The sequence below is a fragment of the Anaerobacillus sp. ABD4_527 genome, from assembly GCF_056160805.1.
This window is the reverse complement of sequence record NZ_JBSWXZ010000001.1, coordinates 1,090,269-1,147,939: the sequence shown is the minus strand read 5'-3', so window position 1 is coordinate 1,147,939 and position 57,671 is coordinate 1,090,269. Positions and strand designations below refer to the sequence as shown.

Genomic DNA, 57,671 nt, shown 5'->3' with positions numbered 1-57,671 from the left:
AAATTGTGGGTATATTGTTTATATACTTCAAATATTCAATTAAATTATGGTGGATTATGTGTATAAGGTTATCCACAGGTTGCCAATTTCACAAAATTTGTCGAAAAGTTTTAGTGATCAATCAAGATTTAGTATAGCCTGCATAGAAGGTTGTTGTACCTCTTGAAATTATTGATACAATAGGAATGTCATAAATAGTAGGAGTGTTGCAATTGTTTAATTCTTTGTTACCTGATGAACATGTAGAAGATATATACCAAATTAAACCTGAGGCTCTTAAAGAACGAGGGGTGAAGGGAATCATTACTGATCTGGATAACACGCTTGTAGAATGGGACAGGCCCGATGCTACTCCAGAATTACTAAAGTGGTTTAGACAGATGAGTGATGAAGGCATCATGGTTACGATCGTTTCTAATAATAACAAGAATCGTGTAGAGAAGTTCGCTTCTCCAACTGAGATTCCCTTTATTTATGAAGCGAAGAAACCAATGACGAAGGCTTTCCGAAAAGCTTTAAACGATATGAAGATTGCCCCTGATGATGCCGTGGTGGTTGGAGACCAAATTTTTACTGATGTACTTGGTGGTAATAGGATGGGACTTCATACTATACTTGTTGTTCCAGTGGCTAAAACTGATGGAGTTTTCACAAGGTTCAACAGAAAAATGGAAAGTGCATTCCTTTCTTGGATGAAACGCAAAGGGAAGATAAAGTGGGAGGAATAAGGTTGGAAAACGAAAGAATTATTTGTGCCGGATGCGGTGTTACGATACAAACTGAAGATAAGGATGCATTGGGATATGCACCTCCATCAGCTTTACAACGTGATGTTGTGATATGTCAGCGTTGTTTTCGTCTGAAACACTATAATGAAATTCAAGATGTATCTCTAACAGATGATGATTTCTTGAAGATATTGAACGAAATTAGTCAAACCGATGCATTGATTGTAAAAATCGTAGACATCTTTGACTTTAATGGAAGTTGGTTACCAGGTATCCAGCGATTTGCGGGTAATAACCCGGTATTGCTCGTAGGTAACAAAGTAGATCTATTACCTAAATCAACAAACAAGACGAAGTTGATTAAATGGATGCAGAGCAGTGCGAAAGAAAATGGTTTAAAGCCTTCAGAAGTGAAGTTGATGAGTGCTGCTAAAGGTGAAGGGGTTATGGATGTTGCTACCGAAATAGACCGTTTACGTGAAGGTAGAGACGTCTACATCATAGGTTGTACGAATGTAGGTAAATCAACATTTGTGAATAAATTGATTCAGGAATTTGGCGGCGACACTGAACAAATGATTACGACGAGCCAGTTCCCTGGTACAACACTCGATCTTATCGATATTCCTCTCGATGACGGGAATACGTTATACGATACTCCTGGAATCATCAATCATCATCAGATGGCCCATTTTGTCGATGCTGAGGAATTAAAGCTGATCAGTCCGAAGAAAGAGATCAAGCCAAAGGTATTTCAGTTAAACGAAGGACAAACATTATTCTTTGGTGGGCTTTCCCGACTAGATTTCGTTGAAGGCGGGCGTCAGTCCTTTATTTGTCATGTCTCGAATGATCTTTATATTCACCGCACTAAGACAGAGAAAGCAGATGAATTGTATCAGGACCACCTTGGGGAGTTATTGTATCCTCCTGGTGAAAAAACGAAGCTTGAGCTCCCTGAACTTGTTGGTCATGAATTGAAGATCAAAGAAGATAAGATGGATATCGTCTTTTCAGGTCTTGGATGGGTTACCGTTTCAGGAAAAGGATCGACTGTGAAAGCATATGCGCCAGAAGGGGTAGGCATCTCGATTCGAAATTCACTAATATAGGAGGAGCGCTATGGGGAAACTATTTGGACTAGTCGGCCATCCTCTTGGCCATTCGATGTCTCCTCTCATGCATAATACTGAATTTAATGAGCTCGGGTTGCCGCATCACTATCAACCGTTTGATCTGAAAAAGGAAGAGCTTGAAGAAGGTATTAAAGCGTTGAGGTTACTTGGAATCGAGGGATTTAATGTAACGATCCCTCATAAAGTGTCGATCATTCCTATGTTAGATGAAGTGGAACAAGAAGCGATGGAAATAGGAGCGGTCAACACGGTTTATCGGAGAGGCAACCTTTTGATTGGAGCCAACACAGATGGTCAGGGCTACCTTCAATCTTTGCTAAAGCTTATTGGAGAAGATAGTCTCATAGATAAAAAAATATTAGTGATTGGCGCAGGTGGAGCTGCTAGAGCAGTTGCAGTATCCATTTCAAGATCTGGTGTAGGATCATTAACGATCGCTAATAGAACGTTGGAAAAAGCTGAAGAGTTATGTAGGGTTTGTACTACCTATGCAGATGCGCGCGCAGTACCGCTCGACGCTCTGAAGTCATCTCTAGAAACTTACGATATCATCATCAACACAACGTCGATTGGCATGAGTCCAGAAACGGATCGCGTTCCGTTACCTGTTAAAGGTATTAAAGAAGGAACAGTTATGAGTGATCTAATCTATAATCCACTCGAAACGCTCTGGCTCACTCAAGGAAAAGAACAAGGTGCTATCACTGCAAATGGCATTTCGATGTTTGTTGAGCAAGGTGCACTTGCGTTTGAGAAATGGTTAGGGATCAAACCAGATCGATACAGAATGCAGGAAACCGTTTTAAGAAAGTTAGGAGGAGTATAATGTTAACAGGAAAACAAAAACGATTTTTACGTTCAAAAGCCCATCATTTAAATCCAATTTTTCAAGTTGGTAAAAGTGGAGTGAACGAGAATATGGTGCAGCAAATTGAAGAAGCCCTTGAGGCTAGAGAACTTATTAAAGTAAGCATCCTTCAAAATTGCGATGAAGATCGTGATACTGTAGGTCATGAACTTTCTCGTCAAACTGATGCTGAACTTGTTCAGATCATCGGAAATACAATTGTCCTTTACAAAGAATCATCAGAGAACAAAGAAATCATTCTTCCATAATGGAGGACAAGAAAATGAGAGTCGGTCTCTTCGGAGGAACGTTCGATCCGCCACATATTGGGCATTTAACACTAGCTCAAGGCGTTCTTGAAGAATGTCAGCTGGATGAAGTGTGGTTCATGCCTACTCACCTCCCACCTCATAAGGATGGAAAAGTGAGTGATAATCACCATAGAGCTGAGATGGTGCAGAGAGCTATCGAAGGTAACCCTTCTTTTAAAATCTCGTTGGTCGAGTTTGAAAGAAGTGGCCGTTCGTACACAGTTGATACAATCGAGATACTAAAAGACAGCTACCCTGACATCGATTTTCACTTTATCGTTGGTGGCGATATGATAGAGGATTTACCGAACTGGCACCGCATTGATGATTTATCTCAAATGATTTCTTTTATTGGAGTAAATCGTCCTGGCTATGAGCCTGGTAACCAGATAAAGAATGTAAGGTTAATCGATGTGCCTCAGATTGACGTTTCCTCCAGTATGATTAGAAACGCAATTACTTCTGGTAGAAGTGGACGTTATATGCTGACTGAATCAGTACGGAATTATATCGTTAGGATGGGATTATATGATGAATAGAGAAGAAGCATATAAGCTTGTAAAACCTCACCTAACTGGACATAGGTATGAACATACGATAGGCGTTACGACTACAGCGGTCGAGCTTGCTGAGAAGTATGGAGCGGATGTGAAAAAAACAGAAATCGCTGCAATATTTCACGATTATGCCAAATTTCGTCCGAAAGAAGAGATGCGGCAAGTTGTTGTAGAATGCGGTTTGCCTAAAGATCTTTTAGATTACTCGACTGAACTTTTACATGCCCCAGTAGGAGCGATCTTAGTGAGAAAGGAAATTGGAATTAAGGATGAAGAAATCCTAAATGCAATTCACTTTCACACATCAGGCCGTCCAAACATGACACTGATCGAGAAGTGCGTCTTTCTAGCTGATTATATAGAACCTGGGCGAAAGTTTCCTGGTGTAGAAGAAGTAAGAGAGTTAGCAACCGTTGATCTTGACGAAGCCATCGTACAATCACTTAAAAACACGGTGAACTTTTTGATGAAGAAAAATCAACCAGTTTATCCTGCGACGTTTGATACGTATAATGATCTAGTCAGGAAAAGAGAGAAGGGAGAAACAAATGGAAGAAAATAACATGATTACGTTGGCTGCAAAAGCAGTAGATGACAAACGTGCAGAAGATATTATCGCTTTAAATATGAACGGTATTTCATTGATTGCAGATTATTTCTTAATCTGCCACGGAAATTCTGAAAAGCAAGTACAAGCAATTGCAAAAGAAGTGAAGGATCAAGCTATTGAACAGGGACTGGAAGTGAAGCGACTTGAAGGATATGAACAAGCACGCTGGGTGCTTGTCGACCTAGGATCCGTTATCGTTCATATCTTCCATAAAGATGAGCGAAATTATTACAATCTAGAAAAACTCTGGGGAGATGCACCACATCTACCTTTACATGAAATTTTAGCGTAAATGGTTTCGTACGAACAATTTTCATATGTTTATGATCGACTAATGGAAGACGCTCCTTATGACAAGTGGCTTGAAGTAGTTATGAACGAGCGGTCTAGAGGAAAAGTCTTGGATCTTGGTTGTGGAACAGGTGAATGCTCAATACGACTTGCAGAAAAAGGTTATGATGTTACAGCTGTAGACCTCTCTGAACAAATGCTATCTGTTGCTCATGATAAAGCGCTGAGGAACAATGTGAATGTTCATCTGATTCAACAAGATATGCGGGAACTAGATACAGCTGAACAGTACGATGTGATCACGATTTTTTGTGACTCATTAAATTATGTTGTTGAACAAGAAGGGGTAAAATCCACTTTCCAGAGAATATATGATCATTTAAAACCAGATGGAGTTTTACTGTTTGATGTACACTCGTTGCATAAGATCAATGATCTTTTTGTGGGACAAACGTTCGCAAGCAACGATGAAGACCTCTCATTTATATGGAATAGTTTTTCTGGAGGGGAAACAGGCTCAGTCGAGCACGATCTTAGTTTCTTTTTGGAAACCGATGAAGGTTTATACGAGCGTTTTGATGAATTGCACGTACAACGAACGTTTCATATAGAGGAGTACACCAGATGGCTGGAAGAGTCAGGATTTCGTGATATAAAGGTTTCCGCTGATTTTTTAAATCACACTCCTACAGATACCTCTGAGAGAATATTTTTTAAAGCATGTAAAAAAGGTTGATTTCAATTGAAATCAACCTTTTTTGTATTTGCAGAAGGACTTCATTTATAGAAGTGGAATATAAATGGGTGCTGTACTTAGTTTTGCCTCGTCTCCTCTTTAAACTGCGTTTTAATCACTTTTCGATCTTCTTCGAACTTCTTATGTGTACTTTGAATCACATGATTGAACATTTCACCGGTTTCATTTTCAAGCACTTTTAACCCTTCCCCAGTAACTCCTCCTTTAACAGTCACCTTTTTCTGCAGCGTTTCCAATGAGTAATAGTCCTTCTCGAGAAGCTTTCCCATTCCAATCAACATTTCAGTCGTTAAAATCGTAGCTTGTTCTCTGGATATATCTGTTTCTGAGACAGCTCCATCAATGAATTCTTTAAGTAAGTAACTTAAGAATGCCGGGCCACAGCTTGCGAGATCTGAAGATACTCTTGTGACTTCCTCTTCGGTCTCAATAGGGGTCGAGATTTGTGACATAAGGTACATGAGCTTTTCTTTATTTACTTCAGAGCATCGATTACTAAACGTAACAAGCGAAGCTCCGCTAAGAGCTCTATTTGTAATGCTTGGAATCGCTCTTGCAACATCACATGAAACAAAGGTTTCTAGTTCCCTCACTTGGATGGGGCTCGTTATGGAGACGACAAGCTGATCTTCTTTCAACTCATTTCGGATGCTTTTTAGTAATGGGAAATATTCATGCGGTTTAACACATATAAAGATAATTTCTGAGTTTCGAATGATTTCTTCATTGTTTTGAGCTACGTGGATTCCTTTGTACTGCTTCTTTAAAGAATGCGCTTTTTTACTTGTGCGGTTGATGATCATAAGTTGTGAAGGCTTTACTGCGCATGAGTCAATAAAGGAAGATATTAGGATCGTGCCCATATTCCCGGTACCAATCACCCCGATTTTCAATTACTTCCCCTCCTTCCACACGCATTTCTCCTAAATAGATATGATGACTCAACGCATTTTATGTTTGTTGAACGTTAATTTGAAAGGAATGAACAATCGTTGGATTTTGTGAAAAGTCTTTCTCATCGTGAAAAAGGTATAATCGGGATAGCAATCGTTGTGGTGCTTGTCAGCCTGTATCTTATCTATAGGTCGACGTCCACAGAGAATGAATTTTATTACGAAGAGTCAGAGGTCAAAGAAGAGAAGGTAGAAGCTGAAACTCAAGTAGAGAAACTTCACTACATAATGGTAGATGTGAAAGGAGCGGTCGTTAACCCAGGTGTATACGAGGTTAAGAACGATGCTAGGATTAAAGATATCATCACTCACGCAGGAGGTTTTTTGGAAGATGCAGATCAAAATCAATTGAATTTAGCTGGAAAAGTGGTTGATGAAATGATGATTTATGTGCCGGTGAAAGGGGAGGTAAGTGCGCAAATATCAACTCAAAATGATGAGAACATTTTAATATCGATTAATTCTGCTAGTTTAGAAGAACTGCAAGAACTACCTGGAATAGGTCCAGCAAAAGCAGAGGCTATTATTGCATTTAGAGAAGAACAAAGCTTTACTGTAATAGAAGACCTGAAACAAATCAGTGGCATTGGTGAGAAGACCTTTGAGAAATTAAAGGATTTAATAACTGTAGAATAAGTGTGATTGACGATAGAGCACAAATCGCTCAAACTAAACGGTAGAATAAAGAACTTAGGGGGTATAGCATGAACCGAATTTCGTGGGACCAGTATTTCATGGCCCAAAGTCATTTGCTTGCATTACGGAGTACGTGTACGCGATTGACAGTAGGGGCTACGATCGTTCGAGATAAGCGGATGATCGCAGGAGGCTACAATGGATCTGTATCAGGTGGCGTACATTGTATCGATGAGGGCTGTTATGTGATAGATAATCATTGCGTGAGAACGATTCATGCAGAAATGAATGCGATCATCCAATGTGCTAAATTCGGTGTTCCGACAACCGGCGCAGAAATCTATGTTACTCATTTTCCTTGTATACACTGTTGCAAAGCAATTATACAAGCTGGTATAAAATGTGTCATTTACGCTGCAGATTATAAAAACCACCCCTATGCGATTGAATTGTTTAAAGAAGCTAACGTACAAGTTCGCCAAGTTGAACTTGAAGAGATGATTTTAGAGCAGAACAGTCAAGAAAAGTTAGACCTAACGGCAGAACTACTAGGTAAATTAGCGGACGCGGGCTTAAGTTCTGAAGAGGTAAGGCCTTTATACGAAAAAGCGTCAAATCTTTATAGTAAGATGTGAGAGGTAACCTATGGTTAATACCCTCATCAGCAATAATTGGTATTACAACTAACGAATCACTTTATTCAATCTTGTTTTTAATCTTTCTTCTTATATGGTGTGCGAGGAAAGCTCCTCGCTTATCCATTTTTGTATTACTTATCTCTATTTCTTTTTATAGTTATGCCGCTGTTAGTGATGCTCGAAATAAAACGCATCTATCTGGTAATGAAACGAACATAATGGGAAACGTTCATTCGATCCCAACTATCGATGGATCCAAGCTATCTTTTGAATATACAGCGGTTTCTAACGAGAAGCTAATGGTGGTGTACTATATAAGCTCAAAAAGAGAAAAAGAAACCCTGAAAAGACTGAAGGTAGGTTCTTCCTGTACACTTTCAGGAGCATTAGAAACCCCTGCCGCTCCAGGTGTGTCCTCGCAATTTAATTATAAAAAGCATCTCCAATATCAGCATATCCATTGGATTTATGAGCTTAATCATTATCCGGATTGTAACCCCCCGCCTAAATCCTTAGGGATCTATTTTCAAAATATAAGACAGAACATACTTGAAGATATTGAGAAACACTACCCTGATGAATTAAAGGGCATTTCAGCTTCTCTACTAATTGGGGAAAGAGGTTTAATGGATCCTGATGTAGAAAAAGCGTATCGAGAACTAGGATTAAGCCATGTATTAGCCGTGTCGGGTTTACACGTTGGAATCGTGTGTGGCCTGGTTTTTTGGGTGTTTATTCGTATAGGTTTTACAAGACAGCGTGTATATGAGCTGCTGTTCTTTTTGTGCCCTATTTACATGGTTATTGCCGGTGCTGCTCCTTCTGTAGTTAGAGCTTCGATCATGATGATGTTTATCTCCATAATTTTAAGAATGAAACGATCCCTTAACCCGCTTGATGCCATTTCTAGTGCGTGTGTACTCCTCTTGATCTACGATCCCTTTGTTGTCTACCATATCGGGTTTCAACTTTCTTTTCTCATAACATTTGCTTTGATCATCTCTTCAAAAAGTATATTCAACCGGTATCAAACGCCATTCACTCAATTGTTCATCGTTTCGCTGTTGGCTCAGGTTGTTTCCCTTCCCCTTATTTTATTTCATTTTTATGAGGTTTCACTCCTCAGCTTACCTCTAAATATTTTATACGTACCCGTAATTTCAGTCGTAATCCTTCCTGCTATATTTGTATTGGCTGTTCTAAGGTTGTTCCATCTTACTTCTCTCTTTCAAGTTTGTTCTGCCGTACTATCTTTCTTTGTGGAGATCATCCATCATGTATTCGTATGGTTGAATCATTTCAACTTCTCATTGATCTTTGGAAGTCCTCCAATGATTGTGCTCATTTTATTGTTTATCAGTACGTATCTGGTTCTGTTCATATGGGAAAAGAAGACTGTGATTAAGGGAATGATCGTGTGGGTTTCCGCCATTTTCGTTTTATATATGCTGCCGTATATGAATCCCTATGGCACAGTTACGTTTTTAGATGTTGGACAAGGTGATTGCATCATCATCACACTGCCTTTCCAAAGGCAAACAATTGTCATCGATACTGGTGGAACCCCGGTCTTTGGTGAAAAGGAAAGGTGGGAGGAACCAAAAAGCCTATTTGATGTTGGCGCAGACATAGTCGTACCGTATTTAAAGTCAGAAGGTATACGTTCCATCGATGTTTTGCTTTTAACTCACGGTGACTTTGATCATGTGGGTGGGACGATAGCCATTTTGAATGAGCTTACCGTTAAGCATATAATGTTGGATCGAAGTGATGAACAGACGAATACTGAAAAAGAGATCATGTTATTAGCGAATAAGAAGGGGAGTAAGATGTTAAAAGCAAGTGAAGAATTGAAATGGAATTTTGGTGGAGCGTTTTTTTCGATTGTTCAAGCTTTACAGGTTAAAGAAGAAAACGATGGTAGTATCGTTCTTTATGCGAAGCTAGGAGAGTATCGCTGGCTCTTTTTAGGAGATATAGAAGAAGCGGGCGAAAAAAAGTTGCTTAGTTCGAATGACAACATAAAAGCTGACATCCTTAAAGTTGGACATCATGGAAGTGATTCATCGAGTTCAGAAGAATTAATTCGTGCAGTCGATCCAAAGATCGCGGTAGTCTCAGCAGGAAAAGATAATCGCTATGGACATCCACATCCCGATGTGATTGCACGCTTTAAAGAACTGGGTGTGAAGATGATGAGAACGGATGAGAGTGGAACGATCACTTACAAATTTCTCTTAGGTAAACGGGGGACATGGCACAGTCAAAGAAACGAAAAATAGACTGCCTGAAGGCAGTCTATTTAGCTGATTGCTTTAATTGTTACAGCTGTGAAAAAAATGATGGAAAAGAATAGAAATGGTACAACAAATCCAACAGCTGATTCAACTGCATCATTGGACTTATGCTGAACATCTTTTTCGAACTCGTTCATTAGCCTTCCCTCCTGCTTCACTGTTAGTATGAACAATCAACTACCTTCGTAGTCGTTATGTAAGAAGGTATCATACAGGTGCATTTCATTCCATATTGTAACATGTTTTATATGACTTGTCTTTATTGTGGTGTGGGAGATTTGTCATTTTGAAGAATATTGGATTTACAATGAATTCGCTCCCTCTCCTGTAAAGAGTTGTCACCTATACTTTATCTTTGCATAGGATATCCTATCTACTACAACAGAATATCGTTGGTGGGCGGGAGTCCTAGGCCCCTCTCATCAGCGTTTACTATAAATGGGAGGCTGGTGTCTGTAGCCGGCTTCCCTTTTATGCTTGCCAATAACCATGTCTCCAATTAGGATAGAAATGGACAAAGGAAAATTGAGGTGTAGGATTATGTCCGTTTCGGAAATTAAAAAGAAGATAAAACAAGGCAATCTTGATCCTGTTTATCTTTTGACGGGAACAGAAGCATTTTTAATTCATGATTTAGTGAAATTAATTATTGAGAAAGGACTTCCTGAGGAAGAAAGAGAATTTAGCTTAGCTACATATGATTTGAATGAGACGCCAGTTCAAGAAGCGATCGAAGAAGCAGAAACGATGCCGTTTTTAGGAGAAAAGAGAATTGTCATTTTGAAAAACCCTACTTTCTTAACTGCGGTAAAAGATAAAAGTAAAGTCGAACATAACATCGATGTGCTTTTAAAGTATGCAGAAAACCCTTCACCGTTTACTATTCTCATTATAGAAGCTCCTTATGAAAAATTGGACGAGCGAAAAAAATTAGTCAAATCTTTAAAGAAGGCAGGAGCATTTGTAAAAGCCGAAGCTCTTCAAGATCATCACCTTGGAGATTGGCTTCAACTAAGAGCGAAGGAGCTCAACGTCACCTTAGATAAAGAAGGGGAAGAGCGTCTTGTACAGCTCATCGGTAGCCACCTGATGTTGTTACAACAGGAAATTGACAAAATGGCTCTTTACGTTGGCGAAGGTGGCACCGTAAGTGAGGACATTGTTGACCTATTAGTCGCTAGAACATTGGAAAACGATATTTTTGCGCTGATCGATCGTATTGTGAGAAAAGATCTAAATACAGCCTTTCGTATTCTATACGATTTGCTGAAGATTAATGAAGAACCGATTAAAATCTTATCATTAATAGGACGGCAATTTCGTATCATCTATCAAGTCAGTGAGCTTGCCAAACGAGGGTATGGACAAAAACAGATGGCTTCACAGCTGAAGTTGCACCCTTATGCGGTAAAAATTGCGCATCAGCAAAGTAAAGCGTTTAATGAAGCACAGCTTTTGTTTATTTTGGATCAAATTGCAGAGACCGACTATGAAATGAAAACAGGAAAGATGGAGAAGAAATTACTGTTAGAACTGCTTCTAACAAAAATAAAAAGTATTTAAAAAAGCTGTTGGGGTTGCCCCCAACAGCTTTTAACATTTTAAGAAATTAAGCGGAGATCTCGTTATACATTTTAGCAAGACGAGATTTTTTACGTGCTACTGAATTCTTATGGATGATTCCTTTATCAGCAGCTTTATCAATGCGCTTAGAAGCTTCACTTAGAGCTGTTTGAGCAGCTTCTACGTCTTTTGCTTCAGCTTTGTTTTCAAAGTCTTTGATAGCAGAACGCATTGCAGATTTGATCGCAATGTTATGAGCGCGACGATCTGAAGAAGTCTTAACGCGTTTAACCGCAGATTTAATATTTGGCATACCTTTCACCTCCTTGCAAGGCTTCACAATTCCATGTCATATCCGTGCATAGAACAAAAAACATTCTATCAAATAGATCGGCTAAATGCAATAGAGAATGAAAAGCTAATACAAAGGAAAGGCTAACATTTAAAAGATGGAAATTAGAGGTGAGCCTATGGTTGATTTAGATATGTACCAAGTGAGAACAGATTTAGCGGTTGAAGCTCAGGAAATGGTGAAAGAGAAAAAAGCAAAGGAAATGAAATCTGAAAAACCAGATGAGCTACAAGGTGTAATCGTAAAGGAAAGAGACCAAGAAGGGGTAAAGATCACCACGGTTGAAGTAACAGAAGAAGGGGAGAAAGAAATAGGGAAAAAAGCTGGTCATTATATCACGTTTGAAGTGCAAGGAATTCGTAGAAAAGATTCAGCTCTTCAGGAAACGGTTCAGAAAGTATTTGCAAAAGAGTTCGCAGCATTTATTGATCAACAGGGCGTAAAAAAAGACGCGAGTTGTTTAATTGTTGGACTTGGGAATAGACAAGTAACACCTGATGCACTGGGACCCAATGTTGTTTCGAACTTATTGATCACAAAGCATCTATTTGAATTACAGCCTGAAACAGTTTCAGAAGGCTTTAGACCTGTGAGTGCTATTACTCCAGGAGTAATGGGGATCACTGGAATTGAAACGAGTGACATTATTCATGGCGTTATTGAAAAAACGAAGCCTGATTTTGTGATTGCGGTTGATGCATTAGCTTCTCGTTCGATCGAGCGCGTAAATACGACTATTCAAGTTTCCGATACTGGAATCCACCCTGGGTCAGGTGTAGGGAATAAAAGAAAAGAGTTAAGCTTTAAAACACTCGGTATTCCAGTCATCGCAATCGGAATTCCAACGGTAGTCGATGCTGTATCGATCACGAGTGATACGATCGATTATATATTGAAACATTTTGGACGTGAACTTAAGGAAAAAGATAAGCCATCTAAATCACTTGCTCCTGCTGGGATGACCTTTGGAGAAAAAAAGACATATACAGAAGAAGATCTTCCTGATGCTGAAAAACGTCAGACGTTCTTAGGTATGGTTGGCACATTAGAAGACCATGAGAAGCGAAATTTAATCAAAGAAGTGTTAGCTCCTATGGGTCATAATCTTATGGTCACTCCTAAAGAAGTCGATGTTTTTATCGAAGATATGGCGAATGTTATTTCTGGAGGACTAAACAGTGCTCTTCATAGTGAAGTCGACCAAAATAATAGTGGCATGTATACGCACTAAGTCATAAAGACTAACGATTTGCATACGAATAATGAATAGGACAGGCATTTAAACGAAAGGGGTGTGGCTATGGTAGCCTTTTTTCTAAAGTGCTTTCTGCTGATCTCTTTGTTGTTGTTCGGTGTATTACTTGGAATGGAACAAGCTTCAAAAAATATGAATACAATGCAAGGAAGCGATGAGACAGGTGCGTTTCAGCTGACGAAAGCATCAGAAGGGGTGGAAGCTGAGATCCTTGGGACTTCCATCACCAATGAAGATTTAGAAGAAAAGCAAAAGATCCTTGAAAATGCCAATGAGTTTAATGTATTGGGTGATTTGGGGACGAAGATCAGTGGCGTGATTTCCTCTATGATTCAAACAGTGCTCACTTTTATACTGACACTTATTACTGAGGTTCTTTCTCTTTTTAAATAAAAGCCGCAGAAGCGGCTTGTTTTTTTTTGAGAAAGTGCTCATTAGGATTGCTAATTGATTATGGACAGCGGTATTGCTATAATCTATACTAGCGCAGTTTCGCCTTTAGGAGTGATTATAGATGAACCGTGAACAGAAATTAGAAAGACAGTCGAGGATTCGTAACTTTTCCATCATTGCACACATTGACCATGGAAAATCAACGTTAGCCGATCGAATATTAGAAAAAACCGGCGCCCTCACTGCACGAGAAATGAAAGACCAAACGCTCGATGCAATGGATTTGGAACGTGAAAGAGGAATTACAATTAAACTGAATTCCGTTCAGCTAACTTATACAGCGAAAGATGGAGAAGAGTATATCTTTCATCTAATAGACACACCTGGGCACGTAGACTTCACATATGAAGTTTCAAGAAGTCTTGCAGCTTGTGAAGGTGCATTGTTGATTATCGACGCAGCGCAAGGCATCGAAGCCCAAACGCTTGCGAATGTGTACCTTGCGTTAGACAACGATCTCGAAATTTTACCTGTGATCAATAAGATCGATTTACCGAGTGCAGAGCCTGAGCGTGTTGCTCAAGAGGTTGAAGATGTAATTGGTCTCGATACTTCTGACGCGGTATTAGCTTCAGCTAAAAATGGCATTGGAATTGAAGAAATTTTAGAGCAAGTTGTTGAGAAGGTTCCTGCGCCTCAAGGCGATCCGGAAGGACCCCTTCAAGCACTGATCTTTGATTCGCTTTATGATCCATATCGTGGTGTAATTGCTTACATACGAATTACAGAAGGTTCCGTTAAGATCGGCGAAAAAATTCGCATGATGGCTACTGGAAAAGAGTTTGAGGTTACTGAGCTAGGCGTATTTACCCCAAAACCACAGTCAAAGGATGAGCTAACAGTTGGAGATGTAGGTTTCCTTACCGCAGCGATTAAAAATGTTGGAGACTCTCGCGTAGGTGATACGATTACATCCGTAAAGAACCCTGCTGACAAACCACTACCAGGGTATCGCCGTATGAATCCGATGGTATACTGTGGACTTTATCCTGTAGATTCTGCTGAATATAACGATTTAAGAGAGGCGCTGGAACGTCTAGAGTTAAACGATTCTTCTCTTCAATATGAAGCAGAAACGTCTCAAGCCCTAGGGTTTGGCTTCCGTTGCGGATTCTTAGGTCTGTTGCATATGGAGATCATCCAGGAACGTATTGAGCGTGAATTTAACATCGACCTCATCACTACAGCACCAAGTGTTATCTATCAAGTTAAGTTGACTGATGGTGAAGAGAAGATTATCGATAATCCAGCTTTGATGCCTGACGCTCAATCGATCACTGAAGTTCAAGAGCCGTTTGTAAAGGCTACGATCATGGCGCCTAACGATTACGTTGGTGCAATTATGGAACTATGTCAGGGTAAACGCGGGGAATTCATCGACATGCAGTACCTTGACGAGACTCGGGTGAACATCGTTTATCACATTCCACTTTCTGAAATCGTATATGATTTCTTTGATCAATTAAAATCAAGTACAAAAGGGTACGCTTCGTTCGATTACGAGATGATCGGTTATAAGCCATCTAACCTCGTTAAGATGGATATTTTGCTTAATGGAGAAAGTATTGATGCGCTTTCCATCATCGTCCATAGAGATTTCGCTTACGAACGTGGTAAAGATATTACTGAAACCCTAAAAGACTTGATACCTAGACAGCAGTTTGAAGTGCCTGTTCAAGCGACGATCGGACAGAAAGTTATTGCTCGCTCAACCATTAAAGCAATTAGAAAGAATGTGTTAGCTAAATGTTACGGGGGAGACATCTCTCGAAAGCGTAAATTGCTTGAGAAACAAAAAGAAGGTAAAAAACGAATGAAGACGGTCGGTAAAGTCGAAGTTCCACAAGAAGCCTTCATGGCAGTTCTTCGTCAAGATAATACTAAGAAGAACTAACACTTTCTATTTGAAGAAGAACTGTTATTTTTATAGTATGGGTTAAGGAGACCGCAGAATTTTCTGCGGTCTTTAGATTATGATTAGAAAGCAGTGATTAAAATGGTCAACGCTGTTTATTTACACATTCCATTTTGTGATTATATATGTCATTATTGTGATTTTAATAAAGTGTTTATGCAGGGGCAGCCTGTCGTAGAGTATCTTGACCACATGGATATCGAGATGGAAAGAACACTCAATCGATTTCCTACATCTTCTATCAGTACTATTTTCGTTGGGGGAGGTACCCCTACCGCCCTAAACGATCAGCAGCTAGAACAATTTCTGCACTCAGTTACTAGCAGATTCCAGCCATACGTAGTAGAAGGGTTAGAGTTTACCATGGAAGCGAATCCAGGTAGCGTTACACCACGTAAATTAGAAATCATGAAAAGGTACGGTGTGAACAGGCTTAGTATTGGGGCGCAGGCGTTTCAGGATTCTTTATTAAAACGTCTTGGAAGAGGTCATAATGTAGAGGAGATCGGTGAGATCGTAACGATGGCCAAGCATGCAGGGTTTGAGAACCTCTCTCTAGATCTAATGTTTGGGCTACCAGAACAAACACTAGAGCAATTATCAAGTTCGATTGATGAAGCGGTCAAACTTGGGATCACTCATATTTCTTCTTATTCGCTTCAAGTTGAGAAGAAGACCGTGTTTTATAATCAATGGAGAAAAGGCGAACTACCTCTACCGACTGAAGAAACTGAAGCTGAGATGTATGCTGAGCTAATTCGACGTTTAGAAGAAAAAGGATTCAACCAATATGAAATAAGCAATTTCGCGTTACCTGGTTATGAAAGTCAACATAACATCACGTACTGGAAGAACAATGAATATTACGGAATCGGTGCTGGAGCCCATAGTTATGTTGATGGGGTGAGACGTGCGAACGCAGGTCCTCTGAAACAATATATGACTAAGATCGATGAACATGGTTTCCCTTATATGGATGAAAATGAACTTACAAAGGGCGAAATGATGGAAGAAGAGATGTTCATGGGTCTTCGCATGAGAGAGGGCGTATCAAAACAAACGTTTGAGATAAAATACAACCAGTCCATCGAATCCGTTTTTGGTGAGCAGCTAACAAATCTAATCGACAAGGAATTGCTAAAGGATACAGGAAGTCATATCGCTTTAACAGAACGAGGGTTTTTCCTAGGAAATGAAGTATTTCAGGAATTTCTTGCAGTGTAACCGTTCCGTATTAGTCAAATATGGAACGCTCCACGTTTGAAAAGCGGGGTTTTAAAGCATCTCTCACAACACGTAACGTAATCATTGACAACTAAAATAATTTTCTGTTACCTTATTATTAGATTTAGCACTCGAGGAAATAGAGTGCTAACAGAGGTGATGAGAGGATGTTAACTGAACGTCAACTGTTTATTTTACAGATTTTGATCGAGGATTACATTCGCACTGCTGAAGCTGTAGGATCACGCACGCTCTCAAAGCGAAAAGAAGTAACGTTTAGTTCAGCTACTATTCGTAATGAGCTTGCAGATTTAGAAGACATGGGGTTTATTGAGAAAACCCACAGTTCTTCAGGTCGAGTTCCTTCAGAGAAAGGCTATCGCTTCTATGTAGACAATCTTCTATCACCGCCAGTCTTATCTAACAGTGATGTGAAAGATATTCACTCACTTTTTGCAGAAAAAATGGTCGAAGTTGAGAAAGTTATCCAGCAATCTGCTAAGATCCTTTCTGAACTAACACAGTATACATCGATTATTCTTGGTCCTGAGGTTTTTGAAACAAAGCTTCGCCAGGTGCAAATCATACCACTCTCGAAAGAGACGGCCGTCGTAATTCTGGTAGCTGACAGTGGTCACGTGGAGAATCAAACCATTAAGATTCCACCATCTGTAAGCATGTCTGATATCGAAAAGGTCGTTAACATTATGAATGAGCGTCTCAAGGACGTTCCATTAGTATCACTTAAATCGACCATGATGCAAGAGATGGCTACAGTCTTGAAAAAACACATAGAAAACTATAATCAAGTGAATACGATGCTTGATAATCTTTTTCTCTATACCAATGCAGAAAAAGTGTACTACGGTGGTAAGACGAACATTCTAGCTCAACCCGAATTCAAAGATGTTGAGAAAGTAAGACTATTATTAAACACCTTTGAGCAGGATGATTTGATGTACAACATCCTTCGTCCTGAGAAGAAAGGGATCGAAGTTAGAATCGGTCAGGAGAATGATCTTGAGGCGATGCAGGAATGTAGTATCGTGACAGCAGACTACTTTATCGAAGGGAAACGTATGGGGTCTCTCGCTTTGCTTGGACCAACGAGAATGGAATATCACCGTTCGATGAGTCTTTTAGGCTTTCTTGCGAATGACCTTACGAGTACATTGACTGAGCGATATCGAAGTTTCAAACACTGGTAATTTGGTAATAGTGAAAAAGGTGGGAGATCGATATCTTCCATCTATTTCTATGAATATACATGTAGATTACGTTGGGGAGGTGAAATTCGTGGAAAAGCAGAACAGTCATCATGAGGAAGAGATAGTAACTGAAGAAGCTGAAAATCTTGAACAAGAAGTTGAAGAAAATGAGGAATCTGAGGTTGTCGAACCTGAAATGAATGAGGAATCAGAGCTTGAAAGCTTGCAGAAGCAAGTTGATGAGCTTGAAAATAAATATTTGCGTACACAGGCGGAGTATGATAATTTCCGTCGTAGAACGCGTGAAGAGCGCAGTGCTGATGCGAAATATCGTTCTCAAAAACTTGCTGAAGAACTTCTACCAGCAATCGATAATTTTGAGCGAGCGCTTGCTGTTCAAAGCGATCATGAAGAAGTGAATTCTCTACTAACTGGCATGGAGATGGTCTATCGTCAGCTAAAAGATGCCCTTGAAAAAGAAGGTATTGAGGAAGTTGGAGCACAAGGGGAAGAATTTAACCCTCACCTGCATCAGGCGGTTATGCAAGTTGAATCAGATGAGTATGATTCAGATGTCATTGTAGAAGTATTGCAAAAAGGGTACAAGTTGAACGAGCGTGTCCTTAGACCAGCAATGGTAAAAGTAAGCTCATAATTACATATGAAGATATAGGAGGTAGAAACAATGAGTAAGATTATTGGTATTGATCTTGGTACAACAAACTCTTGTATTGCTGTTATGGAAGGCGGCGAAGCAACGGTAATTCCTAACCCAGAAGGTAACCGTACAACACCTTCAGTAGTAGCATTCAAAGATGATGAAAGACTAGTGGGTGAGGTTGCAAAACGTCAAGCGATCACGAACCCAAACACAATTCAGTCAATCAAACGTCATATGGGTACAGACTACAAAGTAGATGTAGAAGGTAAGTCTTATTCTCCACAGGAGATTTCAGCAATTATTCTTCAAAAGCTTAAGTCTTACGCAGAAGACTATCTTGGCGAAGGCGTAGAAAAAGCTGTCATCACAGTACCTGCATACTTTAACGATGCTGAACGTCAAGCAACAAAAGATGCTGGTAAAGTTGCTGGTCTAGAAGTTGAGCGTATTGTGAACGAGCCAACGGCTGCAGCGCTTGCTTATGGGCTAGATAAAGAAGACGAAGATCAAACTATCCTTGTCTTTGACCTTGGTGGTGGTACGTTCGACGTATCTATCCTTGAATTAGGCGGAGGCGTATTCGAAGTTAAATCAACAGCTGGTGACAACCGTCTAGGTGGAGATGACTTTGACCAAGTGATCATCGATCACCTTGTTGCTGAATTCAAGAAAGAGAACGGTGTAGATCTTTCTCAAGATAAGATGGCACTTCAGCGTTTGAAAGATGCTGCTGAGAAAGCGAAGAAAGACCTTTCTGGAGTAGCTCAAACTCAAATTTCACTACCATTTATCACGGCTGATGCTTCTGGTCCAAAACACCTTGAGCTTAACTTGACTCGTGCTAAATTCGAAGAACTTTCTGCAAACCTTGTAGAACGTACAATGGGACCTACTCGTCAGGCTCTTAAAGATGCTGGTATGTCACCTTCTGAAATTGACAAGGTTATCCTTGTAGGTGGTTCTACTCGAATTCCTGCAGTACAAGATGCGATCAAGAAAGAAACTGGTCAAGATCCACATAAAGGCGTTAACCCTGATGAAGTAGTTGCACTTGGTGCAGCAATCCAGGCTGGTGTTATCGCTGGTGATGTGAAGGACGTTGTTCTTCTAGACGTAACGCCACTTTCACTTGGTATCGAAACGATGGGCGGCGTATTTACGAAGCTTATCGAGCGTAATACAACGATTCCAACAAGTAAGTCACAAACGTTCTCAACTGCTGCTGATAACCAGCCTTCAGTAGACATCCATGTTCTACAAGGTGAGCGTGAAATGGCTCAATATAACAAGACTCTCGGTCGCTTCCAGTTGACGGACATTCCTCCAGCACCAAGAGGAACTCCTCAGATCGAAGTATCATTCGATATCGACAAGAACGGTATCGTGAACGTTCGTGCGAAGGACCTAGGCACAAACAAAGAGCAATCCATCACGATTAAATCATCAAGCGGTCTTTCTGATGATGAGATCGAAAACATGGTAAAAGATGCTGAAGCGAACGCTGAAGAAGATAAGAAGCGTCGTGAAGAAGTTGAAACTCGTAACGAAGCTGATCAGCTAGTATTCACAACTGAGAAAACTCTAAAAGACCTTGAAGGTCAAGTAGAGGAAGAAGAAGTGAACAAAGCTAATGAAGCAAAAGATAAAGTCAAAGCAGCTCTAGAGAATGATGACATTGAAGCGATTCGTTCAGCGAAAGATGAACTTCAAGAAGTTGTTCAAGCTCTAACGACTAAGATGTATGAGCAAGCAGCTCAAGCTCAACAGGCTCAGCAAGCCGAAGGCGCTGGTTCTGAAGCAAAGCAAGATGACAACGTCGTTGATGCTGAATACGAAGAAGTAAATGAAGACGATAAAAAGTAATAAATAAGATAAAGAAAAAGTCAAAGTCAAGCGTATCTCGGCTTTGACTTTTTTCTTAGTGTAAGCATGTTCTTAATAATAGATGGCAATTAGGTCCATTCTATCTTTCGTTTAAGATGACGTGGTCAGCCTACGGGTCTTGCAATATAGTATTGCGGTTCGTAATAAATCAATGGTAAGATAAAGGTTATGTGAAGAGAATCGGGAGTGGATACGATGAGTAAACGAGACTATTATGAGGTGCTTGGCGTAAGCAAAGATGCCTCAGAAGCTGAGATGAAAAAAGCTTATCGAAAGCTTGCTAAACAATACCACCCGGATATCAACCAGGAACCGGGGGCAGATGAAAAGTTCAAGGAAATAACTGAAGCATACGAAGTGCTGAAGGATCCACAGAAAAAGGCGCAATATGATCAGTTTGGTCATACTGATCCTAACCAAGGATTTGGTGGCGCAGGTGGCGACTTTGGTGGCTTCGGCGATATTTTCGATATGTTCTTTGGCGGTGGAGGTCGAAGGAATCCAAACGCGCCTAGACAAGGTGCTGATCTTCAATACGCGATGACACTTACTTTTGAAGAAGCGGCTTTCGGAAAAGAAACAGATATTTATATTCCGAAAGAAGAAGATTGTTCGACATGTGACGGATCAGGAGCGAAGCCTGGAACAACACCGGAAACGTGCCACCATTGTGGAGGAAATGGACAGCTTAACGTTGAGCAGAACACACCGTTTGGTCGTGTTGTGAACCGAAGAGTATGTCATCACTGTGAAGGTACAGGCAAGCTGATTAAAGACAAATGTAAAACGTGCCGCGGAAAAGGTAAAGTTGAAGTTAAGAAGAAGATTCATGTAAAGATGCCTGCTGGAATCGATGAAGGGCAACAGATTCGAATCACAGGAAAAGGTGAAGAGGGCGTAAACGGAGGACCTCCAGGAGATCTTTTCGTTGTCGTCTATGTTAAGCCTCATGAGTTTTATGAGAGAAATGGAGACGACGTGCATTGTGAAATGCCGATTACATTTGCTCAAGCTGGACTTGGGGATGAAATCGAAGTTCCAACATTGCATGGTAAGGTCATGCTAAAAGTTCCTGCTGGAACGCAAAGCGGCACGAACTTCAGGTTGAAGGGCAAAGGTATACAAAATGTACGTGGTTACGGTCAAGGTGATCAGCACGTGAAGATCCAAGTTGTAACTCCGAAACATTTAACTGATCGCCAAAAAGAACTTTTACGAGAATTTGGTGAGATATCTGGGCAAGTACCTGAGGAACAGCACGAGAATTTTTTCGCTAAAGTGAAAAAAGCGTTTAAAGGGGATTAACAAAGGAGAAAGCTGGTAACAGGAAGCAGGTCTAATGATTAGACCTGCCTGTTTCCTTTCCGAGAAAAAAGGATCCAAAGAGGAGTGGAAATGAATGAAATGGTCTGAGATTAGCATTCATACAACAAATGAAGCGATAGAAGCAGTATCGAATATATTGCATGAAGCCGGTGCAAGTGGGGTGGTTATAGAAGACCCTATGGACCTTGTTAAAGTTTGGGATACCTCGTTCGGAGAAGTCTACCAGCTTAATCCAGATGATTACCCTGAAGAAGGGGTTGTTCTTAAAGCATACTTACCTGTGAATAGTTTTCTTGGTGAAACCGTTGAACAAATAAAGGAAGCGATCAATGGGTTGCTTGTGTATGATATCGACCTTGGACGAAACACAGTTCAGATTAGTGAAGTGAATGAAGAAGAATGGGCAACAGCTTGGAAGAAGTACTATAAACCAGTCAAAATATCTGAACGAATAACCATCACTCCAACTTGGGAAGAGTACACGCCAGTTAATACCGATGAGATCATTATTGAACTTGACCCAGGAATGGCTTTTGGAACAGGAACTCACCCGACGACCGTTATGTGTGTTCAAGCGCTTGAAAGGATTATTGAACCTGGTCAAAAGGTGATCGATGTTGGAACGGGCTCTGGAGTATTAAGTATTGCCGCTGCAAGCCTCGGAGCTGAAACTGTTGAGGCGTTAGACCTTGATGATATCGCTGTTAAGAGTGCGTACTTGAACGCAAAACTTAATAAAATTCATAATAAGATTGACGTCAGACAGAACAACTTACTTGATAATGTAGAGGATACGTATGACGTGGTCGTTGCAAACCTTCTATCGGAAATCATAGTGCGTTTTACTGATGATGTAGCGAGAGTACTTAAGCCTGGTGGAGCGTTCATTACTTCAGGTATTATTACCGCGAAAAAGCAAGAAGTTAAGCAGTCGATCATTGAACAAGGTCTTGTAATAGAGGAAACTCTCCAAATGGAAGACTGGGTCGCTTTCATAGCTAGAAAGCCCGTTGAGTAGGGAATTCAATGCAAAGATATTTCATTCCCGATGCTACCATCAATGAAGAGGCGATTAAGATTGACGGTGAAGATGTAAAGCATATAGCTAAAGTGATGAGGATGGAGGCGGGCGATGAAATCATCGTTTGTTCTTCTTCTGGCCAATCAGCTGTATGCCAATTAACAAGTGTTGACCAAGGACAGGTGATGGCGAAGCCTGTTCGATGGTTAGATGAAGACAAGCGTCTGCCGCTATGTGTGACCATCGTTCAAGGTTTACCAAAAGGGGATAAATTGGAGTTGGTCATCCAAAAAGGCACAGAGCTTGGAGCAGATCAGTTTGTTCCTTTTAAAGCAGAGCGTTCTATTGTAAAATGGGATAAGCAAAAAAGCGACAAAAAGCTACAAAGGTTAAATAAGATTGCAAAAGAAGCCGCAGAACAATCTCATCGAACGACGATTCCCGCAATCGATGAGCCTTGCACGCTCTCACAGCTTATCGAATTAAGCGAGTCTTATGACCATAAGATCATTGCTTTTGAAGAAGAAGCAAAAGCTGGAGAATCTTCAAAGCTTGCTCAAACGCTTCAACAAGCGAATGAGAATGACCGTTTCCTAGTTGTATTTGGTCCTGAGGGTGGTCTCTCAGACAATGAAGTAAGAAAACTTGAAGAGTCAGGTTTCACTTCCTGTGGTCTGGGTCCACGAATTTTGCGAACTGAGACGGCTGCTTTATATGTACTTGCAGCGATCTCATATCATTTTGAATTAATGAGGTGATCCTATGCCTTCAGTTGCTTTCCATACATTAGGTTGTAAAGTGAATCATTATGAAACGGAAGCGATATGGCAGTTATTTAAAGAACAAGACTATGAAAGAGTCGAGTTCGATCATGCTTCGGACGTATATGTTATCAATACGTGTACGGTTACGAATACTGGTGACAAGAAGAGTCGCCAGGTTATTAGGCGTGCGATCAGAAAGAACCCAGATGCAGTCATCTGTGTTACGGGCTGCTACGCACAAACGTCCCCTGCAGAAATAATGGCGATACCAGGGGTAGACGTTGTAGTTGGTACACAAGACAGAGTTAAAATGCTCGATTATATCGAACAATATAAACGAGAAAGAGAGCCTGTAAACGGCGTAAGCAATATTATGAAGGCTCGAGTATATGAAGAACTAGAGGTACCCGCCTTTACTGACAGGACTCGTGCGTCCCTGAAGATTCAAGAAGGTTGTAATAACTTCTGTACGTTCTGTATCATTCCATGGGCTAGAGGTCTCCTACGCTCTAGAGAACCAGAAGCAGTTATTGAACAGGCGCAACAGCTTGTTCAGGCTGGATATAAGGAGATTGTTCTTACAGGCATTCACACAGCAGGATATGGAGAAGACCTGAAAGATTACAATTTTGCTCAACTTTTACGTGATTTGGACGCAAAAGTTGATGGTTTGAAGCGTATTAGGATTTCTTCAATCGAAGCGAGCCAGGTTACTGATGAAGTAATTGAGGTATTGAATGCTTCGGACAAAGTAGTTCCACACCTTCATATTCCACTTCAGTCTGGATCGAATACGGTTCTTCAAAGAATGAGAAGAAAATATACGATGGAAATGTTTGGAGAACGTCTTGTGCGTTTGAAAAAGGCTCTACCTGGACTCGCGATTACGTCTGATGTAATCGTTGGCTTCCCTGGTGAAACTGACGAAGAGTTCAAGGAAACATATGACTTTATTTCAAAACACAAATTCTCAGAACTACACGTTTTCCCATTTTCTAAACGTACAGGAACACCTGCTGCAAGAATGGACGATCAGGTTGATGAAGACGTGAAGAATAAACGCGTTCATCAATTGATTGAGCTTTCGAATCAGCTTGCAAAAGAGTATGCTTCACAATATGAAGGTGAAGTACTGGAAGTAATTCCCGAAGAAAAATTCAAAGATTCACCTGAATCTAACTTATATGTAGGGTATACTGCTAACTATATGAAGGTAATTGTTGAAGCTTCTGAAGAAATGATCGGTAAGATTGTTAAAGTAAAGATCACGAAAGCTGGATACCCTTATAACGAAGGACAGTTTGTTAGAGTGATGAACGAAGAGGAACCAGCTTCAGCTGTTGCATCATTATAAATTTAGGAACTGCCGAACTCCTTAAGTTTCGGCATACATAAGATTTGGAAGGATGATATGAAATGAACCAAGAACTAGCAAACATGATCGATCACACTGCACTTAAACCTGATACTACTCGTGAGCAAGTAGAAAAGCTTTGTAAAGAAGCAAGAGAGTTTAATTTTGCATCTGTATGTGTAAACCCTACATGGATTACATTAGCAGCTGATATGCTTAAAGGTGCAGAAGCGAAAGTATGTACAGTAATCGGTTTCCCACTTGGAGCTACGACTACTGAAACAAAAGCATTTGAAACGAAAGATGCAATCGAAAAAGGTGCAACTGAAGTGGATATGGTAATCAATATCGCTGAGTTAAAAGCGGGTAACGATGACTATATCGTTAACGACATCAATGCCGTTGTAGAAGCAGCAAAAGGCAAAGCACTCGTAAAAGTTATCATTGAAACGTGCCTTCTAACTGACGAAGAGAAAAAGCGTGCTTGTGAACTAGCTGTTAAAGCTGGTACAGATTACGTGAAAACTTCTACTGGATTCTCTACTGGTGGTGCAACTCCTGAAGATATTAAGCTTATGAGAGAAACTGTTGGACCTGAAATCGGCGTTAAAGCTTCAGGTGGCGTTCGTGACCTTGCAGGAGCTCAAGCAATGATTGATGCTGGTGCTACTCGTATCGGTGCTAGCGCAGGAGTAAAAATCGTACAAGGCGAAACTGCTGACACAGATTATTAAGAGTAACTAAAAACCAACCCCTAGGGGTTGGTTTTTTATATTGCCTTTCCGCCATGTAGGCGTTCGATCATAGTAGCAAGTATGCCGGCTAAAGGTAAGAATAGTAGGGATGAAAACACATTGAAAATGATTGAGACGTGAGCGAGTTGCACATCTGGTAATGTGGTAACGTATTCCACCATTCTACTGAACACGTCGATTAAAGGATAAAACAACAATACACCAAGAACATTGATCCAAATGTGTGCATATGCTGATAATTTTGCTTCTTTCGAACTGCCGATACTTGCGAGCCATGCAGTTACACATGTGCCGATGTTAGCTCCATATAGAATAGCGATTGCAGAAGGAAGTGTAAGCAGGTCTTGATTGATGAAGCTCATCGTGATTCCAGTCGTAGCTGAGCTAGATTGAATAAGTGCGGTAAGGATCGTTCCAATTCCTATCCCGTAGAGTAAACTCGTGTTCGTTTCGTTAATAATGTGATCGAAAAAAGATAATGATGATAGCGGAATGGACATTGCTTCAAGCCCGTGCATCGAGACAAAGATACATCCTAGTCCAAACAAAACTGTTCCGATACTAAAAAGGATTTGTTTTCTAATCTGTAAGAAGATGAAGCCTACGATCAATAAAGGTATCGTAAACTGATCAGGATTCAACGTCATGAGTTCTGCTGTAATCGTAGTACCGATGTTAGCACCGAGAATAATACCGATTGATTGTCTAAATGTTAACAGCTTTGTGGCGATCAGCCCTACAGTTATAACCATGACAGCTGAGCTGCTCTGGATGAGGGCAGTCACAAGCATCCCCATGATAAGACCTCGAAAAGGAGTTGCAGTCATCGAGGTTAACAATCTCTCAACCTTAGCTTGAGAGAACGTTTGGAGGCCGATGCGAAGAATCGCCATACCAAATAGAAAGATACTGATAAATACGATAAACGATGCCACGTAGGGACTCATATCCCGCCATCTCCTCTCCATAAAAAGTGTATGGACAGGACCGGAAACACATGCTTGTTTTTTATCAACATAAAAAATCAATTAAAGAAATGTTGATAAACCTTTCGGCATGTATTATAATTGCAGGTGACATGTCTTTGTTAGAAAGTCATGTGTTATGATTGTGTATGTTTTGGAGGGAGGGATAGAGATGGCGGAAACTCGCGTGCGTAAGAACGAGTCGATCGATGATGCTCTGCGTCGCTTCAAGAGAACGGTTTCTAAAGAAGGCACTTTGGCTGAAGTTAAGAAGCGCAAGCACTATGAAAAGCCAAGTGTAAAGCGTAAAAAGAAATCTGAGGCAGCAAGGAAAAAGCGTAAGTTCTAAGAGAGGGTGTTAGGTCAGTGAGTCTAAATGACCGTTTAACAGCAGATATGAAAGTAGCGATGAAGAACAAGGAAAAGCAGAAACTATCTGTTATTCGTATGGTGAAATCTTCACTTCAGAATGAGTCCATTAAATTGGGTCATGACCTGACGGAAGAAGAAGAACTTACCGTTCTCACTCGCGAAGTTAAGCAACGCAAAGACTCCCTCCAAGAATTTGACAAAGCTGGTCGAAGTGATCTTGTGCAGAATCTCGATGAAGAGCTGTCGATTTTAACTGCCTACCTGCCGAAACAATTGTCTGAAGAGGAAGTTGAAACACTAGTTCAGCAAGTGATTGCAGAGACTGGTGCTACTTCCAAACAGGAAATGGGTAAGGTAATGGGTGCGCTTATGCCTAAAGTAAAAGGCAAAGCGGACGGCGGACTTGTAAATCGCCTTGTACAAAAGAACTTATCATAAATATGATCAAGCTAAATCACGCCCTGTGTAAGCAGGGCGTGTTTTTATGTATTGTGTCACAATTCTTGCTAGCTTTTCCGTATTCAATTTGTCATACTTATAGTAAATTACATACATTTTTGAAACCTGTTTGTGAGTTGATCCGTATATATAGAAAGCTTGAAAGGAGGGATCGACATCAAAAATGACGCCATCAAGCTAATGGGAATCGTGGCAGTCTTAATGGCTATTGGATTCTCGTTCTTTGGACAAAGTGCAAACGGGCAGGGAGAAGGACAGGTTGTTTATTTCATACCTGTTGAGCAGAAAGTTGAACGTGGTCTAGAGGCATTTTTGAAGCGATCGATCGAGGATGCTGAAGAAGCTGGGGCAGACCATATTGTTCTCGAAATAGATACGCCTGGTGGAGCTGTAAACGCTGCGGATAATATTGGTGAAATCATCAAAGCAACAGAGGTACCCATCACTGCGTATATCTCTGACAGAGCTTTATCTGCTGGTGCTTACATTGCTCTTAATACAGATCAAATCATAATGGAGCCAGGTGCATTGATGGGTTCAGCGGCTATAATCGATCAATCAGGTAATACTGCTGGTAAGAAAGCTGAGTCGTTTTGGCATGCAGCGATGAAATCAGCTGCTGAATTAAACGATCGTGATCCAAAAATCGCGCTTGCAATGGCTGATCCAGACGTTGATCTACCTAAATACAACGCACCAAAAGGGGAATTATTGACCCTTAATGATGTGGAAGCTGCCGAAGTAGGGTATTCGGAAGGTACTGTTGAGGACAGGACAGAGTTAGTCCAAATACTTAATCTTTCTGATGCAAAAATAATGGACGCTGAAGTCAGCATAGCTGAAAAGATAGCTAGGTTTGTTACAAACCCAATCATAATACCCATCTTACTTTCTATCGGAAGTTTAGGGCTTGTATTGGAGCTTTATTCTCCAGGGTTTGGAATTCCTGGGTTCATGGGTGCAGGAGCACTATTGCTATTCTTTTTCGGACATATGATAGCTGGTTTTGCAGGATGGGAATCTATTCTGTTATTAATAACTGGTATCGTCCTAATCCTAATAGAAATTTTTATACCGGGCTTTGGTATATTCGGAGTATTAGGCGCATTAGGAATTGTGGGAAGTATCGTGCTTGGCTCAGGTCAGTCATTGCAGTACGTATTGATCGCTGTTCTGTTGGCAGTTGCAATAACAATCGGTGGCTCATACCTCTTTATCAAATTATTTGGCTATCGAGGCTTTTTCAAAAAGATTGTACTATCTGATTCTACTAAGTCAGAGCAAGGGTATGTATCGAACGTCACTCGAAATGAGCTGATTGGAAATGAAGGTATTACGGTGACACCATTAAGACCCGCAGGTATAGCGGATTTTGGTAATGAACGATTGGACGTCGTTACAGAAGGTGATTATATACCAAAAGGAACCACTATCACGATTACGAAAGTCAACGGATCGCGCATTGTTGTTCGAACCGTTAACAAATAAAAAAGAATTACAGGGAGGAAAACAATGGATACAGGTTCATTAGGTTTGATTATTATAGTAGGTCTTGTGATTATTGGTCTAGCGATCTTATTCACATTTGTACCGGTAATGCTATGGATTTCAGCTCTCGCAGCTGGTGTAAGGGTAAGTATCTTTAATCTTGTAGGAATGAGACTGAGACGTGTTATTCCGTCACGTGTTATTAACCCTCTTATCAAGGCTGTTAAAGCAGGTCTTGATCTGAGCACGAACCAATTAGAGAGTCATTACTTAGCGGGTGGTAACGTTGACCGAGTTGTAAACGCGTTGATCGCTGCCCACCGTGCTAACATCGAGCTTAGCTTTGAGCGTTGTGCAGCAATTGACCTTGCAGGTCGTGATGTGCTTGATGCTGTTCAAATGAGTGTTAATCCAAAAGTTATCGAAACGCCGTTTATCGCTGGTGTTGCAATGGATGGAATCGAAGTAAAAGCGAAAGCAAGAATTACAGTACGTGCAAACATCGACCGCCTAGTGGGTGGTGCAGGTGAAGAAACAGTTATTGCGCGTGTTGGTGAAGGGATCGTAAGTACAATCGGTTCTTCTCACGATCATAAGAAGGTACTAGAAAACCCAGATATGATTTCTCAAACCGTATTATCAAAAGGTTTGGATGCAGGAACAGCATTCGAGATTTTGTCCATCGATATTGCAGATATCGATATCGGTAAAAACATTGGAGCTGTACTTCAAACTGACCAGGCAGAAGCAGACAAGAATATTGCACAAGCGAAGGCAGAAGAACGCCGCGCGATGGCTGTTGCTCAAGAGCAAGAGATGAGAGCAAGAGTTGAAGAGATGAGAGCGAAAGTTGTTGAAGCTGAAGCTGAAGTACCGATGGCAATGGCAGAGGCACTACGTTCAGGGAATATTGGTGTAATGGATTATATGAACCTAAAAAACATTGAAGCCGATACTGATATGCGAGATATGATTGGAAAATCAGATCAAGAAGAAGATGAGGATGATCGTTAATAATCCTCTCAACAGATGGAGGTGACGATGTTGGAGGGTATTATTGAATTACTGTTAAATAACATCGTTTTCGTAATTATTGCAATCGGGGGGATCTTAAGTTTCTTCAAACGAATGGGCTCAGAAGAAGACGAAACGAAGCCCCCTGCTGGTCCTAGAAGAAACGTAGGGCCAAAACAAGAGTATCCCTATTCATATGAGGACAACTCTTCAGAGCAGAGCTTTGATCTAAAACCAGAGCAGTATGATGCTTATGAAGAGGCTCTAGAACGTATCTCTTCTAGAGAAAATACGTCTGATGAACTTAAGGTATACAAGCCAAAGTCTTCGAAGCACCGTGAGTTTGGTGGAATTTCTATCAAGAAGAAGGATGTGAAGAAAGGGGTCATCTGGGCAGAAATCCTCGGAGCTCCTAGGTCAAGAAAACCGCACCCTTCAATGATGAAGATGAAGAATTCCAGAAGATAATAAGAATATGTCATTCTTGTTAGTAAGCCGTCGAGAAAATCTCGACGGCTTTTTTGTATGTAAAATGGTTAAGAGTTACTTTGATGAAAAAGTGATAGTTTGGCTTTGATTATCATAAAGATGAGATGAAAGGGGGAGTATCCATGGCAAAGTGGAGGCATGGCTTAAAAGGATGGTTAACGAGTAGATTAAAGCTTCCGGCAGATGCAGTCATGGACTTACCGCGTATCACCATGGTGGGACAGCTTCATATTTACATAGAAAACCACCAGGGCGTGTTGAAATTTTCTAATGAAGAAGTGCGACTCCTCCTAAAACAGGGTCAGTTGTTGATCAGAGGAAAAGACTTCATGCTAAAAACCATTCTCCCAGAGGAAATTTTGCTTGAGGGAAAAATTGAACACGTTTCCTACCTTGAGAGACCTGAAGACGTTTAGGGGCTTTCAAGACCCGGACTGAATACAGGGGGTCAATGATGAAAGAATATATTCGAGAACTCTTTTCAGGATACGTTCGGATTAAAGTCGTGGGAAGTTATACCGAATTATTCATTAACCGATGTATCGAATATGGCATTCCCATCTGGAATATCAAACGCTTAGATGAACAAACAATCGTATTATCCTTATATATTTCTGATATTAGGAGGATAAGACCACATTTAAAAAGGACGAGATGTAAGGTTAGAATTCATGAGCGAAAAGGATTTCCGTTTATAGTTCAAAGAATCGTTACATCTAGAGGGTTTCTTGCTGGAGTAATCGGTTCTATCTTATTGATTTTAATTTTATCCAATATGGTCTGGGCAATCTCCGTTAACGGTGCTTCACCTGAAGTAGAGCACAAGCTTAGAAAAGCTGCATATGAACTTGGCATAAAAAAAGGAAAGTTCATTTTCCAACTTCCTACCAACCAGGAAATCCAGCAGGAGCTCTCAGAAAGTTTGAAAGAAGTGACATGGATCGGAGTTAAACGGAATGGAACTTCTTATCATTTTCAGGTTGTGCAGAAACAACTTCCTGAAAAAGAGCCTGCCGCAAATCCTAGGCATATCGTTGCAAAAAAGAAAGCTGTGATTACGAAGATGTACGTTGAAGAGGGTCAAGCTAAAGTGAAGGAAAATGCTTATGTAAAACCAGGTCAGTTATTAATCTCAGGGTTTATTGGGAAAGAAGACAAAAGTCAACTCGTTCCTGCTACAGGAAAAGTCTACGGTAGAACATGGTACGTTTCATCTGTTGATATTCCACTGAATTCTTCATTTTTGACGCACACGGGTGAGAGCAAGACGAATTATTCTTTACGTATTTATGGGTTCAATATTCCCATTTGGGGATTTAAAGCACCCGATTTTAAGCATTACGAAGTGAATGAGCGTGAAACAAACTTTCGCTTTCTTAAATGGCAATTGCCAATATCGATCTCCTACAAGCATATGCTAGAAACGAAAGAGGTAAAGCGAACATATACAAATAAAGAAGCAGTAGAAGCAGCACTGACTGTTGCTCGTGAAGACATTAAGGATAAAACAGCGGAAGATGCTGAAATTAAAACAGAAAAGATTTTGCACGAGAAGGTAGAGAATGGTAAAGTAAACGTAAAGATACACTTTGAAGTGATAGAGGAAATTGGAAAAAATATACCTATTGTTCAAGGAGATTGAGGTCTATTGACAGAACGAGTTGTTGACTTATCATTACAATTAGAAAATTCTAACGAAGCTCAGACTCTATTTGGTCCAGGAGATGAGCATCTCAAAATAATCGAAGAAGCACTAGAGGTTTCACTGGTTACACGTGGTGAAGGGATAACTGTAAAAGGCAGCGAAGAGGCAGTTGATATGGTGAAGGACGTCATGTCCACCCTTCAGTCACTTATTAAGCGAGGAGCTAGCATCTCTGGCAGAGATGTTGTGTATGCATGTCAACTTGTTCAACAAGGCATGATCGATCAGCTCCTTGAGCTTTATCAAGAAGAAATTACTACGAACGCAAAAGGAAAACCTATTAAAGTCAAAACTTTAGGGCAACGTCACTATGTGTCTGCTATGAAGAAAAATGACTTAGTATTTGGAATAGGACCTGCCGGTACAGGGAAAACCTATCTAGCTGTCGTAATGGCGGTAGCAGCATTAAAGTATAATCAAGTAAAGAAGATCGTGTTAACTCGTCCAGCTGTGGAAGCTGGGGAGAGCCTAGGCTTCCTACCGGGTGATTTAAAAGAGAAGGTCGATCCTTATTTACGCCCTTTATATGACGCTTTGCACGATGTGTTAGGAGTCGAACAAACCTCACGCCTAATCGAACGTGGGACGATTGAAATTGCCCCATTAGCATATATGAGAGGTAGAACACTTGATGATAGCTACGTTATTCTAGACGAAGCTCAGAATACTACATCTCAGCAAATGAAAATGTTCTTAACAAGATTAGGGTTCGGTTCTAAGATGGTTATCACAGGTGATATCACACAGATCGACTTACCAAAAGGAAAAGAGTCTGGACTCGCTGCAGCTGAAAAAATATTGAATCGAGTGAAAGATGTTTCGTTCATCTATCTACAGCAAACGGATGTTGTACGTCATCCTCTCGTTCAAAGGATCATCGATGCATACGAACATACCGATAAATAATAATAAACTACCTGAGTTCTACACAAATAGAGCTTGGGTAGTTTTTGTTTTGAAAAGCTGTTAGATGTGCTTATTTTGCCTATTCTCATCCTTTTTGAAGAGAATTCTGATAAAATATTAGAAGGGTATTCGTGTTAAGGTTTAATCTGTGAGGTGAAGCAGTTGATGTTTACGAGGATTAAGAGCTTTATCCAGCATAATCTCCGTCATCTTGAGGGTGGTCAACTAACCAAGTGGTCGTTATATGCTGTTGCTGCGATCGTTATGTACGTAACTATGCTTTCAAATGTAATACCAGAGTCATTAAATGTTTCATTGTATTCAAGAGCGAATCATGATATTGCTTCACCGATTACGATTGAAAATAGAAAAGCAACTGAAGAAGCACGTTCCAAGGCCGCTCAAATCGAAGGTAAATACGTTTATAGAGATGAAGTGCTGCAAGGTCAAGTAGACAATCTCAATGACTTGTTCTCAGGCATCGAGAAGGTAAAGATGACTGAGGAAGGGGATAAAACGGTCACAGAACAACTAACAGAATTAAGAACACTTTTATCATCTTCTATGGCAGAAGATATAAGCAATGACACGCTTAAACCATTATTAGAAGCAGAACGTAATCAAATCAGTTTAATTAAGGAACTTACGCTTTCTGAAGTGATGGAAGTAATGACAGATAAAGTTTCGATCGACAATCTAGAACAAGCACAAAGTGATGTTGAAACAAGCTTATCGTTAACTTCTTTGCCAAAGGATCAAAAACAAGCTATGATAACAGTTGCTCAACAGGCAATCGTTCCTAACTATTTCTTAGACCCTGAATTAACGGAGCAAAGTCGGCAGGAAGCTATTGAATCCGTTCAACCTGTTATGATTCGAGAGGGTCAGATCATCGTTGAGGAAGGTATGATCATCAATAGAGAAGTGATGGACAATCTTAGGCTAGCAGGGCTGTTAGATGACGGTTTCGATCCCATACCATATATCGGTTTAGCATTACTTGTTCTGTTGCTAACAGGCTATTTATATTACTTCGTTCAAGATATTGAAGATCGCGTACGTACAAAAAACACAAATCTATTGATTATTGTACTAGTGTTTTTTAGTACATTGCTCGTATTGAAACTTTCAAGTCTTCTCGGTACGGTCGAGTTTCCTGGTATTACATATATCGTGCCAGCGGCTGTAGGATCTATGCTTATAAAGATGCTGTTCAATGAGCAGATTGCAATCGCTTCCAGCCTTTTGTTCGCTGTATGTGCAGGTGTTTTTTTCAATGGAGAAATCACTGGACCTATGAACGCTTCACTTTCCTTTTATGTACTCATGAGTTCGTTGTCTGGTGTGTTTTTCCTAGGTAGAAGAAACCTCCGCTCGAATATTCTTAAGGCGGGTTTGCTCGTTTCATTGATAAACATTCTATCTGTGGCAATATTATTAATGTTGAAGAATGGTCAATATGGTGGTGTTGAAATCGGGTACCATATGATATTCGCTTTTCTATCCGGGTTTCTATCATCTGTTCTTACATTAGGATTGATGCCATTTTTTGAAGCTGGCTTTCGAATCGTATCAACTACAAGGTTAATTGAGCTATCAAGTCCGAATCATCCTCTTTTAAGAAAAATACTTGTTGAAACGCCAGGAACGTATCATCATAGTGTCATGGTCGCTAATTTATCTGAAGCTGCTTGTGAAGTGATTGGAGCGAACGGGCTTTTAGCTAGAGTAGGAGCGTATTATCACGATATTGGTAAAACGAAGAGACCTCATTTTTTTATTGAGAACCAAATGAACATGGAAAATCCACATGATAAAATTGCTCCGCAGTTGAGTAAAACGATTATAATTTCTCATGCTACCGATGGAGCAGATATGTTAAGGAAACATCGCCTTCCGAAAGAAATCGTGGATATCGCTGAACAACATCATGGTACAAGTTTGTTGAAATATTTTTATTACAAAGCACTCGAGCATACAGACCATGGAATTCCAGAATCAGATTTCCGATACCCAGGTCCTAAAGCACAAACAAAGGAAGCTGCTGTTGTAGGAATCGCAGATTGTATAGAGGCTGCTGTAAGGTCTATGCCGAAGCCAAATCCTGACAAGATCGAGACGCTCGTTAAGAAAATCATCACAGAAAGGCTCGAAGATGGACAATTTGATGAGTGTGATCTTTCACTGAGGGAACTCGATATCGTAGCCAAAACGATACTCGAAACCTTAAACGGCATCTTTCATAGTAGAATCGAGTATCCAACAGAAATAAAAAAGAAGGTGACATCATGAGCTTAGAAATAGAATTTTTTGATGAAACAGAGAAGATAACAGATGAACAAGTTAAGCTGATTAATGAATTACTTAGTTATGCAGCAGAAAAAGAAGAAGTAGAGGGTAGTGAGCTGTCCATTACATTCGTTGATGCAGATAGAATTACTGAGATCAACCGAGATTATCGCGGCAAGGATTATGCTACAGATGTTATTTCGTTTGCACTTGATGACGGTGAAGAAGATCCCGTTATTTTCGGTGAAGATTTCCCACACTTACTCGGTGAAATTGTGATTTGTGTAGAGAAAATTTCAGAACAAGCAAATGAATATAACCATAGTTTCGAAAGAGAGCTAGGTTTCCTTACTGTTCATGGGTTTCTTCATCTATTAGGTTACGACCATATGACTGAAGAAGACGAAAAGGAAATGTTTGATAAACAGAAGGACATTCTGGAGCAATATGGACTTACACGATAGAAACTCAAAATCAAGGCTTTCACGATTTTTGAATAGCTTCAAGTATGCGTCACAAGGGTTCAACTATCTAATTCGAAATGAGCAAAACTTTCTATTTCACCTCATCGTAGGAATGATTGTACTAATCATGGGACTCATTCTAAACTTATCATTAGTGAAAATGAGTATCCTACTATGTGTGATCGGAATCATGTTAAGTATTGAAGCCCTGAATACAGGCATCGAAAGAGTAGTTGATTTAGTTACAGAAGAAGAGCATCCTATAGCTAAGGTAGCAAAGGATGTATCAGCAGCAGCAGTCTTTCTTTTTGCGATTATTTCGGTTATAATCGGATTCCTTCTATTTTTTGAACCAATCATACGTTTGTTACAGTCATAAGGAGGCTACAAAACATGGATAAAAAAATGTTGATAGAAGAGGCAAGAAAAGCAAGAGAAATGGCGTACGTGCCATATTCGAAATTCAAAGTAGGAGCAGCATTGCTATCAGAAGATGGTACTGTGTTTGGCGGGTGTAACATTGAAAATGCTGCGTACAGTATGTGTAATTGTGCTGAACGCACAGCTCTATTTAAAGCATATTCAGAAGGCCACACGAAATATAGCGCGATTGCAGTCGTTGCAGATACGAACAGACCTGTACCTCCTTGTGGAGCGTGTCGACAGGTTATCTCTGAACTATGTGACCCAGCTATGCAGGTGATCCTTACTAATCTAGATGGACAAATACAAGAATTAACAGTCAGTGAATTGCTTCCTGGCGCATTTTCACCGGAGGACTTAAATGAGTAAAGAAGCGTTTAAATCGGGCTTTGTTTCCATAATCGGCAGGCCAAATGTTGGTAAATCGACGTTGTTGAACCACGTGATTGGCCAAAAAATCGCCATTATGAGTGATAAAGCGCAAACAACACGAAACAAAGTACAAGGAGTTTATACATCGAACGATGCACAAGTTGTCTTCATCGATACTCCAGGAATCCATAAACCTAAGCATAAATTAGGCGATTTCATGATAAAAATGGCCCAGAGCTCGCTGAATGAAGTAGATCTTATCCTATTTGTGATCAACGCTGAAGAAGGTTATGGAGCAGGAGATCAATACATCATCGAACGTTTACAAAACGTTGATAGCCCTGTTTTCCTAGTCATTAATAAAATTGATCAAGTTCATCCAGATGAACTATTTCCATTGATTAATTTTTATAAAGACAAATATTCATTTGCAGAAGTCGTGCCTATTTCTGCTTTGCAAGGAAACAATGTGAATACCTTACTCGAACAGGTTATTAGTTATATGGAGGAAGGTCCTCAATACTACCCGAGTGACCATGTTACTGACCATCCAGAACGCTTTATTGTTTCTGAACTTGTTAGGGAGAAAGTCCTTCATTTAACGAGAGAAGAAATTCCTCATTCCGTAACTGTTGTGACTGAACAAATGAAACAGCGAGAAGGATCAGATGTAATTGATATCCATGTAACCGTCGTTGTAGAGCGGTCTTCCCAAAAAGGTATCATCATTGGAAAACAAGGAAAGATGCTTAAGGAGATTGGAAAGAGAGCAAGAAAAGATATCGAATCGTTGTTAGGATCAAGGGTTTACATGGAAATCTGGGTAAAAGTAGTGAAGGATTGGAGAAACAAAATGACTTCACTCAGAGACTACGGCTATAAAGAAGACGATTATTAACACAAAATTTGTCAAATATTCCATCACATAAACCAACATAACAAAGGTCAAGCTACTTAGTAAGAGGAAAACTTTTTACAAATTGAAAGGTGGGATCTGAGATGTTGGAATTTACCTGGAAAGTGTTTTGTGAAACAGGAAACATCGATACTTATCTTCTTTTAAAGGAAATGGAATGCCTGGATACAGAAGATGCTGAGCCACTGATAGAACATAAAGAGGTGCCTCGTACACACTTGACATTGTGATGGAATGAGAGACAAGGAATGGGTTGGTGAAGCTCCTTGTTGAAAAAAGTAGAAGGTATTGTGATAAGAACGGTTGATTACGGAGAAACCAACAAAATAATTACTCTTTATACAAGAGAGACGGGTAAGGTTGGCGTCATGGCAAGAGGCGCAAAAAAACCAAAAAGCCGTCTTTCTTCCGTTTCTCAACTTTTTGTATATGGGCATTACTTATATCACCACACATCAGGACTTGGTGGGTTAAATCAAGGTGAAGCGATCGACTCCTTCCGTTCAATACGTAATGATTTGTTTTTAACGTCCTATGCAGCTTACGCTGTCGAGCTCGTTGATAAATTAACGGAAGATAACAAACCAAATCCTTACTTGTTTGAAATGCTTTATCAAGTCATGCATGCGCTAGATGAAGAGAAGGATCCAGAAGTCGTACTATTTATTTTTGAACTTAAAATGTTGCGGGTTGCAGGAATCAATCCTCAGCTAAGTTCTTGCGTCAACTGTGGGTTAGACAATGGGAAGTTTGAATTTTCTATACGAGAAGGCGGTTTTCTTTGCCATCGTTGTTTGTCTATTGATCCTTATCATATCCCACTTAAGAAAAAGACGGCTGAACTCCTACACCTGTTTTCACACATGGATCTTGGACGACTAGGCAATATTTCTTTAAAGACAGAAACAAAGAAAGAAATCAGAGAAGTACTAAACCAGTACTTTGATGCTTATTCAGGACTTTTCTTAAAATCGAAGAGATTTCTTGAGCAGTTGGATCGTTTTAAGCTTGAATAGCAAAAACCCTGGCACGTTTCCAGGGTTTTTGCTATTTAATGTTAATTTCAGGCAGAAAGCTTACGGATAAATCGAACACTTTTACGAAAAGTCATTAATAGTATATAATAATGAAAATAAAGTATAACATTTTAGTAAGGTGGTGAGCCAAATCGAACTGAATAACCGTCAAGAAACAATCCTTCAGATCGTAAAGAATGAAGGTCCAATAACGGGTGAACATATTGCTGAGAAACTTAGTCTAACACGGGCTACGCTCCGGCCAGACCTTGCCATTTTAACGATGGCTGGTTATCTTGATGCGAGGCCAAGAGTAGGGTATTTTTATACTGGTAAAACTGGTTCTCAGTTGCTTACCGAAAAAGTTAAGAAGATTAAAGTAGACGATTATAAGTCGATTCCGGTTGTTGTGCAGGAAAACACGAGTGTGTATGACGCGATTTGCTCGATGTTTTTGGAAGATGTCGGAACATTATTCGTGGTTAACAAACAAGCTCACCTCGTTGGGGTCCTATCAAGAAAAGATTTGCTAAGAGCTGCTCTCGGTAAACAGGATTTACAGAGTATCCCCGTAACGATTATTATGACAAGAATGCCTAATATTACAGTTTGCTTTCAAGATGATATGCTTATTGACGTAGCAAATCGATTGATTGAAAAGCAAATAGATGCACTACCCATCGTCAAGGAAGTGTCTGAGGGTATGGAGGTAATCGGAAGGATAACGAAAACCAATATCACAAAAGCGATGGTGGACTTAGCAAAGAATGAAATTATTTAGTATAGGAGGTACATATGACAAATACAACAAATCGTGCGGTCGTATATGTTATTTCTGACTCCGTGGGTGAAACTGCTGAGTTAGTCGTAAAAGCTGCTACAAGCCAATTTGATCCTACTGACTTTGATGTCAGAAGGGTGCCATATGTGGAAGATACTGCAACGATACAAGAAGTAATGACCCTAGCAAAAGAAATGAACGCAATCGTTGCTTTTACTCTTGTTGTACCACAGCTGCGAGAGTTTCTATTAGATGTGGCAGCAAAAGAGGGTGTTCAAGTGGTTGATATCATTGGACCGATGATCGATCACATCCAAGAGGCGATTGGTAAAGAGCCCCGAAACGAGCCAGGGCTAGTACATAAACTTGATGAAGATTATTTTAGAAGAGTTGAGGCAATCGAGTTTGCAGTAAAATATGATGACGGGAGAGATCCTAGGGGAATCGGGCTAGCGGACATCGTCCTCGTCGGAGTGTCTAGAACGTCTAAAACGCCCCTTTCTCAATATTTAGCGCACAAGCGGCTTAAAGTTGCGAATGTTCCTATCGTCCCGGAAGTTGAGCCTCCAGAAGAGTTGTTCAAAGTATCTGAAGGCAAGTGTTATGCGTTAAAAATAAGTCCAGAGAAATTAAATGATATAAGAAAAGAACGTCTGAAAGCATTAGGTCTAAATGCAGAAGCAAGCTATGCGAACATGTCACGTATTAAAGAGGAACTAGAGTATTTCGATAAAGTTATCCATAAAATGAATTGTCAGGTTATTGACGTTTCAAATCGTGCAGTAGAGGAAACGGCTAATTTAATTCTAAGCTTGTACAGAGGGAAGCACTCGTCATAATTCCAAATGAAAAGCATACTACCAAGAAAATGTTCTGGTAGTATGTTTTTTTGCGATAAATATCTGTTCAATTTAAATAATTTAGTATATAATCAAATATTGTCAATAAAATTTGTCTATAATCATAATAATAACTTTATCGACCGCTACATCATTGCAGAAGCGGTTAAAATTCTGAAAGTTAAAACATAAATGCTAAAAGAAGGATAACTCAGGGAGATGTAGAATAGAGAATTATGACGAAAAAGAAACTGACGCTTTTTGTCGACGCAGACGCCTGTCCTGTCCCAATAAAAGAAGAGATCGTATCTTTTCAACCAGCCCTTATGAATGCTGAAATTGTTTTTGTAGCTTCATATGCTCATATGAGCACAACGTTCCAAAGTGTAAGATGGGTTATGGTAGACTCAGAAAAAGAAGAAGCAGATCTCTACATTCATCGCCATGTTACAAAGGGAGATATCGCCATTACGCAGGATTATGGACTGGCAAGTCTTCTTTTACCAAAAGGCGTTTTTATTCTGTCCCCAAGAGGGAAAACGTACACAGAAGAGAACATTTCCACTCTTCTACATACGCGGTATCTAGCTTCAAAAAGTAGGCGTGCTGGCAAACATACGAAAGGGCCAAGGAAGTTTACAAACGACGATCGTGAAAACTTTCGTAAAGAATTTATTAAAATTTTGTCGAAATATGAAGGAGATTATTTCTGTTTATCGAAACTATAAAAGCCTGTTGGTGATAAATGATGAGTGGCAGAATCCCAGAAGAAAAAATTGAAGCGATTCGCCGTTCCACAGATATTGTGGATGTAGTAAGTGATTATGTCCAACTGAAGAAGCAAGGCAGAAGCTTTTTTGGACTTTGTCCTTTTCATGGAGAAAGTACACCTTCTTTTTCCGTAGCTCCTGATAAACAAATCTATCATTGCTTTGGATGTGGAACAGGTGGAAATGCCTTCTCATTCCTAATGGAGATCGAAGGATACAATTTCATAGAAGCTGTTCAAATTTTAGGACAAAGAGCTGGTATCGAGCTACCTGAAATCAATAGTGATCATCAATCGAGCTCCAAGACTTCATCCGATAAAGATATCATGTTAAAAGCACATGATTTTCTAGGTAAACTGTATAATTATTGCATGCTTAACACTTCGGAAGGGAATCAGGCTAAAGAGTATCTTGAAAAGCGTGGTTTTACAAAAGAAATGATTGAGAAGTTTCAACTAGGGTTTGCTCCTGAATCATGGGACTACGCTACGAATTACTTAACCAAAAGAAATTATCCTCTTTCAAAGGTCGCGGATGCAGGTCTTCTCTCGAGAAGAGAGTTTGATGGGAAATACTTTGACCGCTTTCGAAATCGAATCATGTTTCCAATTTGGGATGCGAAAGGTAGAACGGTCGCATTCGGAGGGAGAATCGTTGGAAGTGGTGAGCCAAAGTATCTTAATAGCCCAGAGACTCCTATCTTCCAAAAGGGAAAGATGCTCTATGGTTTTCATTTATCACGTTCTTCAATTCGCATGAAAGATCAAGCGATCCTCCTCGAAGGGTATGTTGACGTGATTAGTGCGTACGGGAATGGGGTAGAAAATGTTGTAGCGAGTCTCGGTACTGCTTTAACAAAAGAACAAGCGCGTTTGATTCGTAGGCAAACCGATTCGGCAATCATCTGCTACGATTCAGATAAAGCGGGTATAAGTGCAGCGTTAAGAGCAGCCGAAGAACTTCAAGAAGCTGGCTGTTACGTAAGAATTGCCAAAATGCCTGATGGTCTTGATCCCGATGACTATATCCAGAAATACGGTGGAGATCGTTTTGAAAAGGATGTAATAGGGGCAGCGCCAACTGTAATGGCTTTTAAAATGGAGTTTTTCAGAACAGGAAAAAACCTATCGGATGAAGGAGAACGAATCCGCTATATCGAAGAAGTACTCAGAGAAATAAGCGGACTGACAAAAGCTGTTGAACGGGATCACTATCTTAGACAGCTATCACAAGAGTTTTCACTTTCGCTTGATGCGTTAAAACAGCAAGCAGCCCAATTTTATAAGGAGAGGAAGAATAAGAAGGATAATGCCCCTCCTAAAAGGGATAATAATGCTAGGAAAAATTTCTATGTGAAGAAAAAACTTCTGCCCGCGTTTCATAATGCAGAACGTATCTTACTTGCTTACATGATGCGTGATCTGGATGTAGCTGAGAAAGTTCAGGAAGAAGTTGGCGGTTCGTTCAATATTGACGAGCATAGTGCGATTGCAGCTTATTTATATAGCTTCTATGCTGCAGGCCATGAGGCAGATATCAGTCACTTTATGGAACAGCTCACTGATTCAAACCTTGTAAAGATTGCTTCTGAGCTTGCTATGATGGATTTAAATGACGACGTGTCGGATAAAGAGTTACAAGATTACATTCGACAGGTGTTAATTTATCCAGAATGGATAAAGATAGAAGAGAAAGAAAAAGAGAAAAAAGAAGCTGAATCCAAACAAGATTTTGTACAGGCAGCAAAAATCGCTATGGAAATTCTTGAGATGAAAAAGAACCTTAAAAATTCATCTTAAGCTTACGAATAATTGATGTGTTGAGATGTATGGAAGGAGGGGATCGAATGGCTGAGAAACCTACACGCCAGCCGGCGGAAGGTGAATTAACCATCGATCAAGTAAAAGAGCAGTTAGTAGAGCTTGGAAAGAAGACAAGCTTGATTACTTACTCTACGATCGTTGAACGGTTATCGCCGTTTGAGCAAGATTCAGACCAAATGGATGAGTTTTTTGAGTACTTGGAGGAACAGGGTATTGAAGTTATTGAAGACAATACAGATAACCCTTCTCCGCAAGAAGTTCAGAAAGAAGAAGAATTCGATTTAAACGACCTGAGTGTACCACCGGGTGTTAAGATAAATGACCCAGTACGTATGTACCTTAAGGAAATCGGTCGTGTAGACTTGCTATCAGCAGATGAGGAGATCAACCTTGCTCAACGTATTGAAGAAGGCGATGAGGAAGCGAAACGTCGTCTAGCTGAAGCAAACCTTCGACTTGTGGTAAGTATCGCCAAGCGATATGTCGGAAGAGGTATGCTGTTCCTTGATTTAATTCAAGAAGGAAACATGGGACTGATCAAAGCCGTCGAAAAGTTTGACTATCGTAAGGGTTATAAATTTAGTACGTATGCAACTTGGTGGATCCGTCAAGCCATCACTCGTGCGATTGCCGATCAGGCTAGAACGATACGTATCCCGGTTCACATGGTCGAGACGATCAACAAACTGATTCGAGTTCAACGCCAACTTCTCCAGGATCTTGGTAGAGAACCATCTCCTGAAGAGATCGGTAAAGAAATGGAGCTTTCACCTGATAAAGTTCGCGAAATCTTGAAGATCGCTCAAGAGCCTGTATCTCTTGAGACACCGATCGGGGAAGAGGACGACTCTCATCTCGGTGACTTTATCGAAGACCAGGATGCTTTAGCGCCATCAGATGCCGCTGCTTATGAACTATTGAAAGAGCAGCTTGAAGACGTATTAGATACTCTTACTGATCGTGAAGAAAACGTACTTCGACTTCGCTTTGGGCTAGACGATGGGCGTACAAGAACGTTAGAAGAAGTAGGACGCGTTTTCGGCGTTACACGTGAAAGAATTCGTCAGATTGAAGCAAAAGCGCTACGTAAACTTCGCCATCCTAGCAGAAGTAAGCGCCTAAAGGATTTCTTAGAATAGAATCATCAGTAAAACTCTCTGTCTGTTTAACTACAGCAGGGAGTTTTTTTATTCTAGCTAAATTCTCCTCGCTAAAGATACATTTCTTGTCATTTATTTTACTGATTTTTCATTCGATTTGCAAATCCACATTTCAGTCAAAAAAATTTGAAACTTTCTGTATCAACAAAAACCCTACGTAATTAACGAAAAATTAACACTACATAATTATTTTATTTTTTTAAATGTTGAAAAAACAAAACATAAACGAGATAATAAAATGTAAGCGTATTCAAATAGTGTTTTAACAGGAGGTTCTTTAGTATGCATTTTGACTTAACAGAAGAACAGAAGATGATTCAAAAAATGATTCGTGAATTTGCAGATGAAGTGGTAGCTCCAGATGCAGAAAAGCGCGACAAAGAGAAAAAGTTTCCTCAAGAAATTTTTAAGCAACTGGGTGACCTTGGAATCATGGGCCTACCGTTCCCTGAGGAGTATGGCGGTGGAGGAGCAGATACGATTAGCTTTGCGATTGTTGTAGAAGAATTAAGCCGTGCTTGCGGATCAACGGGTATCACATATTCAGCTCATGTTTCTCTGGGTGGAGCTCCATTAAACCTTTTTGGAACTGAGGAACAAAAACAGAAATATCTTGCACCAATCTGTTCAGGTGAATCATTAGGTGCGTTCGGTTTAACAGAACCTAACGCAGGATCTGATGCTGGGGGAACAGAGACAGAGGCCTATCTCGAGAATGGTGAATGGGTGATCAACGGCAGCAAATGTTATATCACCAACGCATCATATGCGAAGCATCTCGCTTTAACAGCAATCACAGATCGTAAAGATGGACAGAAGGAGATTAGTGCAATCATCTCTCCAACTGATGCTAAAGGGTTCAGAGTAATCGATAATTATGAAAAGCTCGGTCTTCATTCTTCTAACACAACTGAATTAGTTATGGAAGATGTGAGAGTGCCTGAAGAAAACCTTTTAGGAAAGCGTGGAGACGGTTTTAAGCAGTTTTTAATTACATTGGATGGTGGACGTATCGGTATCGGAGCTATGGCTGTAGGGATAGCTCAGGCGGCATACGAGAAGGCGTTGCAGTATGCGAACGAGAGAAAGCAATTTGGACGTCCAATCTCTAAGTTTCAAGCGATTCAATTTAAACTAGCTGATATGGCGATGAAGATTGAACTTGCCAGAAACATGGTACACAAAGCTGCATGGTTAAAAGATCAAGGCAAACGGTTTACAAAAGAGGCATCGATATGCAAGCTTTACGCATCTGAAATTTGTATGGAGGTCTGTGATCAAGCTGTTCAAATACACGGTGGTAATGGATACATGAGAGATTATCATGTTGAAAGATACTTTAGAGATGCTAAGCTGCTAGAAATTGGTGAGGGAACTTCCGAGATTCAACGTACAATTATTGCTAGAGAAATTGGCTGTTAAACTGAACGAGCGCTCGGTTAGAATAAACGATAGGAGTGAGTGTATGTCGGAACTGCTTCATGAAACGATTGGTGAAATGCTCGAACGCCAAGTTGAACGTTATTACAGCAGGGAAGCTGTGGTTTATTCGAAAGAGGGAATACGCTATACGTTTAAAGAATTTAATGAGGAAGTTGACCGCACTGCCAAGGCGCTCATAAACCTTGGCGTTGAGAAAGGTGAGCATGTGGCAGTATGGGCGACAAATGTTCCGGAATGGCTTCTACTTCAATTCGCTACGGCAAAGGTTGGTGCAGTTCTTGTAACAGTCAATACAAACTACCAGAGTACGGAATTGGAGTATGTGTTAAAGCAGTCCGATGCAACGAGGCTATTTTTGATAAATGGTTTTAAAGGCACGTCCTACCCTGAAGCATTTCTTAGTCTTGTAAAACGTGACGACAAAATAGTGAATGGTAGTTGTGCGATAGGAGCACTGCCTCATCTAACAGATGTGGTATACATTGGAGCTGACCGTCATGAGCAATTCAAATCTTGGCATGCTTTTGTGGACGGATATAAAAACGTTACGGAAAATCAGCTCCAAGAACGAAAAGAGAGCCTTACTCCTGATGAAGTGATCAATATGCAATATACATCTGGTACGACTGGGTTTCCGAAAGGCGTTATGCTCACGCACGCAAACATCTTGAACAATGGCTATCATATAGGACAATGCATGGAGCTTTCAGAAAAAGATCGCTTGTGCATTCCGGTTCCTTTCTTTCATTGTTTCGGTTGCGTGCTAGGCACCCTAGCAGCATTCTCTTCAGGAGCATCAATTTTTCCAATCGTAGAATTTGAACCTGAACAAGTTCTCGAAACAGTGGAGAAAGAAAAATGTACTGCCCTTCATGGAGTACCTACGATGTTTATTTCTGAGTTGAACCTTCCATCGTTTAGTAAGTATGATCTGAAAACGTTAAGGACGGGAATAATGGCAGGTAGTCCATGTCCGATCGAGGTTATGAAGAAGGTAATGGATGAGATGAATATGACTGAAATTACGATTGCATATGGGCAGACAGAAGCATCTCCTGTAATTACTCAAACTAGAACGGACGATCCAGTGGATTATCGAGTGAATTCAGTTGGTAAAGCTCTACCGGAAGTGGAAGTTAAGATTGTTGATCCGGTTACAGGAAATGACGTAGGAACAAATGTAACGGGTGAACTGTGTACAAGAGGATATCACGTCATGAAAGGCTATTACAAAATGCCTGATGAAACTCGAGAAGCCGTTGATAGCGAAGGTTGGTTACATACAGGAGATCTAGCTGAAATGGACGAGGAAGGATATGTGAAAATCACAGGCCGTTTAAAAGACATGATTATCCGTGGTGGAGAAAATGTTTATCCTCGTGAAATCGAAGAGTTTTTGTATACTCACCCAGCCATTCTGGATGTTCAAGTAATTGGAATACCTGATGAGAAGTATGGTGAGAAGGTCGTTGCATGTATTCAAAAAAAAGAAGGGCACGACATAACAGAAGCCGATATTCTGGAGTATTGTCAAAATAAGATAGCGAGATATAAAACGCCAGCACATGTTTTCTTTATCGATCACTATCCGATGACGGCATCTGGGAAAATTCAAAAATATCGTCTTCGTGAGACGGCAGTGAAATGGGTAGAGCAAAATACTGGAGTATAACCTCCTTGATGCACCAGCTCAATTGCTGGTGTATTTTGTTTTATGAAGAATATTTGCTATGATAGAACAAGGTTAAACAAAGATTGACAAATATGTGATTTGCCACCGTTCCCCTTTTCTTTCATAGCGTTTTCAAGTAAAATATATAATGATTTGTTTACTCTTACATATTTGGGGAAAACTACATCAGCGAATCGGTACAAGGAGGAAAAAAAATGAAAAAGAATCCGCTTATTCCATTTGCATGGACAGCAGTCATCGGATTTATTCTCATTATTGGCGTTTCTTTTTGGGCAACGACACAGGGAGGCGAAGAAGAAGCTTCAGGAGGAAAAGAAGAACAGAAAGCTGAAGCAGCCGCTCCTGAAGAGATCTATGCTCAGAACTGTGCATCCTGTCATGGTGGAGACCTTGGAGGACAAGTTGGCCCAGCATTAAATGCAGTGGGTAGTAAATTATCCAAGGATGAAATCCTTGATATTATCAACAATGGTCAAGGCTCTGGTATGCCTGCCGGTCTAATTCAAGGAGAACAAGCAGAGGCTGTAGCCCAGTGGCTTTCTGAGAAGAAATAAGATGTGTATTGAAGCTTTCTGTGCAAACAGAAGGCTTTTCTATTTGTTAAGAGGGAAATTGGTATGAAGGTGTAAGCTGATGACCCTTAAGGGAAACATATAGTGAAAATCTAATAAGTAGTGGTGACATAATGAACGATAAACTATTATCAGAGCGTTTAAAAATGGTAGCGAGTTTCGTACCAGAGGCTAGTTCGGTTGCAGATATAGGCTCAGATCATGCATACTTGCCTTGTTATTTAATGAATCAACAAAGAATTTCCCACGCCATTGCCGGGGAAGTGAATGAAGGTCCTTTTCAATCTGCTGTTAATCAAGTGAAACGAAGTGGCTTTACAGAAACGATATCAGTGAGAAAAGGAAATGGGCTTGAAGTAATAGAACCGTGTGAAGTAGATGTTATTACGATAGCAGGTATGGGAGGGCAACTGATTCGAACTATTCTTCTTGAGGGAATAGAAAAACTAGAAGGCGTCTCTCGACTTATTTTGCAGCCAAATGTTGCTGCTCACCTTTTAAGAGAACGACTTGCAGAGTTGGGATGGGAATTAGTTGACGAACGTATTCTGGAAGAAGATAAGAAGATTTATGAAGTGCTCGTTTTTGACCGAGGTGACGGCAACAAACCATATCAAGATTTAAGTGAGCGTGAACGTGCAAAAGCACTTCTATTCGGACCGATGCTTACTCTAGAGAGAAATCAGGCATTCATAAAGAAATGGAGACATGAACTAGGGAAGAGAGAACGGATTCTACGTTCTATGGAAAATTCTGATGCTACATCTGAAAAAGAAGCGCAAGTGAAAGATGAAATCCAATTAATTAAGGAGGTCATTTCATGAGTAAACAAGCTTCAGGACAAGCGATCATCCAAGAATTCGAATCTTGGTCAAAAAAGAAATATGCCGAAGACGGTGATCCGATAGGCCTGCAGGTTGGCCGTCTTAATAAAAGAATTAATAAGGTCATGACGACGCTTGATGTACTGCCAACAGTAGTTGAAGAAGCGATTCGTGAAGGTGTAGACTTAATCATCGCCCATCATCCTATTCTCTATAAACCGCTTAAGAAAATCAACCTGGATACTGAACAAGGAAAGATGATTGAACAGCTTATCAAACATGATATTACTGTTTATGCAGCTCATACAAACTTAGATGTTGCACCAGGTGGCGTGAACGATATGTTAGCGGAAGCGCTAGGGCTAATGAACACACAAGTACTTGTAAACACGTTCAAAGAGCCTTATAAGAAGATCGCAGTTTTTGTTCCCGCAACACATGAAGCAGACGTTCGAGAAGCTCTTGGTCAAGCAGGTGCAGGATTTATCGGTGGGTATAGCAATTGCACATTCAGTTCAGAAGGGACTGGCAGGTTCAAACCAACGGAAGGTACGAACCCTTATCTAGGTGAACAGGGGAAGATCGAGTCTGTTAACGAAGTGAAGGTGGAAAGCATCTTTCCTGCTGATGAACAGTCAAAGGTTTTGAGAGCAGTTTTAAAGGCACATCCTTATGAAGAAGTAGCGTATGATATTTACCCTATCGAGAATGAAGCAAAATCATATGGCCTAGGGCGTGTTGGTTATTTGGAAGAAGAAATGACACTTGAAGCCTTTGCCCAAATGACCAAAGACCAGCTAGGTTCTAAAGGTGTGAGGATAGTAGGTGACCTTTCTTCAACTGTGAAAAAAGTTGCCGTCCTCGGAGGTGATGGCAATAAATTTATCAGTGCAGCACGATTTAGTGGAGCAGATGTGTTTGTTTCTGGAGATATTTATTACCATGTTGCACATGATGCGATGATGGAAGGACTGCAGGTTGTTGATGCAGGTCATAATATCGAGAAAATTATGATCGAAGGAGTTAGGAAGAAGCTTCAATCGTTTATGGATGATAAAAAGTATTCGACTGAAGTAATCGGATCAGCAGTAGATACGGACCCATTCAAATTTAGATAACAAAAAAGATTCCGTCCATGACGGAATCTTTTTTGTTTATTTTTTCACTTTTACTTTTGGAAGAATCTTGGAAGACGGGACATTTCGATCTCTTCCCCAAGTTTCTGGGTTCTCTGCATCGTATTGATCTAAGAATCGAATGACCTCTTTTGTAATAGGTGTTGGTGTAGATGCACCAGCTGTAACTCCTACTGTTTCAACACCATTGAGCCACTCTAACTGTATTTCAGTTACATCAGCAATTCTGTATGCTGGTGTGCCGGCAACTTCGATAGAAACCTGTGCTAATCGGTTAGAGTTGTTACTCTTTGGATCTCCAACTACAAGTAATAGGTCTGTGTCACCAGCTTGTTCAGCTACTGCTTCCTGTCGAACTTGTGTTGCATTGCATATCTCATTATGAATAACAGCATGAGGATATTTTTCCATGGATTTTTCAATGATTTCTTGAACATCCCATTGACTCATTGTCGTTTGGTTTGTAATGATGATGCGTTCTGAATCGATGTTAAGATCATCCACTTCTTCCGGTTTCTCGACCAGGTGAACGATATCAGGAGCGATCCCCATAGCACCTTCAGGCTCAGGGTGTCCTTTTTTACCTATATAAATAACATGATAGCCTTCTTCTTTTTTCTCACGGATTAAATCATGAGTTACTGTGACGTCAGGGCACGTAGCATCAAGAACGGTAAGTCCCTTTTCTTCAGCAAGGTCTCTTACTTGTGGAGACACACCGTGAGCTGTGAAAATGACAGTACCTTCATCAACCTGTTTAAGAATCTCCATGCGGTTAGGACCATCGAGCGTGATGATTCCTTCTTCTTCAAACGCATCTGTAACGTGTTTATTATGAACAATCATGCCGAGAATGAAAATTGGCCTTGGTAATGTTTTATCCATTGCTGCGTTGCGCGCGATGACCATAGCATCGACTACACCATAGCAGTATCCTCTAGGTGAAATTTTCTTTACGTTCATCGAGTACCTCCTCAATCCAGATGGATTGTCGTATAACCTATCTTTCGTTAATTATAAAGCAGATTGAGGCATATCTCAATGAATTGACGTTAAACGTATAGTTTTGGCTTGGATTTGCTTGTATAATTTATATTCGCTTTTGAACTGCTTTTCGTACTCTTTTTCTTAACTTTAGGGGGCGGCGCCTTCTTAGTAACTTTGCTAACTTCCTCATTAGAATCTGTTTCTGTTTCTTCGCTAACGTCGGTCTCTTCATCTTCAGTACTAGAAGAGTTTTTATATTCTTTAAATAGAGCGATCATTTCAGGCAGCTGTTTTACCATCGGACCATATTGTTGGACCATCGGTTTAATCGTATCTGCAGCTTGCATGACCTTTTGGACATTTTGTACCATGCCCATCATGTCCATACCGCCCTGTGAGCTTCCCTGTAATAAGTTCGTAAGCATACCACCAGCTCGTTCTGCTCCTCCAAAACCGCCGCCTTGCATGCCTTGAAAAGTTCCAGGAGGCATTGGAAGTGATTGAGTTGAACCTCCGCCTCCGCCTAACAGTCTAGATAGGAGTCCGCCCACTCCGGATTGAGTAGGTTGAGGAACTGTAGGACCTGGTGCTCCTCCAAATCCACCGGAGAATGGAAAACCCATCCCCGAACCTAAACCACCTGGAGGGGAGGGAGGGAATTGATTCATATGTTGTCCTCCTTTCCATAAGGTGACCATTGTATATTCTGATTAATAATAAGATATGCTGAGAAAATTTGAAGGTGTGGGAACTTGAGATAATGGGCATGACAGAAGTAAGAGTGTTCTTATGTCTTTAGAGTATGTATGGCGTATTTGTCAAATCTGGTCTATAATACAAGGTGGATTAATGGATGGAGGAAAGATAATGAAACAACTTTTTAATAGATTAGAACTTAAACCGTTTTTAATCAAATCACTCGAACAACAAAATTTCACAAGGCCAACAGAAATTCAAGAGCGTCTTATCCCTGCGATTCGTAAAGGAGAGAGTGCTATAGGACAATCTCAAACAGGATCTGGAAAGACTCTTGCTTTCTTATTGCCTTTAATTCATAGGATCGATCAAACAACTAATGAGTGTCAGGCGGTTATTACAGCACCTACACGCGAACTTGCTAATCAAATTTATGATGAAGCAGTAAAGCTTGTGGCGACACTTCCTGAAGATGAAGCGATTTCGATCAAACAAGCAGTCGGTGGAACAGATCGTAAACGAATGATTACAAAGATGAAAAACACACCTCATATCGTGATCGGAACGCCAGGAAGAATTAAGGACCTCGTAGAAGAGCAGGCATTGAATGTGTATACGGCCTCTATGCTCGTTGTAGACGAAGCAGATCAAATGCTCGATATGGGCTTTATCGAAGATGTTGACTACATCGCTGCTAGGATGGCACAGAAGCTACAGATGCTAGTATTCTCAGCTACAGTGCCGCAAAGCTTACAGCCTTTCTTGAAGAAATATATGAACAACCCGAAGTTTGTTCAGGTAAATGCTGAAAAGGTGACTGCCGACAAGGTAGAGAATATTTTTGTACCTGCAAAATACCGAGAAAAGAATGATGTTCTTCTAAATGTAACGAAAGCAATCAACCCTTATCTTGCGCTAGTATTTACAAATACGAAGCAAACAGCAGATGAAGTAGCTGATTTCCTTATTGAAAGTGGCTACGATGTTGAAAGGCTTCATGGTGATGTACAACCTCGTCAACGTAAACAGATCATGAAGAAAATTCAACGTGCTGAATGTCAGTACGTAGTGGCTACTGATCTGGCATCGCGAGGAATCGATATCAAAGGTGTCTCTCATGTAATTAACTACGAGCTACCGAAAGATTTGGATTTCTATATTCACCGAGTTGGTCGAACTGCAAGAGCAGGACTGGATGGTATCGCGTATACGCTAGCAGAACCTTCTGATCAGCAGGCGATTCAAAAGTTGATCGATAAAGGAATCGACGTTATCTATAAAGAAGTGAAGAATGGGGAATGGGTTGAAACAAAACCATTAACACCAAGGAAAAAACCGACCTCTTCTAAGCCGGATGTATTTGTACCAAAGCCTAAGAAGGTCAAGCCGGGTTATAAGAAGAAGATGGAGCGCGAACGCGAGCGTCTTCAACATAAGCGCAGAAAATAACCACAAAAGCCCTCTTAACATGAGAGGGCTTTTGTTTACTTTACCTGGTAAAAGCAGCTGTGCTATCATAAAAGTTGTGTTAAGAAAGGATGAAGATATATGCTTAAGATTGGATCGCACGTCTCTATGAGTGGTGACAAGATGCTCTTAGCTGCAAGTGAAGAAGCAGCATCGTATGGAGCTACTACGTTTATGATCTATACGGGAGCTCCACAGAATACAAGAAGAAAAGCAATTGAGAAACTTAACATCGAAAAAGGAACAGCACATATGAAGGAGCACGGCATCGAAAACATCGTTGTACATGCCCCATACATTATTAATATAGGAAATACGACCAAGCCTGAAACGTTTCAACTAGGCGTAGATTTTCTTAGATCAGAAATTGAACGTACCCATGCACTTGGAGCTCGTCAAATCGTTCTACATCCCGGTGCACACGTAGGAGCGGGAGCAGAAAAAGGCATCGACAAAATTATTGAAGGGTTAAACGAAGTTCTAACTGCTGATCAGGAAGTGCAAATTGCTCTTGAGACGATGGCAGGAAAAGGCTCAGAGTGTGGAAGAACGTTTGATGAACTTGCAAAAATCATCGATGGTGTCACACATAACGACAAGCTTTCAGTATGTTTCGATACGTGCCACACCCATGATGCTGGGTATGATATCGTAAATAATTTCGATGATGTTCTAGATGAATTTGATAAGATTGTGGGAATTGACCGTCTAAAAGTACTGCACGTTAATGATAGTAAGAATGAACGTGGTTCTCACAAAGATCGACATGAAAACATCGGCTTCGGCCATATTGGCTTCGATGCTTTAAATAAAATCATTCATCACGATCAGCTCAAAGACGTGCCAAAAATATTAGAGACACCTTATGTAGGGGAAGATAAGAAAAATAAAAAAGCCCCATATAAGCTAGAAATCGAAATGCTTCGAGCACAGAAGTTCGATGATCATCTAAAAGAAAAGCTTATGACGAAGTAACAATTAAAAAAACCGCTGAAAAGGCGGTTTTTTATTACTCGTTGAGGAAGGATTTTATCAGCTTATTAACTTGTGATGCTACTCCAGGATTCACTTCACGACTAATTTTCATTAAAATTCTTTTTCGCTGAGCTTTGTTTGATATATCGATGTTTTCTTGTTTTAGTATCTGAACAATTTTCTCAGCATCTTTTCTTGAAAGCGTTAGATTATATTGCGAAGAGAGTTGAAGTAACTCATCAGTGGTGATCCTGTTAAGTTTGAAGTTAACAAGTTGAAGCTGAATTGGATTCATCACGATTCCTCCTTTGACTATCACATACTATGCACGTAGTCGTTTGAGGTGTTAACAAAATGCAAGGATGATCCATGGAATGGTATACTAATTTGTGAAATGTTTTATATAATAGTATCTACATATTTACTATGCCTAGGAGGGCACAATGCAAAAAAAACAACATCGAAAAGAAAGTAAAACGCACCTTGTCTATCGGTTGTTGATGATTTCGATAGGCGCTTTTCTTGCCGCAGCAGCAATTGAATTATTTCTAGTTCCTAACCAATTGATCGATGGTGGAATCATCGGTGTCTCGCTGATTCTAGATCACATCACTCCGTTCAACTTTGCCGTGTTGGTCATCATCTTAAATATTCCGTTCATGTATTATGGGTACAAACAGATAGGAAAGACGTTTGCTTTTTCCACTTTGTTCGGTATTATTGGACTCGCAGCATTTGAGACACTCCTCCATCATACTGAACCTTTCACAACTGAACCTATATTAGGAACAGTTTTTGGAGGGCTTACACTAGGAGTAGGCGTGGGACTTGTCATCCGTCACGGTGGATCTATGGACGGCACTGAAATCTTGGGTATCTTACTTACGAAAAAAGTTCCTTTTTCGATCGGTGAATTTGTTATGTTTGTCAATATTTTCATCTTCACCTGGGCAGGATTTGTCTTCAGCTGGGAAAATGCGATGTATTCAGTAATGGCTTACTATATTGCGTTTAAAACGATCGATACTGTAATTCAAGGGTTAGATGAGACGAAAGCTGTCCTTATCGTATCGGATGCATATGAAGAAATCTCAAATGCTATTCTTGATCGATTAGGTAGAGGGACAACTAAGCTTGTTGGTAAAGGCGGATACACGGATGAAGAAAAAGAGGTCATTTACGTTGTTATTACTAGGCTCGAAGTAACGAAGTTAAAAGGCGTCATATACGATATCGATGACCATGCATTCATCACGATTATGAATACTCAAGAAACAAGAGGAGCAAAGTTCAAATCTCCAATTCATTAGACTTCCCGTGCGGAAGTCTTTTTTGTTATGAGAAAGGACGGTCAGAAGCACTATAGTAGAAATGTTTGAGATTAACGTGATAGGGTATAACCTTAACTGGTGCTCTCCAGATTTAAATACCAGTTGTAAAGGAGTGCAAGACTATCAATTTTTCTCAACGAAATTCCAGAACGAAAGTATCAGTTATCACTGCAGTTGTTCTTACAATCGTACTAGTTCTAGTTCTCATTAATTCTCATCTACTAAAAGAACAAGTTGCTGACGCTGAAACAACAGTCGGGGTTCTAGATAAGAAATCAACATCCCAGAACGATTCAAAAAAAGCTCAGACCGAGCTTTTGAAACTGGAAAATGAAACAGGTTATTCATTGGGTGCTAACTCGATTAGTATCGAAGATTGGAAACAAGCAAAAGAATACTCAAAGAATTTCTATGAAGACAGCGACGGAAAATTTAAAGAGAAGTGGGGATTGTTCCTAGCTTTTCAAGCGATGAAGTCGGATATCGATCCAGCCATTGTATATGAGCTATTAAAAGTGGAAACTGGTGATAAGTTCGATCCTGAGCTTACAGGTCCACAAACAAAGTATGGACGAGCATATGGAATGGCACAATTTATGAAAAACACTGCTCCATGGATAGCAGATATGGCCGGAATCGATTATTCTGAAGAAAAGCTATTTGATCCTTATTATTCCATGACTTTATCGGTCACGTATTTAGAGTACCTTTATCAAAAATACGACAATTGGGATGAAGCCCTGACGGCTTATAACCGAGGCATGGCTGGTTTGGAGACTTACGTTTTAGAAAAAGGAACGCCGAAGAGCGGTTATTCTGAAGAAATACAAGAAAAAGCAAGTCTCCATGAAAGTTAATACCAACATTGGAATAGCACCTGCGTTTCATAGGCGTGAAACGTGAAAAGGGACCCGGTTTGGGTCCTTTTTTATGTGGTAGCGTTCTTTGGTTTTGCATGCTACAATTTCATTTTGGGGTAAGGGTTTTTTCATGAGAAATTAAGTAATACGAGAGATGAAGCAAATGAAATTTACAAAACCACTTAATAAAGGTATACTACTAATGTAAATCGTAATCATTCTTATAAAAATAAAATGGCAGGTTTTAAATAATGACAAACACAAATATGGTGGATGCAACGAACGTTTCGTTTCACTATGGTGATCGTTATGTTCTAGAAGATGTGTCCTTTACTGTACCAAAAGGTGCTTTCGTAGGTTTAGTAGGGCCCAACGGTTCAGGAAAATCAACACTAATTAAGATTATACTTGGTTTATTAAAGCCGCAAAAGGGCCAAGTTCATTTGCTTGGCAATCAGGTTAATAAATTCCAAAAGTGGAGCAAGGTAGGATACGTTTCTCAAAAAGCAAACAGTTTCAATTCAGGTTTTCCTGCTTCTGTATTTGAAGTCGTATCTATGGGACTTACTAGCAAACTTGGCTTGTTTAAGTTCATGAACGCTAAGCATAAAAAAGCGGTTTATGACGCACTCGCACTTGTTGGAATGGAAGCCTATTCCGACCGTAACATAGGGGAACTATCAGGAGGGCAGCAACAAAGAGTCTTTATCGCTAGAGCATTAGTGAGTGACCCAGACTTTCTCATACTAGATGAACCTACAGTTGGCGTTGATGCTGGTTCTACAAGCGAATTTTATAATTTGCTCGGAAGATTAAACAAGGAGAATGGCATCACACTGCTGCTCGTTACGCATGATATCGGAACGATCACCGATAAAGTCACGCATGTGGCTTGCTTAAATCGAACTTTGCATTTTCATGGTGAAACGGAAGAATTTGAACAGTTTAACGAAAGTGACCTCTCTGATTTTTATGGACACCATGTACATGTTTTAAATCACGACCATGGTCATGGAGGAGTCTAGATGATTCAAGCTTTATTGAAATTTGAATTTTTACAGAATGCATTCTTAGCGGGTATATTAATCGGTGTAATCGCTCCGCTTCTAGGAGTGTTTCTTGTTGTTAGAAGACAGGCGTTGATTGCTGATGCACTTTCTCATATCACCTTAGCAGGTATAGCCGCTAGTCTTCTTATGGGGAAATATGTAACTAGCTGGCAATTCGTAAATCCTGTCTATATGGGGATGGGGTTCTCAGCAGTAGGATCATTGTTTATCGAGCAACTTCGGAAAGTTTATAAGCATTTTGAAGAGCTTGCTATCCCGATTACGCTTTCTGGTGGAATAGGGTTAGGCGTTGTTTTCATATCGTTAGCGGATGGATTTAATTCAGATCTATTTAATTATCTGTTCGGAAGTGTAATTGCAATAAGTAGAAACGACTTATTAGCCGTGACTGTTATAACGATTATTGTTTTAACGGTTGTGATCTTATTATATAAAGAGCTTTTCTTCCTATCGTTCGATGAGGAACATGCTGTGGTTTCAGGAATAAGAGGGAAATGGATTCATATCGTCTTTATACTGATCGTAGCATTTGTGATAGCTGTATCGATGCAGATTGTTGGAGTTTTATTGGTTTCAGCACTGATGACCCTTCCTGTTGCTGCAAGTATACGTATCGCCAAAGGATTTAAACAAACGATCTTCCTCTCCATCCTCATTGGAGAAGGTTCAGTGATTGGCGGTTTGATCCTTGCTTACTATCTCGATATTGCACCGGGTGGAACAATCGTACTATTATCTGCGATCATATTAGTCATAATTCTCATCTTAAAACGCTGGCAACAAGGGAAATCTTAATGTGAAGAGGTGGAAAGATGAATGTATCTAGTGCACTAGAAATCCTAAAAAACGAAGGGTATAAATACACTGAAA

General features: G+C 40.2%; 63 protein-coding genes (1 of these 63 only partly in view). 56 read left to right on the top strand and 7 right to left on the bottom strand.

From position 1 onward, the window contains the following. The first annotated feature begins 212 nt into the window (after positions 1-212). The 8 genes from ACXAHI_RS06100 to ACXAHI_RS06065 are packed head-to-tail and all read left to right on the top strand — an operon-like array spanning position 213 to position 5,216. Positions 213-728, top strand: coding sequence for a YqeG family HAD IIIA-type phosphatase (locus ACXAHI_RS06100; RefSeq protein WP_474846706.1), 516 nt, complete (start codon positions 213-215; stop codon positions 726-728). Between the two features lie 2 nt (positions 729-730). Next, positions 731-1,840 carry a ribosome biogenesis GTPase YqeH gene (gene yqeH, locus ACXAHI_RS06095; RefSeq protein WP_474846704.1) on the top strand — a complete coding sequence of 370 codons (1,110 nt, stop codon included), beginning with the start codon at positions 731-733 and terminating at the stop codon, positions 1,838-1,840. Between the two features lie 10 nt (positions 1,841-1,850). Further along, the gene (gene aroE / locus ACXAHI_RS06090; protein ID WP_474846702.1) at positions 1,851-2,690 is read left to right on the top strand and encodes a shikimate dehydrogenase; all 840 of its coding nucleotides are present in this window, start codon (positions 1,851-1,853) and stop codon (positions 2,688-2,690) included. After that, positions 2,690-2,980 (top strand): ribosome assembly RNA-binding protein YhbY, encoded by a 291-nt coding sequence (gene yhbY / locus ACXAHI_RS06085; protein WP_474835273.1) that lies wholly within the window; start codon positions 2,690-2,692, stop codon positions 2,978-2,980. Before aroE ends, yhbY begins: the two co-directional genes overlap by 1 nt. Before the next feature lie 14 nt (positions 2,981-2,994). After that, on the top strand, positions 2,995-3,561 hold the full coding sequence (locus ACXAHI_RS06080) for a nicotinate-nucleotide adenylyltransferase (RefSeq protein ID WP_474846700.1): 567 nt from the start codon (positions 2,995-2,997) through the stop codon (positions 3,559-3,561). Beyond that, positions 3,554-4,141: a bis(5'-nucleosyl)-tetraphosphatase (symmetrical) YqeK gene (yqeK, locus tag ACXAHI_RS06075; RefSeq protein WP_474848095.1), complete on the top strand. Its 588-nt coding sequence runs from the start codon at positions 3,554-3,556 to the stop codon at positions 4,139-4,141. Before ACXAHI_RS06080 ends, yqeK begins: the two co-directional genes overlap by 8 nt. Beyond that, a complete protein-coding gene (gene rsfS, locus ACXAHI_RS06070; protein ID WP_474846698.1) occupies positions 4,128-4,481 on the top strand; it encodes a ribosome silencing factor in 354 nt (117 codons plus the stop codon). Before yqeK ends, rsfS begins: the two co-directional genes overlap by 14 nt. Further along, positions 4,482-5,216: a class I SAM-dependent DNA methyltransferase gene (locus tag ACXAHI_RS06065; protein ID WP_474846696.1), complete on the top strand. Its 735-nt coding sequence runs from the start codon at positions 4,482-4,484 to the stop codon at positions 5,214-5,216. It abuts the gene before it with no gap. Between the two features lie 77 nt (positions 5,217-5,293). On the opposite strand, the gene comER is transcribed toward ACXAHI_RS06065, so the two are convergent. After that, positions 5,294-6,130, bottom strand: coding sequence for a late competence protein ComER (comER, locus tag ACXAHI_RS06060; RefSeq protein ID WP_474846694.1), 837 nt, complete (start codon positions 6,128-6,130; stop codon positions 5,294-5,296). A gap of 108 nt (positions 6,131-6,238) precedes the next feature. On the opposite strand from comER, the gene ACXAHI_RS06055 reads away from it, so the two are divergent. From ACXAHI_RS06055 to ACXAHI_RS06045, 3 genes are all read left to right on the top strand, one after another. Beyond that, entirely contained in the window at positions 6,239-6,826 is a 588-nt protein-coding gene (locus tag ACXAHI_RS06055) for a helix-hairpin-helix domain-containing protein (RefSeq protein ID WP_474848093.1), read from the top strand. A gap of 68 nt (positions 6,827-6,894) precedes the next feature. Next, entirely contained in the window at positions 6,895-7,461 is a 567-nt protein-coding gene (locus ACXAHI_RS06050; RefSeq protein WP_474846692.1) for a ComE operon protein 2, read from the top strand. Then, complete coding sequence (locus ACXAHI_RS06045; protein ID WP_474846690.1) at positions 7,458-9,746, top strand: DNA internalization-related competence protein ComEC/Rec2; 2,289 nt, start codon at positions 7,458-7,460, stop codon at positions 9,744-9,746. The genes ACXAHI_RS06050 and ACXAHI_RS06045 overlap by 4 nt, the downstream gene beginning before the upstream one ends. 20 nt (positions 9,747-9,766) lie before the next feature. Here ACXAHI_RS06045 and ACXAHI_RS06040 read toward each other — a convergent pair whose 3' ends face one another. Further along, positions 9,767-9,898, bottom strand: coding sequence for a YqzM family protein (locus tag ACXAHI_RS06040; RefSeq protein WP_474846688.1), 132 nt, complete (start codon positions 9,896-9,898; stop codon positions 9,767-9,769). 403 nt (positions 9,899-10,301) lie between these two features. On the opposite strand from ACXAHI_RS06040, the gene holA reads away from it, so the two are divergent. After that, entirely contained in the window at positions 10,302-11,324 is a 1,023-nt protein-coding gene (holA, locus tag ACXAHI_RS06035; protein ID WP_474846686.1) for a DNA polymerase III subunit delta, read from the top strand. A 46-nt stretch (positions 11,325-11,370) separates the two neighbouring features. On the opposite strand, the gene rpsT is transcribed toward holA, so the two are convergent. Next, positions 11,371-11,637, bottom strand: a complete 267-nt coding sequence (gene rpsT / locus ACXAHI_RS06030; RefSeq protein ID WP_224878504.1) for a 30S ribosomal protein S20 — start codon at positions 11,635-11,637, stop codon at positions 11,371-11,373. A 136-nt stretch (positions 11,638-11,773) separates the two neighbouring features. Between rpsT and gpr the strand changes: the two genes are divergently transcribed. From gpr to deoC, 12 genes are all read left to right on the top strand, one after another. Further along, positions 11,774-12,907 carry a GPR endopeptidase gene (gene gpr / locus ACXAHI_RS06025; protein WP_474846684.1) on the top strand — a complete coding sequence of 378 codons (1,134 nt, stop codon included), beginning with the start codon at positions 11,774-11,776 and terminating at the stop codon, positions 12,905-12,907. 69 nt (positions 12,908-12,976) lie between these two features. Then, entirely contained in the window at positions 12,977-13,324 is a 348-nt protein-coding gene (locus ACXAHI_RS06020; RefSeq protein WP_474846682.1) for a DUF3679 domain-containing protein, read from the top strand. Between the two features lie 121 nt (positions 13,325-13,445). Further along, entirely contained in the window at positions 13,446-15,278 is a 1,833-nt protein-coding gene (gene lepA, locus ACXAHI_RS06015; RefSeq protein ID WP_474846680.1) for a translation elongation factor 4, read from the top strand. Positions 15,279-15,380: 102 nt separating this feature from the next. Beyond that, positions 15,381-16,523, top strand: a complete 1,143-nt coding sequence (hemW, locus tag ACXAHI_RS06010; RefSeq protein ID WP_474846678.1) for a radical SAM family heme chaperone HemW — start codon at positions 15,381-15,383, stop codon at positions 16,521-16,523. Between the two features lie 167 nt (positions 16,524-16,690). After that, positions 16,691-17,731, top strand: a complete 1,041-nt coding sequence (gene hrcA, locus ACXAHI_RS06005) for a heat-inducible transcriptional repressor HrcA (RefSeq protein ID WP_270179342.1) — start codon at positions 16,691-16,693, stop codon at positions 17,729-17,731. Between the two features lie 49 nt (positions 17,732-17,780). Further along, positions 17,781-18,386, top strand: a complete 606-nt coding sequence (grpE, locus tag ACXAHI_RS06000) for a nucleotide exchange factor GrpE (RefSeq protein WP_474848091.1) — start codon at positions 17,781-17,783, stop codon at positions 18,384-18,386. 30 nt (positions 18,387-18,416) lie between these two features. Beyond that, positions 18,417-20,255 (top strand): molecular chaperone DnaK, encoded by a 1,839-nt coding sequence (dnaK, locus tag ACXAHI_RS05995; protein ID WP_474846676.1) that lies wholly within the window; start codon positions 18,417-18,419, stop codon positions 20,253-20,255. 216 nt (positions 20,256-20,471) lie between these two features. Further along, a complete protein-coding gene (gene dnaJ / locus ACXAHI_RS05990) occupies positions 20,472-21,581 on the top strand; it encodes a molecular chaperone DnaJ (RefSeq protein WP_474846674.1) in 1,110 nt (369 codons plus the stop codon). Between the two features lie 94 nt (positions 21,582-21,675). After that, positions 21,676-22,620: a 50S ribosomal protein L11 methyltransferase gene (gene prmA, locus ACXAHI_RS05985; RefSeq protein ID WP_474846672.1), complete on the top strand. Its 945-nt coding sequence runs from the start codon at positions 21,676-21,678 to the stop codon at positions 22,618-22,620. 8 nt (positions 22,621-22,628) lie between these two features. Beyond that, positions 22,629-23,381 carry a 16S rRNA (uracil(1498)-N(3))-methyltransferase gene (locus tag ACXAHI_RS05980; RefSeq protein ID WP_474846670.1) on the top strand — a complete coding sequence of 251 codons (753 nt, stop codon included), beginning with the start codon at positions 22,629-22,631 and terminating at the stop codon, positions 23,379-23,381. A gap of 4 nt (positions 23,382-23,385) precedes the next feature. After that, positions 23,386-24,741, top strand: coding sequence for a tRNA (N(6)-L-threonylcarbamoyladenosine(37)-C(2))-methylthiotransferase MtaB (mtaB, locus tag ACXAHI_RS05975; RefSeq protein WP_474846668.1), 1,356 nt, complete (start codon positions 23,386-23,388; stop codon positions 24,739-24,741). A 62-nt stretch (positions 24,742-24,803) separates the two neighbouring features. Then, positions 24,804-25,475 carry a deoxyribose-phosphate aldolase gene (gene deoC / locus ACXAHI_RS05970; RefSeq protein WP_474846666.1) on the top strand — a complete coding sequence of 224 codons (672 nt, stop codon included), beginning with the start codon at positions 24,804-24,806 and terminating at the stop codon, positions 25,473-25,475. Between the two features lie 35 nt (positions 25,476-25,510). Here the strand turns inward: deoC and ACXAHI_RS05965 are convergent, their stop codons facing one another. Continuing rightward, positions 25,511-26,443 carry a Na/Pi symporter gene (locus tag ACXAHI_RS05965; protein ID WP_474846664.1) on the bottom strand — a complete coding sequence of 311 codons (933 nt, stop codon included), beginning with the start codon at positions 26,441-26,443 and terminating at the stop codon, positions 25,511-25,513. A gap of 190 nt (positions 26,444-26,633) precedes the next feature. Between ACXAHI_RS05965 and rpsU the strand changes: the two genes are divergently transcribed. The 25 genes from rpsU (at position 26,634) to ACXAHI_RS05840 (ending at position 49,397) form a co-directional block, all read left to right on the top strand. Next, positions 26,634-26,810 (top strand): 30S ribosomal protein S21, encoded by a 177-nt coding sequence (gene rpsU, locus ACXAHI_RS05960; protein ID WP_224593651.1) that lies wholly within the window; start codon positions 26,634-26,636, stop codon positions 26,808-26,810. Positions 26,811-26,827: 17 nt separating this feature from the next. Next, on the top strand, positions 26,828-27,271 hold the full coding sequence (locus tag ACXAHI_RS05955) for a GatB/YqeY domain-containing protein (protein WP_270179334.1): 444 nt from the start codon (positions 26,828-26,830) through the stop codon (positions 27,269-27,271). A 201-nt stretch (positions 27,272-27,472) separates the two neighbouring features. After that, the gene (locus ACXAHI_RS05950) at positions 27,473-28,780 is read left to right on the top strand and encodes an NfeD family protein (RefSeq protein ID WP_474848089.1); all 1,308 of its coding nucleotides are present in this window, start codon (positions 27,473-27,475) and stop codon (positions 28,778-28,780) included. Positions 28,781-28,804: 24 nt separating this feature from the next. Beyond that, positions 28,805-29,794: a flotillin-like protein FloA gene (gene floA / locus ACXAHI_RS05945; protein ID WP_270179332.1), complete on the top strand. Its 990-nt coding sequence runs from the start codon at positions 28,805-28,807 to the stop codon at positions 29,792-29,794. A 27-nt stretch (positions 29,795-29,821) separates the two neighbouring features. Further along, a complete protein-coding gene (locus ACXAHI_RS05940; RefSeq protein WP_474846662.1) occupies positions 29,822-30,262 on the top strand; it encodes a hypothetical protein in 441 nt (146 codons plus the stop codon). A gap of 143 nt (positions 30,263-30,405) precedes the next feature. After that, positions 30,406-30,699 (top strand): sporulation protein YqfC, encoded by a 294-nt coding sequence (gene yqfC / locus ACXAHI_RS05935; protein WP_474846660.1) that lies wholly within the window; start codon positions 30,406-30,408, stop codon positions 30,697-30,699. Between the two features lie 38 nt (positions 30,700-30,737). Continuing rightward, positions 30,738-31,925, top strand: a complete 1,188-nt coding sequence (gene yqfD / locus ACXAHI_RS05930) for a sporulation protein YqfD (protein WP_474846658.1) — start codon at positions 30,738-30,740, stop codon at positions 31,923-31,925. A gap of 6 nt (positions 31,926-31,931) precedes the next feature. Continuing rightward, complete coding sequence (locus ACXAHI_RS05925) at positions 31,932-32,894, top strand: PhoH family protein (RefSeq protein ID WP_474835260.1); 963 nt, start codon at positions 31,932-31,934, stop codon at positions 32,892-32,894. Positions 32,895-33,059: 165 nt separating this feature from the next. Beyond that, on the top strand, positions 33,060-35,186 hold the full coding sequence (locus tag ACXAHI_RS05920; protein WP_474846656.1) for an HD family phosphohydrolase: 2,127 nt from the start codon (positions 33,060-33,062) through the stop codon (positions 35,184-35,186). Continuing rightward, entirely contained in the window at positions 35,183-35,647 is a 465-nt protein-coding gene (gene ybeY, locus ACXAHI_RS05915) for an rRNA maturation RNase YbeY (RefSeq protein ID WP_474846654.1), read from the top strand. The genes ACXAHI_RS05920 and ybeY overlap by 4 nt, the downstream gene beginning before the upstream one ends. Before the next feature lie 28 nt (positions 35,648-35,675). Beyond that, positions 35,676-36,026: a diacylglycerol kinase family protein gene (locus ACXAHI_RS05910; RefSeq protein WP_474846652.1), complete on the top strand. Its 351-nt coding sequence runs from the start codon at positions 35,676-35,678 to the stop codon at positions 36,024-36,026. Positions 36,027-36,040: 14 nt separating this feature from the next. Beyond that, positions 36,041-36,439, top strand: coding sequence for a cytidine deaminase (locus ACXAHI_RS05905; protein WP_270179325.1), 399 nt, complete (start codon positions 36,041-36,043; stop codon positions 36,437-36,439). Then, positions 36,432-37,340: a GTPase Era gene (gene era / locus ACXAHI_RS05900; RefSeq protein WP_474846650.1), complete on the top strand. Its 909-nt coding sequence runs from the start codon at positions 36,432-36,434 to the stop codon at positions 37,338-37,340. The genes ACXAHI_RS05905 and era overlap by 8 nt, the downstream gene beginning before the upstream one ends. 101 nt (positions 37,341-37,441) lie before the next feature. Next, positions 37,442-37,588 (top strand): YqzL family protein, encoded by a 147-nt coding sequence (locus ACXAHI_RS05895; protein ID WP_474846648.1) that lies wholly within the window; start codon positions 37,442-37,444, stop codon positions 37,586-37,588. A 36-nt stretch (positions 37,589-37,624) separates the two neighbouring features. After that, complete coding sequence (gene recO, locus ACXAHI_RS05890) at positions 37,625-38,374, top strand: DNA repair protein RecO (protein WP_474846646.1); 750 nt, start codon at positions 37,625-37,627, stop codon at positions 38,372-38,374. A 139-nt stretch (positions 38,375-38,513) separates the two neighbouring features. After that, positions 38,514-39,155, top strand: coding sequence for a transcriptional regulator CcpN (ccpN, locus tag ACXAHI_RS05885; protein ID WP_270179321.1), 642 nt, complete (start codon positions 38,514-38,516; stop codon positions 39,153-39,155). 14 nt (positions 39,156-39,169) lie between these two features. Next, positions 39,170-39,994: a pyruvate, water dikinase regulatory protein gene (locus ACXAHI_RS05880; RefSeq protein WP_474846644.1), complete on the top strand. Its 825-nt coding sequence runs from the start codon at positions 39,170-39,172 to the stop codon at positions 39,992-39,994. Between the two features lie 236 nt (positions 39,995-40,230). Next, the gene (locus ACXAHI_RS05875) at positions 40,231-40,722 is read left to right on the top strand and encodes a YaiI/YqxD family protein (protein WP_474846642.1); all 492 of its coding nucleotides are present in this window, start codon (positions 40,231-40,233) and stop codon (positions 40,720-40,722) included. Positions 40,723-40,742: 20 nt separating this feature from the next. Beyond that, on the top strand, positions 40,743-42,563 hold the full coding sequence (dnaG, locus tag ACXAHI_RS05870) for a DNA primase (protein ID WP_474846641.1): 1,821 nt from the start codon (positions 40,743-40,745) through the stop codon (positions 42,561-42,563). Positions 42,564-42,610: 47 nt separating this feature from the next. Beyond that, positions 42,611-43,726, top strand: a complete 1,116-nt coding sequence (rpoD, locus tag ACXAHI_RS05865; RefSeq protein WP_270179317.1) for an RNA polymerase sigma factor RpoD — start codon at positions 42,611-42,613, stop codon at positions 43,724-43,726. 303 nt (positions 43,727-44,029) lie between these two features. Next, a complete protein-coding gene (locus ACXAHI_RS05860; RefSeq protein WP_474846639.1) occupies positions 44,030-45,169 on the top strand; it encodes an acyl-CoA dehydrogenase family protein in 1,140 nt (379 codons plus the stop codon). Positions 45,170-45,212: 43 nt separating this feature from the next. Then, complete coding sequence (locus tag ACXAHI_RS05855) at positions 45,213-46,862, top strand: AMP-binding protein (RefSeq protein WP_474846637.1); 1,650 nt, start codon at positions 45,213-45,215, stop codon at positions 46,860-46,862. A gap of 215 nt (positions 46,863-47,077) precedes the next feature. Further along, positions 47,078-47,437: a cytochrome c550 gene (gene cccA / locus ACXAHI_RS05850; RefSeq protein ID WP_474846635.1), complete on the top strand. Its 360-nt coding sequence runs from the start codon at positions 47,078-47,080 to the stop codon at positions 47,435-47,437. A 131-nt stretch (positions 47,438-47,568) separates the two neighbouring features. Continuing rightward, complete coding sequence (locus ACXAHI_RS05845; RefSeq protein WP_474846633.1) at positions 47,569-48,279, top strand: tRNA (adenine(22)-N(1))-methyltransferase; 711 nt, start codon at positions 47,569-47,571, stop codon at positions 48,277-48,279. Beyond that, positions 48,276-49,397, top strand: a complete 1,122-nt coding sequence (locus tag ACXAHI_RS05840) for a Nif3-like dinuclear metal center hexameric protein (protein ID WP_474846631.1) — start codon at positions 48,276-48,278, stop codon at positions 49,395-49,397. Before ACXAHI_RS05845 ends, ACXAHI_RS05840 begins: the two co-directional genes overlap by 4 nt. Before the next feature lie 36 nt (positions 49,398-49,433). Here the strand turns inward: ACXAHI_RS05840 and ACXAHI_RS05835 are convergent, their stop codons facing one another. Further along, a complete protein-coding gene (locus ACXAHI_RS05835; protein ID WP_474846629.1) occupies positions 49,434-50,378 on the bottom strand; it encodes a 4-hydroxy-3-methylbut-2-enyl diphosphate reductase in 945 nt (314 codons plus the stop codon). An 89-nt stretch (positions 50,379-50,467) separates the two neighbouring features. After that, the gene (gene vrrA, locus ACXAHI_RS05830; protein ID WP_474846627.1) at positions 50,468-51,070 is read right to left on the bottom strand and encodes a VrrA/YqfQ family protein; all 603 of its coding nucleotides are present in this window, start codon (positions 51,068-51,070) and stop codon (positions 50,468-50,470) included. A 199-nt stretch (positions 51,071-51,269) separates the two neighbouring features. On the opposite strand from vrrA, the gene ACXAHI_RS05825 reads away from it, so the two are divergent. Together ACXAHI_RS05825 and ACXAHI_RS05820 are read left to right on the top strand one after the other, a co-directional pair. Continuing rightward, positions 51,270-52,547 carry a DEAD/DEAH box helicase gene (locus ACXAHI_RS05825; RefSeq protein ID WP_474846625.1) on the top strand — a complete coding sequence of 426 codons (1,278 nt, stop codon included), beginning with the start codon at positions 51,270-51,272 and terminating at the stop codon, positions 52,545-52,547. Between the two features lie 99 nt (positions 52,548-52,646). Beyond that, positions 52,647-53,540: a deoxyribonuclease IV gene (locus tag ACXAHI_RS05820; RefSeq protein WP_474846623.1), complete on the top strand. Its 894-nt coding sequence runs from the start codon at positions 52,647-52,649 to the stop codon at positions 53,538-53,540. A 34-nt stretch (positions 53,541-53,574) separates the two neighbouring features. Here ACXAHI_RS05820 and ACXAHI_RS05815 read toward each other — a convergent pair whose 3' ends face one another. After that, a complete protein-coding gene (locus tag ACXAHI_RS05815; RefSeq protein WP_270179307.1) occupies positions 53,575-53,835 on the bottom strand; it encodes a DUF2624 family protein in 261 nt (86 codons plus the stop codon). Between the two features lie 148 nt (positions 53,836-53,983). Here ACXAHI_RS05815 and ACXAHI_RS05810 point away from each other — a divergent pair, with 148 nt between their 5' ends. The 5 genes from ACXAHI_RS05810 to ACXAHI_RS05790 all read left to right on the top strand — a co-directional run. Continuing rightward, the gene (locus ACXAHI_RS05810) at positions 53,984-54,850 is read left to right on the top strand and encodes a YitT family protein (protein ID WP_270179306.1); all 867 of its coding nucleotides are present in this window, start codon (positions 53,984-53,986) and stop codon (positions 54,848-54,850) included. A 368-nt stretch (positions 54,851-55,218) separates the two neighbouring features. Beyond that, positions 55,219-55,728 carry a transglycosylase SLT domain-containing protein gene (locus tag ACXAHI_RS05805; RefSeq protein WP_474846621.1) on the top strand — a complete coding sequence of 170 codons (510 nt, stop codon included), beginning with the start codon at positions 55,219-55,221 and terminating at the stop codon, positions 55,726-55,728. A 254-nt stretch (positions 55,729-55,982) separates the two neighbouring features. Next, on the top strand, positions 55,983-56,756 hold the full coding sequence (locus tag ACXAHI_RS05800; protein WP_474846619.1) for a metal ABC transporter ATP-binding protein: 774 nt from the start codon (positions 55,983-55,985) through the stop codon (positions 56,754-56,756). Beyond that, positions 56,757-57,596 (top strand): metal ABC transporter permease, encoded by an 840-nt coding sequence (locus tag ACXAHI_RS05795; RefSeq protein ID WP_474846617.1) that lies wholly within the window; start codon positions 56,757-56,759, stop codon positions 57,594-57,596. 17 nt (positions 57,597-57,613) lie between these two features. Beyond that, positions 57,614-57,671, top strand: the 5' portion of a protein-coding gene (locus ACXAHI_RS05790) for a Fur family transcriptional regulator (RefSeq protein ID WP_474846615.1). The gene runs 353 nt beyond the window's last position; the window shows 58 of its 411 coding nt (coding positions 1-58); it begins with the start codon at positions 57,614-57,616; its stop codon lies beyond the right edge, outside the window.

Excerpts from the sequence above, each read along its gene's own strand:
- aroE (WP_474846702.1), top strand. The coding sequence starts at position 1,851 with ATGGGGAAACTATTTGGACTAGTCGGCCATCCTCTTGGCCATTCGATG.
- yhbY (WP_474835273.1), top strand. The coding sequence starts at position 2,690 with ATGTTAACAGGAAAACAAAAACGATTTTTACGTTCAAAAGCCCATCAT.
- ACXAHI_RS06080 (WP_474846700.1), top strand. The coding sequence starts at position 2,995 with ATGAGAGTCGGTCTCTTCGGAGGAACGTTCGATCCGCCACATATTGGG.
- yqeK (WP_474848095.1), top strand. The coding sequence starts at position 3,554 with ATGAATAGAGAAGAAGCATATAAGCTTGTAAAACCTCACCTAACTGGA.
- rsfS (WP_474846698.1), top strand. The coding sequence starts at position 4,128 with ATGGAAGAAAATAACATGATTACGTTGGCTGCAAAAGCAGTAGATGAC.
- ACXAHI_RS06065 (WP_474846696.1), top strand. The coding sequence starts at position 4,482 with ATGGTTTCGTACGAACAATTTTCATATGTTTATGATCGACTAATGGAA.
- ACXAHI_RS06050 (WP_474846692.1), top strand. The coding sequence starts at position 6,895 with ATGAACCGAATTTCGTGGGACCAGTATTTCATGGCCCAAAGTCATTTG.
- ACXAHI_RS06040 (WP_474846688.1), bottom strand. The coding sequence starts at position 9,898 with ATGAACGAGTTCGAAAAAGATGTTCAGCATAAGTCCAATGATGCAGTT.
- holA (WP_474846686.1), top strand. The coding sequence starts at position 10,302 with ATGTCCGTTTCGGAAATTAAAAAGAAGATAAAACAAGGCAATCTTGAT.
- rpsT (WP_224878504.1), bottom strand. The coding sequence starts at position 11,637 with ATGCCAAATATTAAATCTGCGGTTAAACGCGTTAAGACTTCTTCAGAT.
- gpr (WP_474846684.1), top strand. The coding sequence starts at position 11,774 with ATGGAAATTAGAGGTGAGCCTATGGTTGATTTAGATATGTACCAAGTG.
- ACXAHI_RS06020 (WP_474846682.1), top strand. The coding sequence starts at position 12,977 with ATGGTAGCCTTTTTTCTAAAGTGCTTTCTGCTGATCTCTTTGTTGTTG.
- lepA (WP_474846680.1), top strand. The coding sequence starts at position 13,446 with ATGAACCGTGAACAGAAATTAGAAAGACAGTCGAGGATTCGTAACTTT.
- hemW (WP_474846678.1), top strand. The coding sequence starts at position 15,381 with ATGGTCAACGCTGTTTATTTACACATTCCATTTTGTGATTATATATGT.
- hrcA (WP_270179342.1), top strand. The coding sequence starts at position 16,691 with ATGTTAACTGAACGTCAACTGTTTATTTTACAGATTTTGATCGAGGAT.
- grpE (WP_474848091.1), top strand. The coding sequence starts at position 17,781 with ATGAATATACATGTAGATTACGTTGGGGAGGTGAAATTCGTGGAAAAG.
- dnaK (WP_474846676.1), top strand. The coding sequence starts at position 18,417 with ATGAGTAAGATTATTGGTATTGATCTTGGTACAACAAACTCTTGTATT.
- dnaJ (WP_474846674.1), top strand. The coding sequence starts at position 20,472 with ATGAGTAAACGAGACTATTATGAGGTGCTTGGCGTAAGCAAAGATGCC.
- prmA (WP_474846672.1), top strand. The coding sequence starts at position 21,676 with ATGAAATGGTCTGAGATTAGCATTCATACAACAAATGAAGCGATAGAA.
- ACXAHI_RS05980 (WP_474846670.1), top strand. The coding sequence starts at position 22,629 with ATGCAAAGATATTTCATTCCCGATGCTACCATCAATGAAGAGGCGATT.
- mtaB (WP_474846668.1), top strand. The coding sequence starts at position 23,386 with ATGCCTTCAGTTGCTTTCCATACATTAGGTTGTAAAGTGAATCATTAT.
- deoC (WP_474846666.1), top strand. The coding sequence starts at position 24,804 with ATGAACCAAGAACTAGCAAACATGATCGATCACACTGCACTTAAACCT.
- ACXAHI_RS05965 (WP_474846664.1), bottom strand. The coding sequence starts at position 26,443 with ATGAGTCCCTACGTGGCATCGTTTATCGTATTTATCAGTATCTTTCTA.
- rpsU (WP_224593651.1), top strand. The coding sequence starts at position 26,634 with ATGGCGGAAACTCGCGTGCGTAAGAACGAGTCGATCGATGATGCTCTG.
- ACXAHI_RS05950 (WP_474848089.1), top strand. The coding sequence starts at position 27,473 with ATGGGAATCGTGGCAGTCTTAATGGCTATTGGATTCTCGTTCTTTGGA.
- floA (WP_270179332.1), top strand. The coding sequence starts at position 28,805 with ATGGATACAGGTTCATTAGGTTTGATTATTATAGTAGGTCTTGTGATT.
- ACXAHI_RS05940 (WP_474846662.1), top strand. The coding sequence starts at position 29,822 with ATGTTGGAGGGTATTATTGAATTACTGTTAAATAACATCGTTTTCGTA.
- yqfC (WP_474846660.1), top strand. The coding sequence starts at position 30,406 with ATGGCAAAGTGGAGGCATGGCTTAAAAGGATGGTTAACGAGTAGATTA.
- yqfD (WP_474846658.1), top strand. The coding sequence starts at position 30,738 with ATGAAAGAATATATTCGAGAACTCTTTTCAGGATACGTTCGGATTAAA.
- ACXAHI_RS05920 (WP_474846656.1), top strand. The coding sequence starts at position 33,060 with ATGTTTACGAGGATTAAGAGCTTTATCCAGCATAATCTCCGTCATCTT.
- ybeY (WP_474846654.1), top strand. The coding sequence starts at position 35,183 with ATGAGCTTAGAAATAGAATTTTTTGATGAAACAGAGAAGATAACAGAT.
- ACXAHI_RS05905 (WP_270179325.1), top strand. The coding sequence starts at position 36,041 with ATGGATAAAAAAATGTTGATAGAAGAGGCAAGAAAAGCAAGAGAAATG.
- era (WP_474846650.1), top strand. The coding sequence starts at position 36,432 with ATGAGTAAAGAAGCGTTTAAATCGGGCTTTGTTTCCATAATCGGCAGG.
- ACXAHI_RS05895 (WP_474846648.1), top strand. The coding sequence starts at position 37,442 with ATGTTGGAATTTACCTGGAAAGTGTTTTGTGAAACAGGAAACATCGAT.
- ACXAHI_RS05880 (WP_474846644.1), top strand. The coding sequence starts at position 39,170 with ATGACAAATACAACAAATCGTGCGGTCGTATATGTTATTTCTGACTCC.
- ACXAHI_RS05875 (WP_474846642.1), top strand. The coding sequence starts at position 40,231 with ATGACGAAAAAGAAACTGACGCTTTTTGTCGACGCAGACGCCTGTCCT.
- dnaG (WP_474846641.1), top strand. The coding sequence starts at position 40,743 with ATGAGTGGCAGAATCCCAGAAGAAAAAATTGAAGCGATTCGCCGTTCC.
- rpoD (WP_270179317.1), top strand. The coding sequence starts at position 42,611 with ATGGCTGAGAAACCTACACGCCAGCCGGCGGAAGGTGAATTAACCATC.
- ACXAHI_RS05860 (WP_474846639.1), top strand. The coding sequence starts at position 44,030 with ATGCATTTTGACTTAACAGAAGAACAGAAGATGATTCAAAAAATGATT.
- ACXAHI_RS05855 (WP_474846637.1), top strand. The coding sequence starts at position 45,213 with ATGTCGGAACTGCTTCATGAAACGATTGGTGAAATGCTCGAACGCCAA.
- cccA (WP_474846635.1), top strand. The coding sequence starts at position 47,078 with ATGAAAAAGAATCCGCTTATTCCATTTGCATGGACAGCAGTCATCGGA.
- ACXAHI_RS05845 (WP_474846633.1), top strand. The coding sequence starts at position 47,569 with ATGAACGATAAACTATTATCAGAGCGTTTAAAAATGGTAGCGAGTTTC.
- ACXAHI_RS05840 (WP_474846631.1), top strand. The coding sequence starts at position 48,276 with ATGAGTAAACAAGCTTCAGGACAAGCGATCATCCAAGAATTCGAATCT.
- ACXAHI_RS05835 (WP_474846629.1), bottom strand. The coding sequence starts at position 50,378 with ATGAACGTAAAGAAAATTTCACCTAGAGGATACTGCTATGGTGTAGTC.
- vrrA (WP_474846627.1), bottom strand. The coding sequence starts at position 51,070 with ATGAATCAATTCCCTCCCTCCCCTCCAGGTGGTTTAGGTTCGGGGATG.
- ACXAHI_RS05825 (WP_474846625.1), top strand. The coding sequence starts at position 51,270 with ATGAAACAACTTTTTAATAGATTAGAACTTAAACCGTTTTTAATCAAA.
- ACXAHI_RS05820 (WP_474846623.1), top strand. The coding sequence starts at position 52,647 with ATGCTTAAGATTGGATCGCACGTCTCTATGAGTGGTGACAAGATGCTC.
- ACXAHI_RS05815 (WP_270179307.1), bottom strand. The coding sequence starts at position 53,835 with ATGAATCCAATTCAGCTTCAACTTGTTAACTTCAAACTTAACAGGATC.
- ACXAHI_RS05810 (WP_270179306.1), top strand. The coding sequence starts at position 53,984 with ATGCAAAAAAAACAACATCGAAAAGAAAGTAAAACGCACCTTGTCTAT.
- ACXAHI_RS05800 (WP_474846619.1), top strand. The coding sequence starts at position 55,983 with ATGACAAACACAAATATGGTGGATGCAACGAACGTTTCGTTTCACTAT.
- ACXAHI_RS05795 (WP_474846617.1), top strand. The coding sequence starts at position 56,757 with ATGATTCAAGCTTTATTGAAATTTGAATTTTTACAGAATGCATTCTTA.